Below are 55,969 nucleotides of genomic sequence, written 5' to 3'. Positions count from 1 at the left end.
CGCCGTTGGCGAGCGCGCGGCGTTCGATCTCGTCCAGGGCGGCCAGCTCCGCCGCGTCGCGGGCCACGACGACCTTGCCGCACTCCTCGTAGGGCAGGTTCCGGTCTTCGCAATATTCCTTGAGGAGGCGGACACCGCGCCTGCACAGCGTCGCCTTCAGGGAGCCGGGCGCGTAGTAGAGGCCGGCGTGGGCGACGCCGCTGTTGTGGCCCGTCTGGTGGGCCGCGACGCGGTCCTCCTTGTCGAGGACGGTGACCGTCACGTCCGGGCGCGTCTCCGCCAGGCGGCGCGCGACCGCCAGCCCGAGGATGCCCGCGCCCACCACCCCGACCCGCACGTCCGCCACGTGCCGAACCCTAGCGGGACGGCCCCGCCGGGCCTCTGTGGCGGGTCAGCTGCCGAGGCGCTTGCGCCCCTGCGCGCGGACCCGCCTGCGCTGCGACGGGTCGAGCATCATGTACCCGACGAGGGGTGCGCCGAGCACACCGAGAATGATCAGCGCGGTCAGCCACCAGGGGAAGATGAACAGGGTCAGCAGGCCGACGACGACGCCGCCGATCACGAACTTGGTCTGGGTCGACATCCGGTACCTCCACTGACGGGCCGCCCTTGTCACCTACAACGGCCACCGTGCGACCGCTGTTCCACGATATGTCGCGAGTCGGGCCGATGGCCACAGCGGGGTGACCAGCGAAGACCACCAGTAAAGATCAGAGGGCGAAGATCAGATGCGGAGGGTGAGCTGGCCGCCGCCGAGCGTGCGCAGGACCTCGGCGTGCAGCTTGCCGTTCGTGCAGACGACGCTGCCGCCGTCCGGCCCCGACGCCCCGGACAGGTCGGTGAACATCCCGCCCGCCTCCTCCACGATGACCTGCAGCGCGGCGAGGTCCCACAGCGAGACCTCCGGCTCGGCGGAGATGTCGACCGAGCCCTCCGCGACCATCATGTGGGACCAGAAGTCGCCGAACGCGCGCGTCCGCCACACTTCGCGGGTCAGGTCGAGGAAGCGGGGGAGGCGTCCCTCCTCCTCCCAGCCGCTCAGGCTGGAGAACGACAGCGAGGCGTCCGACAGGCTCGACACCGCGGAGACGTTCATCCGGGTGGCGCGGGTCAGGCTGCGGCCCGTCCAGGCGCCGCCGCCGCGCGCCGCCCACCAGCGCCGGTTCAGCGCGGGCGCGGACACGACCCCGACGACGATCTGGTCGTTCTCCATCAGCGCGATCAGCGTCGCCCACACCGGCACGCCGCGGACGAAGTTCTTCGTCGCGTCGATCGGGTCGATGATCCAGCAGCGGTTGCCGTAGCCGGTCTTGCCGAACTCCTCGCCGAGCACCGCGTCCCGTGGGCGGGCGCGCTTCAGCGTGCCGCGGATCTGCTCCTCGACGCTGCGGTCGGCGTCGCTGACCGGGGTCAGGTCCGGCTTCGTCTCGATGTCGAGATCGAGGGCGCGGAAACGCCTTGTCGTGATGTCGTCGGCTCCGTCCGCCAGCACATGCGCGAGACGAAGGTCATCGGAATAGCCCGCCACGGCGAGCACGCTACCCTGCTCACGTCCGGTCCAGACACACTTACCCGGCCGATCCGGCGTTTCGGTCGGACCTTCGGGGGCGCGCCGGGGCGTTGCGGACCGGTTCCCCGGACGTTGGTGGCAGCATGGGCGCATGCCGCACGACCTTCCCGCATGGGTGGCCGAGCTGACCGACCCGCGCCGGGCCGAGACGCTCGACGAGCTCGCCGACCGCCTCGTCCCCCTGGCCGAGCACGCCATCGACGTGTCCCGGCGGCTGCAGGCGCAGCTCAACGAGCTCAACGACCCGTTCAAGCGCGAGGCGCTCTACGGGCGCGTGGAGCGGCTCAAGGCCCGGGTCGGCGAGGCCCTCGACGAGATCACGGCGGAGATCGCCGCGTCCGGGGAGGAGCGCATCGCGCGGGTCGTGGCCGACTGGGCCGCCCTCGCCGCCCCGGGCGACCGGGGCGCCCGCGAGCGCGAGCTGCGGCGGCGGCTCGACCTCGCCGTCGTCCCCGACCTGTCGGAGCGGCAGCGCGACGTCGCCGAGCGGGTCGCCGAGCGCACCTCCACCGCGCTGGAGGAGGCGACGCGGCTGATGCTGAACCGGGTGGAGGAGCTCGCCCGCGCGGTCACCGACCTCGTCCACGACGTGCTGCCGCTGGCCCGCGAGGGGCTGGCGCTCGCGAGCCGGATCTCCACCCTGTCCGGTTCCGCGCGGAAGGCGGGCCGCGGGCCGGTCCCCGCCGAGCTGAGGGACGCGGGCGAGGCCACGTCCCGGGCGTTCGACGAGGCCGTCGCCCGGCTCGAACTGGAGTGGGCGGCGCTCGGGGCGCGGTCGGCGAGCGTCCGGGCGGCGCTGCGCGGCGCGGAGGAGAGCGCGTTCAGCAGCGTCACCGAGGAGATGACCCGCTGCGTGGAGGAGCTCGCGCCGGGGCACGTCAGGGCGCTCAACGAGGCCGAGGCCAGGGCGCGCCGCCTGTTCGAGGAGCCCTCCAAGGGCTAGGACGGCGGCTGCACGGCCTGGGGGAAGCGGAACAGCCCCGCCGGGTCGTGGGCGGCCTTCACCTTCCGGAGCCGGTCGACGTTCGGGCCGTAGTAGGCGCGGGCCCAGTCCTTGAGGTCGGGGTCGATGTAGTTCACGTAGGCGGCGCCGCCCAGGTAGGGCTCCATGGCGGCGTGCGTGGCGCGGAGCCAGGCGGCGTCCGGCGCGAGGTACTGGACGGCGAACAGGCCCTTGCGGTGCGGGAACGCGGTGTCGCCCGGCCCCACGCGGGAGATCGCGCCGCCCATGGCGTCCATCAACACCGACCGGTCCCCGACGTCGTTGCCCTGGACGAACCGGGCGAGCAGGGCGCGGACGGCGTCGTCGGGCAGCGACTTGTAGGCGATGTGCGACTTCCCTGCGTAGTCGGTGCGGGGGAAGGCACCGGCAGGGCTCTGCCCGGGAAGCGTGCCCTGCTGGTGGCACTGCTCGACGGACTGGCCGGAGCATCCGCCCAGGAACTTCATCGCGTCCATGTAGGGACGGCTCCGGGCGCTCGACGACACCGGTTCGGCCCCGATCGCCGCGGTGAGCCGGGCGACGTGGCCGTCCGCGCCGGCGAGGGCGACGCCCGCGACCTCGACGCTCGGCGTGCCCTGGCCCGGCTCGGTGTCGAGGTGGAGGGTCGTCCACACGTCGTCGGGCGCGGACGGGGCCCACCGCTGCCAGCCGCGGACCACCTCGGCGGCCCGCGTCCAGGGCCAGCGCAGGCTGAACGGCGTGACGTCGCCCACCTCGTGCGTGCGGAACGTGAAGGACACCGCGACGCCGAAGTTGCCGCCGCCCCCGCCCCGGCACGCCCAGAACAGGTCCGGGTTCCGCTTCGCGTCGCAGGTCAGGACGCGCCCGTCCGCGGTCACGACCTGGACCGACTCCAGCACGTCGCAGGACAGCCCGTACGCGCGGGACGTCACGCCGAGCCCGCCGCCGAGCGCCAGCCCCGCCACGCCGACCGTCGGGCAGGTGCCCGCCGGGACGCCCACGCCGTCGGCAGCGAGCGTCCCGTACAGGTCGATCAGCCGGGTGCCCGCGCCGACGACCGCGCGCCCGCCGTCGCGCCGGACCGCGTCCATCGGGGACACGTCGATGACGAGGCCCGTTCCCGTCGACCAGCCCGCGTAGCTGTGCCCGCCGCAGCGCACCGCGACCGGCATGCGCTGGAGCGTCGCGAACGCGATGCATTCGGACACGTCCTGCGGCGTCTCGCAGTAGGCGATCCCCGCCGGCCGTACGCGGTCGTAGCGGGGGATGTAGAGCCGCCGCGCCTGGGCGTACGCCGCGTCGGACGGGCGGACGAGCCTGCCGTCCAGGCCGCGTTGCAGCGCCGCCCAGTCGGCGGGCCCGGTCGGACGCGGCGGGGCGTAGGGGGAGCGGCCCGCCCTCCCGGACGCCGTCCCGCCGGAGCACCCGGCGGCCGCCGCCGTCATGGCGCCGAGGGCCGCCGCCTTCAGCACCGAACGCCGATCCATGCGCGCCTTCCAGGGGGTCGGGAGGTCAGGACGTGCCCTGCAACGTGTCGAGGAACGTCTGGAAGTACGGGACGCCCTGGTCCCAGTGGTCGCGGTCGGCGGCCATGAGGGCCTGGTACAGGGCGCCGTCGAACCTGAACACCCGCACCCGGCAGCGGGCCGGGATGCCGTTCTGGGTGAACGCGAACTGCACCTCGGCCGCGTTCTGCCCCTTGTAGGGCACGTTCCGGTCGAAGCTCTCCTGCTTGAAGTCGGGGTAGTCCCCGCTGGACTTCATCTTCCCGACCGCGTCGGACAGGCCGTCGCCCGGATCGCCGAAGGCCGCGACGCGCTGGATGGCGATCCCGCGCTTCACGCCCTGGGTCTGGTCGGTGAAGGTCGCGTCGTCCCCTTCGGTCTCGGCCTTCCACCCTTGGGGGACGGCCGCGGTGAACGCCGACCCGCGGAACAGCGTGTACCCGGCGGGGACGGCCGCGCCCGTTCCCGAGGACGACGCCGTCACGGGCGGCGAGGAGCGCGTCTCACCCGCCCGGTCATGGTCGTCGCCGTTCCTCGTGAACACCAGGACGGCGACGACGGCCGCGGCGAGCGCGACCGCGAAGATCCCCGCCGGGACGAGCAGCGCCCACGGCGGGCGCCGCGCCGGAGCGCGCGCGGGACCGGCCGGGGGTCCGGCCGGGGCCAGCGTCGGCGACGGCGGCAGCGTCACGTTGTGCGGCGGGACGGGCGGCGGGACGGGCGGCGGGACGGGCGGCGGGAACGCGGCGGCCATCGCGCCCGGTGCCGCCTGACGGGCCGCCTGGTGGAGCAGCCGTCCGGCCTCGTCGGGGTTCAGCCGCTCGCCGGGGTCCTTGCGCAGCAGCCCGTGCAGGACGGGCGTGAGCGGCCCCGCGAGCCGCACCGGGTCCGGATCGTCGGACAGGACGGCGGCCATCACGCCCCACACGTCCGGCCGCTGGTACGGCGGACGCCCCTCCACGGCGGCGTACAGCGTCGCGCCCAGCGACCACAGGTCCGACGCCGGGGTCGCCTTCTGGTGGCGCGCCTGCTCGGGCGCCAGGTAGGCGGGCGACCCGACGATGGCGCCCGCCTGGGTGAGGGTCTCGTCGCCCGCCACGGTCGCGATGCCGAAGTCGGTCAGGACGGCCCGTTCCGCCGTGAGGAGCACGTTGCCGGGCTTCACGTCGCGGTGGACGACCCCGGCCGCGTGCGCGGCGCGCAGCGCGTCGAGCAGGTCGAGGCCGATCGAGGCGACCCGTCCCGGCGGCAGCGGGCCCTCCCGCGCGATGACCTTGTCGAGCCCCTCGGCCCGGACGAGCTGCATCACGATCCAGGGACGGCCGTTCTCCTCGACGACGTCGTGCACCGTCACGATGCCCGGGTGGTCGAGCCGCGCGGCGGACCTCGCCTCCCGGAACGTCCGCGCGTAGGTGCGCGCGACCTGCGCCTCGTCCAGGCCGGGCGGCAGCGACACCTCCTTGATCGCCACCTCGCGGTCGAGCGTGCGGTCGCGGGCCCGCCACACGGCGCCCATCCCGCCGCGCCCGAGCACCTCCACCAGCTCGTAGCGCGCTGCGATCGTCTGCGGCATACACGTGACCATACCGACCCGAGCCGGGCGCGGTCCCGGACTCCCGGCCGGCTACTCGGCGTCGCCCTCGCGGCTCGCCAGGAGCCGTCGCAGCGAGTCGAGGCGCGCCCGGCTCGCGTGGCCCTCGGCGACCCACCCGTCCAAGCCGCAGCTCTCTTGCAGGTGGTCGCAGAGCGGCGGGCAGCGCTCGGCCGCGCCCTCCGCCAGGTCGTCGAAGGCGTTGATCACGTTCTCGGGCTCGACGTGCGCCAGCCCGAAGCTCCGCACGCCGGGCGTGTCGATGATCCAGCCGTCCCCGCCGGGCAGCTCCAGCGCGATCGCGGACGACGAGGTGTGCCGCCCCCGCCCGGTGACCGCGTTGACGTGGCTGACGGCGCGCTCCGCGTCCGGGACGAGGGCGTTCACCAGCGTCGACTTGCCGACGCCCGAGTGCCCGACGAGGACGCTCGTGCGCCCGGCGAGGTGGGCGCGCAGCGCGTCGAGGTCGCCGCCGCGGCGCGTCACCACGTACGGGACGCCGAGCGGCGCGTACTCGGCGATCAGCGCCTCCGGGCCCGCGAGGTCGGCCTTGGTGAGGCAGAGCAGCGGCTCCATGCCCGCGTCGTAGGCGGCGACGAGCTGCCGGTCGATCATCCGGGGCCGCGGCTCGGGGTCGGCCAGCGCGGTCACGATCGCGAGCTGGTCGGCGTTCGCGACGACGATCCGCTCGAACGGGTCGGTGTCGTCGGCGGTGCGGCGCAGCGACGACGTCCGCGGCTCGACCCGGACGATGCGGGCCAGCGTGTCCGGGTCGCCGGACACGTCCCCGACGAGCGCGACACGGTCGCCGACGACGACGCCCTTGCGGCCGAGCTCGCGGGCGCGCATCGCGGTGACGCCGCGCTCGTCGGCCGTGCCCGGGTCGGCGAGGCAGCGGTAGCGGCCCCGGTCGACGGCGGTCACGAAGCCGGACGTCGCGTCGTCGTGCGCCGGACGGCGGCGGGTGCGCGGCCGCGACCCGCGCCGCCCGGGTCGCACCCGGACGTCGTCCTCGTCGTAGTCCTGCGTTCGTCGTGCCAGCGGTCCGTCCCCTGCTCTCAGGCGGGCGCCGCCAGGGACGCCCACAGGTCGGTGAAGTTCGGAAGAGTCTTGCCCACGGTGCCCGGGTTCTCCACATCGACGCCGGGAACGGCCAGTCCGAGCACGGCCGCCGCCATCACCAGCCGGTGGTCGTCGTAGGTGTGGAACACGCCGCCGTGCAGCGGGCGCGGCCGGATCTCCAGGCCGTCGGGAAGCTCGACCGCGTCGCCGCCGAGCCCGTTGATCTCGGCGACGAGGGCCGCGAGCCGGTCGGTCTCGTGGCCGCGCAGGTGCGCGACGCCGGTCAGCCGGGACGGCGACCCGGCGAGCGCCGCGAGCGCGGCGAGCACCGGGGTCAGCTCGCCCACCTCGTGGAGGTCGGCGTCCAGGCCGCGGAACTCGCCGGTGCCGCGGACGGTCAGCCCGTCCGGGCCGAGGGACACGTCCGCGCCCATCCCGGCGAGCAGGCCGCGCAGCGCGTCGCCCGGCTGCGTCGTGCCGGACGGCCAGCCCGGCACCGTGACGCGCCCGCCCGTGACCAGCGCGGCGCCGAGGAACGGCGCCGCGTTCGACAGGTCGGGCTCGATGACCCGTTCGCCGCCGCGCAGCGGGCCCGGCGCGACGCGCCAGACGTTCTCCTCGGCCTCGACGGCGGCGCCCGCGTCCCGCAGCATCCGGACCGTCATCTCCAGGTGCGGCGCGGACGGCACCGGCGGCCCCTCGTGCCTGACCTCCACGCCCTTCTCGAAGCGCGGCGCGGCGAGCAGCAGCCCCGACACGAGCTGCGACGAGCCCGAGGCGTCGATCACGACCTCGCCGCCGTTCACCGAACCCGTGCCGCGCACGGTGAACGGGAGCGCGCCGCGCCCGCCGTCGTCGACCGCCGCGCCGAGCGCCCGCAGCGCCGTGATGATCGGGCCCATCGGACGCTCCCGCGCGCGGGGGTCGCCGTCCACGGCCACCTCGCCGGACGCCAGCGCGGCGACCGGCGGGACGAAGCGCATGACCGTCCCGGCGAGGCCCGCGTCCACCCGGGCCGGGCCGCGCAGCTCGCCCGGCGTCACCCGCCAGTCGGCCCCCTCGTCGGTAATGCCGGCGCCGAGGGCGCGGAGGGCGTCCGCCATCAGGACGGTGTCGCGGCTGCGCAGGGGCCGCGTGATCAGGGACGGCTCCACGGCGAGCGCGGCCAGGATCAGCGCCCGGTTCGTCATCGACTTCGACCCGGGGACGGCCACGGCGGCGTCCACCGGGCCGGGGGCGACCGGCGCTGACCAATGCGGAGAGGGCATGACCCAAGGTTATCGGGCCCGGCGCGGCGCGGGCCGTCATGATCGGGGCGGGATTCGGACCGCGATTTCAGAGCGGGATGGTGAGGAGCGTGCCACCGGTGTCGAGACGCACCTCGAAGTGGCTGATCTGCCGGCGGTCGAGTGCCGTCCCGCCCTGCATGACGAGCGGCTTCGGATGCTCGGGCACCCCGTACCCCTCGTTCGGGACGCGCCATCCGGCCACGACGCTGCGCGTCCCGTCCTTCGAGACCGCTTCGAGCTGGCACCGCAGCGGCCCTCGGATGCCGCCGAGCTGGAAGCTGACCTGCGTGCCCCAGCCCTTGTCGACCAGGCCGACCGTGCCGGTCGCGCCCGTCGCCGGGTTCTTCCCGGTGAACCTCTGGCCGGTGATCGCCTGGGTGGGCGCGGGGGTCGGCGAGGTGCCGCCGTTGTCGAGGGCCGTCCCGACGCCGATGCCCGCCGCCAGCGCCGCCGCCGCGGCGGCCGTGCCGACCGCGGTCGCGACGCGCCGGGACCGCCGGTCGGCCCGCCGCCTGCGCCGCATCATGTCGATCACCGGCGCCGGAGCCGGCGCGCCCGGCGCCGGCGCGGGGGACGGCTCCGCGTCCCGCTCGGCGGCCGCGCCGAAGGCGGTGAGGATCCCGGCGGTGCCCGACATCTCGTCCAGTTCGCCCCGGCACACCGCGCACCCGCGCAGGTGCTCCTCGAAGGCCAGCCGGTCGCCGTCGTCGAGGAGGCCCAGCGCGTACGCGCCGACGTCGGTGTGCTCGACCCGCGGACTCATGAGGTCACCCCCCTCTCCTCCAGCGCGACGCGCAGCGCGCGCAGCGCGTAGTAGACGCGGGACTTGACCGTCCCCACCGGGATGCCGAGGTGCTCGGCCGCCTGGTTCACCGTCCGGTCGCGGAGCACCGTCTCCGTCAGCGCCTGCCGGTGCGCCGGGGAGAGCGACTCCAGCGCCTCCGCCACCACGACCTTGCGCAGCAGCGCGTCCAACTCGTCCGCCATCGGCAGGTTCTCCAGAGGGCCGTCGCCGACCTCCGGCGGCCGGACCTCGCGCTGCCGCCGGTTGTCGATCACGATACGCCGGGAGACCGTGGCCAGCCACGGCATCAGCGAGGACGTGCGGTCGTCGAGCCGGTCCGCGTTGCGCCATGCCCGGATCATGGTCTCCTGCACCACGTCCTCGGCCCACGGGCGGTCACCGCCGGTCAGCCGGAGGACGAACGCGAGGAGCGGCCGATGGTACTCGCGGTACAGCTCGGCGGCGATCTCCTCGTCGCGCTCGTCGCCCCGGACGGCCGAAGGAGGACGCGCGGTGCCGGGGCGGCGGAGCAGGCTCCGCAACCCGCCGGTCTGGCGACCGGTCGATCCGGGAACTGCCATGGCCGGGGCGTCTCCGTCGTGGGTCGGTGCGGACGGTCACCTGGAAGTACGGAGCCGCGCCACCTGGTGGTTCAACCGATTTGAGACTCCTTTAAGGTTCTCTTCGGGTTCCCGCCCCGCGCGCCGCGCCGCCCGGCCGGGTCAGTGCTTCACGGCCTGCTTGATCTTCCCCGCCTGGACGGCCGTCCCCGCCTTCACGGTCCGGCCGGCCTTGACCGCCTTCGCGGTCTGCGCCGCCGCCCCGGCCTTGACCGTCCGCCCGGCGCGCGTCGCCCGGCTCGGCTTCGCCGCCCGCCCGATCCGGAACGCGCCGCCCGCGCCCTTCAGCGCGCCGCCCGCCGCGCCGCCCACCGCGAGGCCGCCCGCCTTCCCGGCCTTGAGCACGCCGCTCGCCTTGCCGCCGGACCTCGCGCCCTTGCGCCTGGCCTCGGCGCGGGCCGTGCGCACCTGCCGGGACGCCTCCCGGCGCGCCTCCCGCAGCGTGAGCGCGGCCTCCTTGCGCAGCGCCTTCGCCTCCGCGCCGCTCTTGATCCGCTGCTCGCGCAGCTGCCGCCGCAGCTCGGCCCGGCGCGGCACGTGGCCCCGCTCGGCCGCCGCCAGCAGCAGCGCCCCGAACAGCGCCGCGTTCTTCAGCAGGTGGGACCGCTCGCCCGCGCGGCGGTCGGGGTCGTCCTCGGTCCAGTAGTGGTGCTCGGTCGCGAGCGCGGGGACGAGTTGCGCGGCGAGCAGCAGTGTCGTCAGCCGGGGGAAGCGCCCGGTCACCAGGAGGGCGCCGGTGCCGAGGCTCACCGCGCCCTGGATGCGGACGAGGGTCTCGGGGTCCTTCGGAAGCCGGTCGAAGCGGTCCGCGACCGGCTTGACCATGGGGCCGACCCGCTCGGCGCGCTCACGCGGATCCCGGACGGCGTCCAGGCCGGACACGATGAAAGGGGCCGCCACCAGGGGGCGGGCCAGAGTGGTGAAGGGTCGCATGACCCGCTACATGCCCAGCGGACCGTCGCTCAAGCGCGGCAGGATGGGAGCCATGTGCGGACGATACGCCACCACCCGCGCGCGTCAGGAGCTGCTGGACGAGTTCCAGGTGCAGCTCGACGCCGCCGACGGGGACATCCGGCCCGACTACAACGTCGCCCCCACCAAGCAGGTCCCGGTCGTGCTCGACCGGCGCCCGAAGGACGCGCCCGAGGAGGAGGCCGCCGTCCGCCAGCTCCGGACGGTCCGCTGGGGCCTCGTCCCGTCCTGGGCGAAGGACCTGTCGATCGGCTCCCGCATGATCAACGCGCGGGTCGAGACGGTGCACGAGAAGCCGTCGTACCGGCGCGCGTTCGCGCGGCGGCGCTGCCTGCTCCCCGCCGACGGCTACTTCGAGTGGTACGTGCTGGAGGGCCAGGACGACACGCCCGACCCGGCGGGCGGCGAGAAGAAGGCCAAGAAGCGCAAGCCGCAGAAGCAGCCGTTCTTCATCCGCCCGAAGGACGGCGCCGTCATGGCGATGGCCGGGCTCTACGAGCTGTGGAAGTCGCCCGAGGACGAATGGGTCTGGACGTGCACGGTGATCACCACCGAGGCGCCCGACGACCTCGGCCGCATCCACGACCGGATGCCGATGGTCGTCGAGCCCGACCGCTGGGACGCCTGGCTCGACCCGGAGCTGACCGACACCGAGACGGTGCGCGGCCTCCTCGTCCCGGCGATGGCCGGGACAATGGACGCCTATCCGGTGTCCAAGGCGGTCAACAGCGTGAAAAACAACGGGCCCGAACTCATAGCGCCGGAGGAGTCCGGGGACGGCTCGGGCGGCCATTCCGACGGCCTGTTCTGACCGCCGCCGGAATCGCCGCCGGCGCGAGTCGGCACGGCGTCGCCGGAGTCGCGCCGCACCGCGCCGACACGATCGTGGCCCGCTCTCGACCGGGGACGGCGCGCAATGCGGTGGAGCAATGCGGTGGAGCAATGCGGTGGATCGGTCCAGCGCCATTTCGCATGTCCATCGCTTCGCGCCGGGAACCGCGTGTCAGCGGGGGCGGACGGCGCTCGCCAGCAGGTGGATGCCGAGCGACTCGTCCGGGTCGGGCGCGTTCAGCTCGGTCCGGACGAGCCGCGCCAGCGCGCGCGGCGACTCGGCGAGGACGTGCTCGACCGTCGACGGCGACAGCACCGTCCGGGGCCTGACCCACTCGACCTCAAGGCCGGCGTCCGCGAGCAGCTCGCGGAGCTGGTGGGCGGAGAACGAGCGGGTGATCGTCCCGTCCGGCCAGGGGACGAGGACGACCTCCGCGCTCGGCACGTCCGACAGGTGCGCCCAGTAGTTGCGCTCGGCGAGCAGCGCCATCCCGAGGGTGAGCGAGTCGACGCAGAGCAGGACGCGCCCGCCGGGCCGCAGCACCCGCGCGAACTCCGCGACGGTGGCCTCGGTCGCGAGGTGCCGGGACAGCACCCGGTTCTCGGCGATCACCGCGTCCACGGCGCCGTCGGCGAGGAAGGCGAGCGCGCCGCTGTCCCCGACGACCGGGACCACGGTCCCCTTCGGCGCCCGCCCCGCCGGACGGCCCGGATCCCCGGCCGCGCCCGGATCGCGCACTTCGAGGACGCTGTGCCCCGCCTCGGCGGCCGCGGCCGCGCAGCGGCCCCCGGAGACGTCCAGCACCCGGGACGGTCTTCGCGGCAGCCAGCGCGTCAGCTGGGCGGCCGCGACGGCCCAGTAGAACGTCCAGTAGCGCGCCAGGGAGTCCCCGGAGACGTCGCGCAGGCTGGCGATGGTGGGCTCGGAAGGTCGCGCCGGCACCGGTAGCAACGCTTTGCTCCTGTTCTCGCCATATATGTCAGTTCTTTCCCCGTGAAGGTGCGGGCATCACCCTCCGTGCAGGACGGGGAGAAACATCCGGTTCCGTCCGGCACGCGGGCGCGCGGACGGGGAATCCGCGGCGGCGTCACGGTGTTGCACCGTCTCACAACCCCTGTTCGACGGAGGTGCGCACCGATGACCACGGCCGTGGCCGACCAGGAGCGGTTCGCCGGGGCGGCGCCGCGCGGCGCCGCACGGGCACCCGCCCGCGTGGGAAGGCCCCGCGGACCGATACCCTCTGTGGGATACGACGCCGGCGGCCCGCCGAAGAATTCGGCGAAGGCCGGGGGCGCCACAGCCGAGGGGGTGGGTCAGGTACAGGGCACCACGGAGACCGTGGAGCAGCGCCAGGAGCGGTTCCAGCGCGACGTGCTCCCGTTCTTGGACCAGCTTTATTCGGCCGCGCTGAGGATGACGCGCAACCCGGCCGACGCCGAGGACCTCGTCCAGGAGACCTTCGCCAAGGCGTTCGCGTCCTTCCACCAGTTCAAGGAGGGCACGAACCTCAAGGCGTGGCTCTACCGGATCCTGACCAACACGTTCATCAACTCCTACCGCAAGAAGCAGCGCCAGCCGCAGCAGGCCGCCACCGACGACATCGAGGACTGGCAGATCGCCCGCGCCGAGTCGCACACGTCCAGCGGGCTGAAGTCCGCCGAGGCGGAGGCGCTGGAGCACCTGCCCGACTCCGACGTCAAGCGGGCGCTGCAGGAGCTGCCGGAGGAGTTCCGCATCGCCGTCTACCTCGCCGACGTCGAGGGGTTCGCCTACAAGGAGATCGCGGAGATCATGGGCACGCCCATCGGCACCGTGATGTCCCGGCTGCACCGCGGCCGGCGGCAGCTGCGAGGCATGTTGGAGGATTACGCCGAGGATCGCGGGCTTACCCGTGCGAAAGGGTGAGTGAAGCCATGAGCTGTGGCAATCACCACGAGACCCCCTGCGACGAGGTGCTGGCGCGGGTCTACACCTATCTCGACGGCGAGCTCGACCAGGGCGGCTGCGGCGAGGTGCGCCAGCACCTGGACGAGTGCGGCCCCTGCCTGCGCGAGTACGGCCTCGAAGAGGCGGTCAAGAAGCTCGTGAACAAGTCCTGCGCCTGCGAGCAGGCGCCGACCGACCTGCGCGCCAAGGTGCTCGGCCGCATCGAGGAGATCTGCGGCGAGATCAGGGCGACCGGCGGCGCCGAAAAGTCCGGAAGCGTCTGAGCGCCGGTATCGTTCTGCGGGTGCTCGCACTCGTCACCGGCGCGGCCGGGTTCATCGGCTCCCATCTCGTCGACCGGCTGCTCGCGGACGGCCACGAGGTCATCGGCGTGGACGACTTCTCGTCGGGCGCGAACGTCCAGCCCGGGGTGGAGCTGTGGGAGATGGACGTCGCCGACCCTTCGCTCGTCGAGAAGGCCGCGGTGCGGCGGCCCGAGGTGATCTGCCATCTGGCCGCGCAGGTCAGCGTCCGGGTGAGCGTGGCCGACCCGCTGCGCGACGCCCGGACGAACGTGGTCGGCACCGCGAACGTCCTGGAGGCGGCCCGCGCGGCGGGCTCCCGCAAGGTCGTGTTCACGTCGAGCTGCGCGGTGTACGGGGTGCCGGACGCGCTGCCCGTCCCGCCGCACGCGGAGCTGCGGCCCGCGTCCCCCTACGCGGCGTCGAAGGTCTCCGGCGAGGTGTACGCGGAGATGTACCGGGCCCTGCACCGCGTCGACTTCACGACGCTGACGCTGGCGAACGTGTACGGGCCGCGGCAGACGCCGGAGGGCGAGGCGGGCGTCATCTCGATCTTCACGGACGCGCTGCTGGCCGGGCGCCCGACCCGGGTGTACGGCGACGGCACCCAGACCCGCGACTACGTGTACGTCCTGGACGTGGTCGACGCGTTCGCGCGCGCGGCGGGGGAGCGGGGCGGCGGCCTGCGGCTGAACGTGGGCACCGGCGCCCAGACCACCGACCGCGAGCTGCACTCCCTCGTCGCCGCGGCGGCGGGCGCGCCGGACGACCCGGAGTTCGCGCCGCCCCGGCTCGGCGACCTGCCCGCGATGGCCGTCGACCCGGCGGCGACCCGCGACGCGCTCGGCTGGGAGCCGCGGGTGGCGCTGCCGGAGGGGCTCGCCGCGACCGTCGCCTGGGCGCGCGACCGCGCCGCCGACCCCGGCTGACGACCGTCGCCTGGGCGCGCGACCGCGCGGCCGACGCCCTCGCCGAATGGTGTGACGTCGGCGTTTTGCCTTCCATTTATCGAGGCTCCGCGCGCCCCATTCCGAGTGCACGTGCATTCAGGTGTGCATTCAGTCGTGCATTCTGTCGTGCAGCTCGTTTGCGCGGACACGTTAAGTGCATTCCGGAGGGACAATTGATCACCTAAGGTGACGATTGGTTCACGCTTTGCTCACGTTTTCCCGCATGCCTGTGTGACCTCGGCACCGCGCGTTAGGCTTGGGCCGAAATCAGCGACGGGAGCACGTGCGCCACCGCGAATTCGGGGTATGTGCTCGCCCGGGCGGGCCCGCTCCCCGGCGGCCGGCCCGTGGCCGGACGGATCGGAACGCGGGGGGAGGCAGGAGAGCCATGCTCAAGCGCGTGACACCGGCGGGAGACCGCCGGCACGCCTCGGCGGCGTCGCTGATGATGCCCGAGGGCGTGTCCTGGGTCTAGGTGCCGGCAGGCACGCGGAGCCCGGCGGCGGCCCGCCATTCGTCATCCCGAGGGGCGGCAATGCGTGGACTACCTCTCGCTGCCTGGGCGTACGTATGCGGTGTGGTCGCGCTCGCGGCCGGGCTCATCGCGACGTCGTCCTTCGCCGAGATCGACTGGTTCGTGCTGGCGGTGCTGGCGGTGCTCTTCCTCGTCTGCGACTCCGCGCCCGCGCGGCTGAACCTCGCGCGGGCGAGGGTGTCGATGAGCTTCGCCGCGAGCCTCGCCTCGGTCGTGCTGCTGGGCCCGGCGGGCGCGGCCCTGCTCGGCTTCTGCGCCGTGGTCACCGGGCAGCGGTTCTTCGCCCCGGTCAAGCGGCTCTTCAACGGCGCGCAGCTCGCGCTCAGCGGCTTCGTCGCCGGGACGGTCTTCGACCTGCTCGGCGGCGACGGCTTCGACGCCGAGCAGCCCCGCTGGGTGGAGGGCGTCATCGGCCCGTTCCTCGGCGCGCTCGTCACGTTCGTCGTGGTCAACCTGACGCTGATGGCCGGCGTCCTGCTGCTCAGCAGGCAGGCCGCGCCGCGCGAGCTGCTGCACGAGTCCGGGCAGCTCGCGTTCGGCTGCCTCGGCTACGGCATGGTCGGCCTGCTGATCGCCGGGCTGTGGCCGGGCGTCGGGCCGTTCGCGGCGGTGCTCGTCCTGCTGCCGCTGTTCATCGCGCGCTGGGCGATGGACCAGGCGTACGCGCAGCAGCAGGCGCACGCCGCCACGCTCGCCGCGCTGTGCCAGGCCGTCGAGACCAAGGACTACTACACCCGCGGCCACTCCGAGCGCGTCTCGCGCGGCTCGGTGATGATCGCGCAGGAGATCGGGATGCGCGCCGACCGGGTCGAGGCGATCCGCTACGCCGGGATGCTCCACGACGTCGGCAAGCTCGGCGTCCCGACCAAGGTGCTGCAGAAGAACGGGCCCATGACGGAGGAGGAGTTCGCCGCGATCCAGTTGCACCCGATGCGCGGGCTGGAGATCGTCCGCGAGATCGGGTTCCTGGACGAGGCGCTCGCCGGGATCATGCACCACCACGAGAAGATGGACGGCCGCGGCTACCCGATGGGCCTCGCGGGCGACGAGATCCCCGAGTTCGCCCGGGTTATCGCCGTCGCGGACGCGTTCGACTCGATGACGTCCACCCGGTCCTACCGGCCCGCCCGCAGCGTCTCCGACGCGGTGGCGGAGCTGCGCCGCTGCATGGGCGACCACTTCGACCCGGTGATGGTCGAGGCGTTCCTGCGGGCGCTGGAGCGCGACCCCTGGACGCCGCCCGACCCGGTCGTCCTGCCCGACGACGACGTCGTCGAGACCACCCAGCAGGACCACGACGACCCGAGCGCGCCGCTGCGCGTCGCGGGCGACCCCGCCAATGACAGGGCGAGCGACCCCGCCGGTGACCCGGCGGGCGACGGGGTGCGCCCCGGCGACGGGGCACGGCGGTGATCGCGCGCCATGGCGACTGACACGGCGGGGGAGCGGCGGGCCGCCGGGGAGCGGCCCGCCTGGCAGACGATCGACTCCGGTCAGCTCCTGCTGATCGCGACCGCCGGGCTGTTCGTGATCGTGGCGATCGCGCAGGTCGCGGCGGCCGGGCTGCGGCAGCCGAACGTCGCGATCATCTTCGGCGTGCTGGTCGCGCTCGGCGAGCTGTTCCGCATGGTGATGCCCGGCAACCGGGAGGTCGCGCCGATCGCGGCGGCGGGCGCGATGGGCTACGCGCTGCTCGTCGGCGTCGGCCCGGAGGGCGCCGCGCCGGACGCGCCGCTCGGCGTCGTCCCGGCCGACCACTCGGCGCTGCAGGTCGTCGCGGTGACGGCGGTCGGCATGCTGGTCGGCTCGCTGCCGCACGTCGCGGTCGGCCGGATGCCGCGCCCGGACGCGATGGCCCGCCGCCTGTTCAACGTCGCGGTCGTCGCGCTGTGCTTCCGCCCCGTGCTGTCGCTCGACCTGCCCTGGCAGGCGGTGCTCGCGGTGATGGGCCTCGTCGTGGTCGGGTCCTGCTTCACCGACGTGCTGATCGCGGCGATGATCCGGGCGGAGGCCGTCCGGGCCAGGTTCGGCATCGCGCTGCGCGACGAGATCGACGCCAAGCTCGCGCTGTGCGCGGCGACCAGCGCGACCGCGATGCTGATCGCGGTCGCGACGACCGCGATGGGCGAGGCCGCGCTGCTGGTCTTCACGGTGCCGATCCTGGTGACGCAGTTCGCGTTCCGCCGCTACGCGGGCATCCGCGCGACCTACCTCCAGACGGTGCGGGCGCTGTCGCGGGTCACCGAGGTCGGCGGCTACGTCGAGACCGGGCACTCGCGGCGGGTGTCGCAGCTCGCCGTCGCGATGGGCCGCGAGCTCGGCATGTCCGAGGAGGAGCTGCTCGAACTGGAGTACGCGGCGCTCATGCACGACATCGGGCAGCTGTCGCTCGGCGACCCGATCCCGGGCGGGGCGACGGTGCTGGCGTCCCCGGCCGAGCAGCGCCGGATCGCTGAGCTGGGCGCCGAGGTCATCAAGCAGACCGGTGTCCTTGACCGGGTGGCGCACATCGTCCAGCTGTCGTCCCACCCGTACCGGACGGGGCCGGAGCCCGCCGCCGGCGACGGAGACGCGGCGCGGCCGATCCCGCCGCCGCTCGCCGGGCGCATCATCAAGGTCGCGAACGCCTACGACGACCTGGTCGGCGACTCGTCCGACCGCGACCGGGGCGCGGCCGTGCTGGAGCGGCTGCGGCTCGACTCCGCCGCCGAGTACGACCCGACCGTGGTGGAGGCGCTCAGCCGCGTCGTCGACCGGCGGCCCCGCCAGTAGCGGCGTCGCCAGTACCGGCGCTGCGCCTCCGCGACGGCGAGGGTGACGGCGGCGGACAGCGTCCAGAGGAGGAGCGCGCCGAGGCGCTGGTCGTGCAGGGGCGGCGGGCCCCAGCGGCGGCCGAGGTCCTCGTACCAGCCGCCGAGCACGGTGCCGTCCCGCAGGAGCGCGATCCCGGCGACGGCGTGCAGCGGCAGGACGGCGAACGGCATCAGCGTCCCGGCCGTCCCGTGGAAGTACGCGAGCCCGACCGCGAGGAACAGCGCCAGCGCGAGCGAGTGCAGCGCGTGGTTGGCGAGCGACGCGCCGAAGAACGGCGACACGTACCACCCGTAGAGGGTCAGCGGGAGCAGCGCGGACGCGGTGATCGGGTGGGCGAGCGCCCGCACCGCCCGGCTGCCCGCCGCCTTGGCGAGGAGCCGCGCGTTGTCGCCGCGCAGGGCCCGCGACGCCAGCCGCAGCGGCGCGCCGTACAGGAGCAGCGGCGGGGCGGCCACCCCGACGAGCACGTGCTGGACGGCGTGCGCGCTGAACAGCACCATGCTGTACCGGGACAGCCCGCCGCAGGTCGCGAGCAGGACGACCAGCAGGCCCGCCGTCCAGGACGCGGTGCGCCGCCACGGCCAGTCGCGGACGCGGGCGAGGCCCGTCCCGTAGAGCACGGCCCCGGCCGCCACCAGCACGGCGAACAGCGGATCGGGCCACCAGTCGAGCAGGTACGGGCGGACCCCGGGCGGGCCGGGCAGCGGGAAGCCGAGCCGCAGGGCGACGGCGTCGAGCGTGCCGGGCGCGTTCTCCGGCGGCGGCGTCCTGGACAGACCGGTCGCGAGCGCCATCGTCGCCGCCATCACGAGGATCTCGGCGGCGGCGAGCCGGACGAACCCGCGCGTGCCTCCGCTGTTCGGAAGCGCGCCGTCCCGCAGCGCGGGGAGGGTGGCGCGCCGGTGCCACCAGCCGAACGCGCCGAGCACGGCGAGCGCCACGGCCTTCGCGACGACGAGCGTCCCGTACCGCGACCCGAGGTGGACGCCGCCGAGCCGCACCCACGCGTTCACCGCGCCGCTCACCCCGACGACGAGGAACGACCCGAGCGCGAGCGAGCTGTACCGGCCCGCGACCTCCGCGAGCCGGACGTCCGGCGCGACGGTGACGAGCGCGACGAGCCCGCCGATCCACAGCGCGACGCCGCCGACGTGGGCGATCAGGCTGTAGACGGCGAGCGCGTGGTTCGAGGCGTTCGCCGCGTGGCCGGTGAGCAGCGGCGGGAGCAGCCCGGCGAGCGCGCCGGCCAGCAGGTACCCGGCGGCGCGCGGCGCGCCGGGCAGGCTCGCCGCGACGGCCAGCGCGACGGCGGCGGCGAGGACGAGCAGCAGCGCCCGCCCCTGCGGCAGCTCGACGAGGAACGTCCGCATCATGCCGCCGGTGAGGCCGGACGGGCCCGTCCCGAACAGGTCGAGGACGGTGAACACGATCAGCGCGAGCGTGCACAGCGCCCAGAGCAGCGCGGTCACCGACGCGCCCCGCAGGCACCGCCGGACGACCGGCGACGGCTCCCGGACGAACACCACCGCCACCAGCAGCCACCCGACCGTCAGCACCGCCGCCGCGTTCCCGCCGAGCTCGGCCACCGACAACCCGGCCTTGGTCAGCGCCCCGGACTGCGAAAGACCCGGCGTCGCGGACGCGCTGAACGCGCCGCCGACCCGCACCACCACCGCGAGGACGACCAGCGCGAGCGCCGCGGCACCGATGGCGAGCATCGTCCGATCGGTCACCGGGGCGGTGGCCGGGGGCGAGGTCGGCGAGGTCGGGGGCGGGGTCGGGGGCGAGGCCGGGGGCGCGGGGCGCTCGTGCGTCGTCACGGCCGGACATACGCATAAGGCCGTCCGAAAGGTTCAGGCCGCATTAAGGTACCGCCAACCGATCAAGCGGTGAGGAGCGGGATGAACGCCCCTGATCAAGGCAGCAACACGTATCTGGAGAAGGTCGTCGCGCAGCAGGCGGAGCTGGAGGGCGACCTCAGGGCGAGGCGCTCGTCGTCGGCTCCGGCGCCGTTCGCGCCGGGCGCGGTCCCGCCGCCCCCCGGTCCGCTCGCCAAGCGCGACCGCGCCCTCGGCGGCGGCGCGTCGGCGGGGGAACGTTCCGCGCCCGGCCCGGTGGACGTCCGGATCAGCGGGTTCTGGCGGTGGAAGAACGTGCTCGTCCCGCCGAACGCGTTCGTCGTCCACACGCGGCGCGGCCGGAGCGAGCCGCTGCACATCGGGCTCGGCGTGTCGTTCCGGTTCAACCCGTCCACGGACTCGTTCCTCGTGGTGCCGGGCGCGACGCAGACCATCCTGATCAACGCCTACTGCATCTGCCGGGAGCTGCAGGGCGTGCTCGTCCAGGGCTACGTCCAGTGGATCATCCAGGACTTCGGGACCGCCTACCGCAAGCTCGACTTCGGCGACGCCGACGACCCGATGCGCCTGGTCAACCTCCAGCTGCGCGAGCAGGCGGAGGCCGCGATCAAGGACAAGGTCGCGACGATGGGTGTCCGGGACGTCCTCAGCGACAAGCAGCCGATCATCGAGGAGCTGACCGCCCGGCTGCGCGGCGTCGCCGAGGGGCAGGAGGGCGACGAGGGGCTCGGGCTCCGGATCGTCACCGTGCAGATCAAGGAGGCGGTGGTCAGCTCGTCCCGGCTCTGGGAGAACCTGCAGAAGCCGTACCGGGCCGAGCAGGGCCAGATCGCGCGGCTCGCGGAGCTGGAGGCGGAGGAGGCGGTCGCGCAGCGCGAGATGGCCGCCGCGCGGATCAAGGAGACGCAGCGGCTCGAACACGAGCGGGAGCTCGCCGAGCTGCGCGCCCGCAACGAGTCGCGGCTGTTCGACACCGAGGCCGCGGAGAAGCTGCGCCGGACGAAGCGCGAGCACGACGACACCCGCGAGGTCGCCGAGCTGCAGACCGAGACGACGCGGCACGCGCTGCTGATGGAGCGGGAGCGGCACGCCGAGGAGGCCGAGACGGGACGGCTGCGCATCGAGCGCGACCACGAGCTGGCCCGGCTCCGCGCCGAGGGCGAGGCCGCCGTCGCCGAGCTGCGCGCCCGGTCCCGGCACGAGCAGGAGCTGCTCGACCTGGAGCGGGAGGGCGCCCGCGCCGCGCTGGAGAACGAGCGGACGCCCGCCGCCCTCCAGGCCCGGCTGATCACCGAGCTGCCGCACATCATGGCGCGGCTGCCGAAGCCGGACGAGCTGCGCACGATCACCGTCAACGGCGTCGACCAGACCAGCGTCGCCGGGCTGGTCACGCAGCTCGCCGCCGTCGTCGGCGCGCTCCGCGCCGCCGCCGGGGACGCTACCGGCGACCCGGGTCGGCCGCGGGCGGGAACCTGACGGGCAGCGCGGTCAGAGCCCGGTGGAACGGGCCAGGACGCCACTCCAGCTCCTCGGCCGGGACGGCCAGCTCCATCTCCGGCACCCGGTCGAGGAGCCGCTCGATGGCGACCGCCGCGATCAGCCGCGAGTGGCCCTTGGCCGGGCAGGAGTGCGGGCCGCCGCCGAAGGCGAGGTGCGCCCGGTTGCCCGTCCGGTCGCCGGACGCCCGCGACGGGTCGGTGTTCGCCGCGGTGTAGCCGATGATGACGGGCTGGTGGGCGGGCAGCCGGTGGCCGCGGAACTCGGTGTCCCGGCGGGGGAAGGTCGGGCCGCAGTTGGAGATCGGCGGGTCGGTCCAGAGGACCTCGTCCAGCGCGTCCTGGACGGGCAGCGTGCCGCCGGACAGCCCGCCGAAGAACCGGTCGTCCGACAGCAGCAGCCGCAGCCCGTTCGCGACGAGCGAGTTCAGCGGCTCGCTGCCGGACGCGAACAGCATCCCGATCTGGTTCGCGGTCTCGTCGTCGTCGAGCGCGGCCGGGTGCCGGATCATCCAGGACGTCACGTCCCGGCCCGGGTCCGCCTTCCGCAGCGCCACCAGCTCCTGGATCGCCTCCGAGAGCACCGCGAGGGACCCCTCCGGGTCGGCGCCCTCGATGATCCCGGCCATGCCCCGCTCGTACCGGTCCGCCAGGTCCCGCGGGCAGCCGAGCATGTCGGACAGGACGAGCAGCGGCAGCGGCCGCGTGTACTGGTCGATCAGGTCGGCCTCGCCGTCGCCCGCGAACCCGTCGATGAGGGCGTCCGCGCTGGTCTCGACGTACCGGCGCAGCTCGGCCGGGTGGACGCGGCTGAGGCTGTCGACGATCGCCGACCGGAACCGCGCGTGCACGGGCCCGTTGGTGGCGAGCGCGTTCGGCCGGGCCATCAGGATCGGCAGCACCGGGCACTCCGGCCCGACCTCCTCCTCCCACTCGGCGCTGCCGCGCGGGAAGCGGCCCGGGTCGCGCATGATCTCCAGCGCGGCGTCGTACCCGACGACCAGCGTCGCGGGCACGCCGGGCGCCAGCTCGACGGGCGCGAGCTCGCCGTGCGCCCGCGCCAGGTCGTAGACGCGGCCGGGGTCCCGCGTGAACTCCGGCCCGTACATCGGGATGCGCCCGGCGTCGTAGGCGGTGGGTTCAGGGCGGTCGGCGGTGTGCTCGGGGCTTTCCGCGGTCACTGCTTCTTCTCCCGGGTGGTGGTCACGAGGTGGTCGACGAGCGAGATCAGGGCCTCGGTGGACGACCTGCGGTCGCGGGCGTCGCAGTTGACGAGCGGCGTGCCGGGCGCGAGGTCGAGGGCCTCGCGGACCTCCTCGTCCGGGAAGCCGGGCGAGCCGTCGAAGTGGTTCACGGCCACCGCGTACGGGAGGCCCTGCTTCTCGACGATGTCCATGACGGCGAACGACTGCTCCAGCCGCGCGGTGTCGACGAGGACCAGCGCGCCGAGGGCGCCGCGCGCCAGGTCGTCCCAGAGGCGGTTGAAGCGCTGCTGGCCCGGCGCGCCGAACAGGTACAGGACGATCTCGTCGCTGAGGGTCAGGCGCCCGAAGTCGAGCGCGACCGTGGTGGTCGTCTTGTCCTTGATCCCGGCGAGGTCGTCGACGGTCGCGCCGGCCTGCGTCATCCGCTCCTCGGTGCGCAGCGGGCGGATCTCCGACAGCGTTCCGACGAACGTGGTCTTGCCGACCGCGAAGTGCCCGACGATGAGGATCTTGACGGACGTCCGTACGGTGTCGCGCAGGTAGGGCGTCTCAGAGACGAGCCCGGAGTCCATCGAGCACCTCCTGGAGGAGCGAGACCTGGGACGGCTGGACCGCGGCGGCGGGGGCGCCGGCGCGGGTGCTGACATGGCCGCTGTCCACCAGGTCGGACAGCAGGACCTTGGTGAGCCCGACGGGCAGGCTCAGATGACCGGAGATCTCCACGACCGACAGCGCGCCGCCGCGGCACAGCTCCACGATGCGGACCTTCTCCGGGCTGAGGCCGGTGAGCGGCGGGCCGGTCCCCGGTTTCGCCGCGGGCCCGGCCCGGCCCGGCGGATCGCCGGTGGCGATGACGAGGGTGACGAGGTCGAACACGTTGCGGGACGGGTGCGCCCGCCCGCCGGTGACGACGTGCGGACGGACGAGCGCCCGCTCGTTCCGGCGCGGCGTCATCCGGGTCGGCCCGCCCCCGGCCGCGGCGGGCTCGTCATCTCCTTGCCGAGCCGCTGGACGAGTTCCTGCAGCCGGAACGACACGGTCTCCATGTCCACGTGCTGCGTCGCGGACACGGCGAGGTACGCGCCCGGCCCGGCGGCGACGAGGAACACGTAGCCGTCGTCGAACTCGTTGACGGTCTGCCGCCACGTCGTGCCGGGGTCGCCGCAGAACTCGGCGGTGCTGCGGGCGAGCGACTGCAGGCCCGCCATGCCCGCGGCCTGCCGCTCCGCCTCGTCCCTGCCGATCCGCTCGGAGTGCGCCATGAGCAGGCCGTCCGCGGAGAGCAGGATCGCGTAGCGGGTCTCCGGCATGCGGAGCGCGTCGTCCAGCATCCAGCCGAGCCGGTTCGTACCGTCGTCCATCGCGCCGTTCCCCTCGTTCATCGCCGCTGCTCTCCGCCCGCCGGGCCGGGCGCCTCGTCGCCGGGGGCGTCGCCGCCGGGCGGCGTGGTGGCGCGGCCGGACCGCGTCCCCCGCTGCCAGGCGCCGAGGCCCTTCGCCGTCTCCCGCGCGGGCCGGGCGGGCGGCGCCGCCTCGTCCGCCCCGTCGGCGGGTGTGTCGGCGGGGGGCTCGGCGGCGGGAGGACGTTCGGCGACCGCGACGCGGCTGCGCTTCGGCAGGCCGCCCGCCGTGGACGCGGTGCCGCCCGTCGTGGACGCCGCGGCCGTCGCGACCGTCTTCGGCGCCGGGCGCGGCGCGGCGGCGGGCACGGGCTCCCGGTCGTCCGGGACGTTCGTGAGCAGCGCCGACGGCACGAACACGACGGCGCGCACGCCGCCGTAGGGGGAGCGGGAGTCGACCGACACGCGGAAGCCGTAGCGGGCGGCGAGCACCCCGGCCACGGCGAAGCCGATCTGCGGCGGGTCGCCGAGCCGGTGGATGTCCACCGACGCCTCGCCGGACAGCAGCTCGGACGCGCGCTGCAGCTCCTCGGCGTCCATCGCGACGCCCGCGTCGTCGATCATGATGGCGACGCCGTTGTGCGTGGAGCGGAAGTTGACCTCGACGGTGGTGTCCGGACGGGAGTGCCGCGCGGCGTTGTCGAGCAGCTCGGCGAGCGTCAGCACGACCGGCTCGACGGCCCGGCTGGTCACCGCCGAGTTGAGCGCGCCCTCCAGGTTGACGCGCAGGTAGTCGCGGATGCGGGAGGTGGCGCCGCGCACCACGTCGGTCAGCGAGGACGCCGAGCGCTGCTGCCCCGGCCACGACCCGCACAGCACGGCGGTGGCCTGGGCGCGCCGTCCGAGCTGGGCGTTCATGTGGTCGATGCTGAGCAGGCCCGCCAGCACGTCCGGGTCGTCGTGCCGGTCCTGCATGGTGGAGATGGCGAGCTGCTGCTCGTTCGCGAGGCTCTGCACGGCGCGCATCATCGCCCGCAGCGTCGACTTCGCGGACTGGTCGGCCTGCTCCTTGACCTGCTCCGCCGACCCGGCGAACAGGTCCATCACGGTGCGCAGGGAGTGCGCGAAGGCGGGCGCCTCGCGGTCCACGTCGTGCAGCGGGCCGACGAAGCGCGCGCCCGGGTCGCCGAGCGACCGCACGAGCTCCGGCAGCCGGACGTCCGCGAGGTGCCGCAGCTCCCGGTCGCGCAGCTCGACGCCGCGGGCGAGGACGGCGTTCTGCGCGCGCAGGAGGTCGGCGGCGCGGCGCTGCTGGACGAGCAGGACCGCGGTCGCGATCCCGGCGCCGGCCACGAGGACGAACGCCGTCGCGAAGAGGAAGGGCTCCATCAGATCCTCGGGTGCACACGAATGGGCGAGGCGGGCCGTCGCGGTCCGCCTCTCGGCCGGGGGGTGGGTTCCGGGCGCATGCGAAACGCCGCGGTTTCGGCACCGTAGGACGGCCGCGCCGCCGGGCGCTTGCCCCCGGGCGCAAGGATTTTGCGGCATCGCGCATCGGGTGATCACGCACCGTCTGAATCGCCTCACTTTCCGCTGGAAACGCCTGCTCGGACGGCCCGGATCGGATACGCTCACCTGCGCTGATCACCGTCCGCGCGGCCGGGGTCGGCCAGCGGCGCGACGGCGGGCATTCCGGACGCGCACCACGGAACGGGACGCATCGGCGAAGGGCCTGCGGTGGACGACATCCTCGGCGGGCCCGCCCGTGCCGACCGCGCCGCCTACCGCCTCGCCCTGTACCGCACGGACCGGGCGGGCAAGATCCACGTGGGCGACGTCTATGCGAGTGAGACCCGCGCAGGCGACGCGTACACCGGCGAGGTCCGCGAACGCGATCCCGAGCCCGACGGGCGCGACCGTGACCGTGACCGTGACGAGGACGTCTACCGGTTCCTGCTGCCGCTGCACGGCGAGCTGGTGGTCGTGCTGGACGACGGCGGCGAGGCCCCGCTCCGACCGGGCACGGGGGGCCTCGTGCCGTCCGCCGCGGCGCTGCGCGCCGGACGGCCTCCGCCCGCCCGCGTCCTCGTGCTGACGATCCCCGCGCGCGAGGTGGACGGCAGGCTCCCGCCGGAGTCCCCGTTCGCCGCGGGCCTGTCGGCCGGGCTCGACCTGTCCGCCGGGCTCGGCCGGGTCGTCGCCGACATGGTCCGGGCGGTCGGGGAGGAGCGCGACTCGCTCACCGAGCGGCAGTTCGAGGCCGCCTGCGACCGGATCACCGAGCTGCTGTGCATCGTCGTCGCGGGCCGGCGGGCCGGTGGCGACCGGCCGCCCGCGCCGGGTCACCTCGCCGAGGTGGAGGCGGTGGTGCGGCGGTACGTCCGCGAGCACGTCACCGACCCGGCGCTGACCGGGGCGCGGGTGGCGCAGGCCCTCGGCTGGTCGCTGCGGCAGGTCCAGCTCGCGCTGCAGCGGGCCGGGACGACGCCGCGCGAGCTGATCCGCGAGGAGCGGCTCCGGCTCGTCCGGGACCGGCTGCGCAGCCCGCTCGACCGGCACGTCACGATCACCGACCTGGCGCACGCGACGGGGTTCTCCTCGGCCAGCGCGCTCAGCCACGCCTTCCGCAGGCGGTTCGGCGTCAGCCCCCGTGAGCTGCGGCAACAGGGACGCGCGCAGACCGTTCGGTGACGTCCGGCCGGGTCTGGCAGGCGTTGTCTGGCACGCATTTCCAGGCTGCGCGGACCAATCTGGGGTTAATATTCGACTGAAATCAGCAAACGGGGCGAAAGACGGTCAGGAGCGCGCTCGTGGACCTCGGCCCCCACCATCTCCGGATGATCGAGGCTATCGCCGCGACCGGCAGCATCAGCAAGGCCGCGGCCAGGCTCGGCCTGACCCAGCCCGCGGTGAGCACCATGCTCCGCCGGGTGGAGAGCCACCTCGGCGTTCAGTTGTTCGTCCGGTCCCCGGAGGGCGTGACGCCGACGCCGGTCGGGGCGGAGGTCGCCACCCGCGCGCGGGCCGCGCTCGCGAGCATCGACGACCTCAACGCCGCCCTCGCGCACCGGATCAGCGACCCGTCGGCGATGCCGCTGCTGCGGGTCGGCGTGCAGGTGTGCCCGGTGCTGACCGGGCTGGGCGAGCACCTCGGCGGGCTGTCCCCGGCGTCCCGGCTGCACCTGCGGGTCGACCAGGGCGGCGGGCGCATCCCCGCGCTGCTCGCCTCCGGCGCACTCGACATCGGGTTGTTCCAAGAGCCGTTCGAGCACGTCCCGCGGCCGCTGGGCGCACTCGAACGGCTCGTCCTGGTGGAGCGGGAGCCGATCCTCGCCGGGATGTCGTCCGACAGCCCGCTCGCCGCCCGCGAGACCGTCGAGCTGGCGGAGCTCGCCGAGCTGGACTGGGTCGACGACCCGCTCGACGACGGCCCGTGGCCCGCGTACATCCGCGGGGTGTGCGCCAACGCCGGGTTCCAGCCGCGGGTGCGGTACTGGGCGAGCGACTGGGGGATCTCGGCCTCCATCATCCGGTCCGGACGCGCCGTCGGGCTGTACCAGCCGACCGCGAGCCCCCGCGAGGGGATCGCGCTGCGCCGGATCGAGGGCGACCCGATCTCGCAGCGGATCGTGCTGGTCTGGCGCCCCGAGGCCGAGCAGGCCGCGGCCCGGCTGCGCGGCATCTTCAACGACGTGTACATGGACCTCGTCCGGGCTCAGCGGATCTACGGCGAATGGTGGGACGAGCATCCCGAGGCGCATCCGGCGTTACCCGTGCCCGCGTCCCCGGGGGCGGACCCCGCCCGGGAGGCGGGTTCCGGGAAGGGGGGCGGTTCCCGGAACCCGCTCGGAGGCGGCTAGTAGCTGCCCGGGGTACGGCGTCGTCGCGCCATGACGACGCCCGCCGCGGTCACCAGCCCGCCCGCGCCGAGCGCGAGCAGGACGGGCGCCGGGCCCCTGTCCGGCGTCCGATCGCTGACGCCGGTGGTGGGCGAGAAGCCGCCGAGCTTCCCGGAGCGCTGGTACGCGGAGCCAGGGAGCTTGTCCGCGTAGCGGCCGTGCACGAGCTTCTGGTACGACCCGACCGTGACGCCCTGCTTGACGGACGTCTTCGCCGTGTCGTTCAGAGCCGTGACGCGGCCGTCCTTGAGCCGGTACCAGGCGTGGATCTGCGGCTCGGTGAAGACCTGGCCGCCGTCCGCCTTGGCCGGGTAGACGGCCTCCTCGGTCCCGGAGATCACGTTCATGATCGTCCACTCGGCGCCGGACTTGGTGAGCCACACCGTCGCGTGCTGCCCGGTCGCCGACTTCGCGCCGACCGCCATGTAGGCGAACTGCGCGACGGGAGCGTTCGGCGTCCCCTTCACGAACTCGGGGTTGAGCGAGTACACGGGGTGGACGGCGCCTTCGAGCTTCGGCGCCTTGGCGGCGATCGCCGCCTGCGGGACGGCCTGGTTGGTGACCTGCCCGCGGTTGTGCTGGTCGAGGTGGACGAAGAACTGGCCGATCCGCTGCTGGGCGGCGGCCGAGGAGGCGACCTTCGCCGCCGCGGCCTCGTCCGAGGACGGTCCGGCCGCGAACGCCGCGTTGCCGCCCATCAGGACGGTGCCGCCGATCAGGGTCGCCGCTGTGAACTTGGCCGCGTTGTTGAACTTGGCGTTCCGCATGTCACGCACCCACCTTCGACAGGGCCTCGCCCCAGCGGAACTGCCCGTTGCTGACGTAGCTGCTGTGGCTCATCTCGCCGTACCGGGGGCTGGCCGGCCAGGGGTCGCCGTAGGAGAGCGTCTGCCCGGTGTAGCCGTAGATCACCTGGGCGTGGCCGCCGCCGGCGGTCCAGTAGATGCCGGTCTCGATCGGGCGCTTGCCGTCGATCTCGGTGACCACGGCCTGGTAGGACAGCGGTCCGGTCACCTGGCCCGGGGAGAGCCCGAGCTTCTGGAACGCCGTCTGGTCCCACTGCAGCTGGCCGGGCTGGTTCGGGCACTGGCCGCCCGCGGGGCGGTTCCGTGCGAGGTTGCAGAACTCGTTCTGGCTGACGTTCCCCTTGCCGTGGAACTTGGCGATGGTCAGCCCGCTTGCGGCCCAGCACCACTGGTTCTGCTGCTGGACCTCCTGCTGGATCTGGAGGACGCCTGCCGAGGCGACTCCGGACGACACCGCGAAGGTGGTCGCCGCTACGCCCGCGACACCGGCCGCGATCCGTAGGCGTGCCCGGGCGGGTCGGGTACGCGTTCTCATTCGCTTCCGCCTTTTCTCCCGGCTATCGCCGTGCGGTCTCTCGTCCGGGCACGGTGCGCGCGAAGGGCCTCCGTTTCGCCGGACGGGAGCATTGGCCGGCGGGAGGACGGATCGCACACCTCGCGGTATCCCTACCGGTGCCGGGGGAGTCTTCCGGGCGGGAACCCCGGGCGAGAGGCCGTAGGAACACCATGACAGTCTCATTGGCGACAAACCGCCGGTAATGTCAGCAGGTCATAACGGCGGTATATATGACCCTGTTTCCGCAGGTTGGGCGGGTGGCGGCGACGCCGGGACCGGCCCGCGCGCCGGGCCGCGCCGCGTCCGGCCCGCATGGAAATGGCGGATCCGGTCACACTCCCCGGCATGGCTGAACGCGACGGCGAACCCGTCACGGCCGTGGTCACCTGGGACGTCAAGCCCGGCCGCGAGCACGACTTCGAGGAATGGGCCGAGGGCATGCACCAGATCGCCATGCGCCACCCCGGGCACCGCGGCGCGACCTGGCTGCGCGCCGAGGGGGCGCGGAACCGCTACTACACCGTGGTGAACTTCGACGGCCAGGAGCACCTCGACGAGTGGCTGGGCTCGCGCGAACGCGCCGACTGGCTCCGCCGCCTGCACGGGATCGCGGCCGAGCGGCAGCCCCAGACGACCGGCCTGGAGACCTGGTTCAGCCTGCCGGGGGAGTCGGTGCCGCCGCCGTCCAAGGCCAAGATGATCGTCGTCACGTTCCTCGCGGTCTATCCGATCAGCCTGCTGCTGAACGCGTTCGTCACCCCGCTGACCACGTCGTGGCCGGTGCCGCTGAAGGCGCTGACGTTCCCGGTGATCCTCGTCCCGCTGCTGACCCTGCTCGTCATGCCGCTGCTGAGCCGGGCGTTCCGGCGGTGGCTGTACCCGGTCGGGCGGTCGCACCGGCCCGCGAAACCCGGCCGCTGATCAGACCAGCAGGTCGTGCAGCTCCCGGACGGCGTCGCGGAGCCGGTCGGCGAACGCGAACATCGCGTCCGCGACCGGGCGCGGGGTGCTCAGGTAGACGTTGAACCGGTCGGGCAGCAGGACGTAGGCCACGCCGATGCACTGCTCGCTGGTCGAGCCGAACCCGAAGTACCGGATGTGCTCCGACGGCGCGGAGCTGGTGCTCAGGTAGTCGTCCCGCATGACGAGCCAGCCCGGCGAGGCGAACAGCGGCGGCGGCTCGGTGACGCCGACCTCCGCGCCGCGCCGCCGCTGGATCAGCTGCAGCTCCCACAGGTGCTGCTCGGGCGCCTGCCCCGCCTGGCACTCGCGGGCGCGCCGGACGTGCGCGTCGGCGGCGGCGCGGAACGCGTCCCGGCGGATCTCGCGGCCGGCGGCGGGGTCGTCCATGACGTCGGCGAACCGCACCACCTCGGGCGTGACGACGCGCATCGCCTCGGTGCGGCCGTGCCGGAGGTGGCGGGTCGCGATCGACTCGTAGGTCGCGCCGGTCAGGCCCTTCGCGCGCCGGTGGGCGAGCTGGTAGGCGAGCTGGACGAACGCGTCCGGGGACGTCCCGAGCCGCTTGATCTCGGCGGACCCGAACGTCGCGAACGACACGGTCGTCGTCGCGGTCGCGGCGCCGTAGGCGGCGAACGCGGCGGCGGCGTCGCGGATGTCGCGGCGGAGCGCGTCGTCGAGGGCGAACTCGATCGGCTCGATCACCGGGAGCCCCTGCGACCGCGCCCCCGACCGCCGGGACAGCAGCAGCGGGGACGTGCCGAGCAGCGCGTCCACGAAGCTGAGGACGGTGGTGCCGTCCAGGCCGCAGTGCTCGACGTTGATCCCGGCCGTCCCGTCCGCGAAGACGACGAACGACACGGCCTTGTCGAACCAGCGGTTGCCGCTGTCGCCGTGCAGGAGGTGGTCGCAGGCGTTGAGAGCGTCGCGGGGGACGAAGTCCTCCAGGCAGACGCAGAACAGGGCCGTCTCGACCTCGTCCAGCGCCCGCGCGTTGCGCGGGTCGGCGGCGAGCAGCGCGGTGCGGCTCGCCGCCCAGTCGGCGCGGGCCTTGGTGGTGAGGTGCCCGGCGGACGGCTCCACCGCGGGCTCCGCCTTCATGATCGTCTCCAGGCCGGCGGTCAGCTCGTCCAGGGAGTGCGGGCGGCCGTCCGGGCCGAGCACGTCCATCCGGATGAGGTTGCCGCGGAAGAACACCACGATGTGCCGGGCCTGGGACGGGCCGGGCCACGCGTCGGAGTACGGGCGGCGGACCGTGTCCTGCTCCGCGCCGGGGATGCGGGTCGTGGAGAACAGGTACTTGTTCTGCACCATCGACAGCGGGCGCCCGCGGTGCACGACCGGGGGGACGGCCTCGTCGTCCAGCCGCACCTTGTAGTCGAGCGCCCCGGCGATCAGCCCGGCCGCGCGCTGCGCCTGGTCCTCCTCGGACTCCTTGAACAGGAAGAAGAAGTTCGCGTTCAGGGCGATGCGGTCGCGGCGGCCGAGGTAGCGGTACGGCCAGAACGTGTCGAGCCAGCTGTGCACGCCCTCGGACGCGTCGTAGCGTTCGAGGGCCGCGTGCAGCTTGCGGCCGGGGCCGTCCGGGCGGGCGAAGTCGGCGACCGCGGCCTCCGTCCGGGCCCGCTCGGCCGCGGTCAGCAGCGGCGCGCACCATTCGAGGAACCGCTCGCAGGTCGCGTCGAGCGTCGGCAGCGGCACGCGCGGCAGTGCCGCCTCGTTGCCGAAGGTGCGGGACGAGAGCTCATCGCTGGGGTTGCTGGCGTTCACTTCGATCCTCGTGTTTCCGGGCGGTTCCCGGCCCGTGCGGGCCGGGGCGGGTGGGGCTGGGAGGTGTAGAGCTGGGCGTAGAACCACCCGTCGGTCTCCACGCCGGTCGGGTCGACGCCCGCGGCGGAGAGCCGGTCCAGGACCCCGGCCCGCTCCTGCGGCGTCGCGAACCGCCGCTGCCGGAACAGCCCCTCGTGGCGGACGGTCCGGTACCCCGCCGCGCCGAGGGTCTCCGCGATCGGCTCGAAGGGGAACATGCGCAGCACGAAGTGCGCCATCCACGGCCGGTTCCCGCCGGGCCCGCCGAGGATCCTGGAAATGGTCCGCTCGGTGACGTATCCGAGGCACCCGGTGGAGATGACCAGGTCGGCGCCGTCGAGCCGCGCGCGCTGCTCGTCGGTCGGTTCGCCGCTCTCCAGATCGGCGTGGACGGCGCCGTCCAGGAATCCGGCTTCGAGGGCATAGGAAAGGGCTTCCTCCGAGGCGTCCAGGCCGAGGAAACGCACGGGGTCCGTGCGGCCGCGGGAACGGACGAGCTCCCTGTCCCGAGTGAGCAGCGACTCGCGTGTTCGCTGACGCGCGTCCCGGTCGGCGTAGCGATGGTACAGCTCTTCCATCGTCGCCCCGTATTTCACCAGGGCGGCGTTGACGCCGTAGGAGCAGCCGATGTCCAGAACGGTCGGCGCCGGCGCCCCGCACGCCTCCCGGTATTCGCTGATCAGGCGCCGGAAGTGTGGTTTCGCCAGCTCCGGTATGGAGTAGTCGAGTTCGCGGAGAGTGCCGAAGTAGGCCCGCGGATCGGGCCGCGTGTAGATGTGGTCGAACGACATCTTGACGGTTTCGCCGGTGCGCATCCGTGCCCCTAGTCGAGCAACCGGTCGACTCGGACGGCGCGCCCCTCCGCCGCCAGGTGCTCGGGCAGGACGCGGCCGAAGAGCTGCCGCGTCCGCGCGACGCTGCCGACGACCCCCGGACGCTCGCTGTAGGCGAAGATCGCCGTGTGCCGCGCCGTCCTCCCGGACACCTTGCCCACCCGGTGCAGCGAGTACCGTCCCTTGAATAATTGCAGGTCACCGGGCCGGAGCGCCAGCCGCTGGACGAGATCGCCGCCCCGCCCGGCGAGCACCCGGCCGACGTCGCCGAAGTTCTCCGCGTCCGCCGACCGGATGTTCGGGCAGTACTCGAAGTCGCCGCCCGCCTCGGCCGCCTGGACGAGCATGCTCACGGTGAACTCGTTGGTGTCGAAATGCCAGGGATGCTCCATGCCGGGCCGCACGACGTTCAGGCACAGGCCCGACAGCGGATCGGCCAGCTCGTACACGACCGGCATTCCGAAACAGGCGGCCGTGAACCGCCGGAACAGCGGATTTGAATAAAGGCGGTGGACCACGAAACCGGCCGGGATGCGGTCGCGCGGGACGAACGCGTTGCCCCGCTTCATGGTGAGCCGTCCTGGATGCCCCTCCGGCAATGGCGTGGCCACGTCGATGTTGTAGGCGTTCACCGTTTCGACGTCGGTGTGGGCGTGGGGCGCGATGCGCGCGCATTCCGTTCGCAATGCGTGCAGCAATGCGGGACGAATGAAGTCGGGCAGCACGCAGCAGCCCGTTTCCGCCAGCTCCGCCCCGGCCCGCGAAATGACGGGGAGCCATCCGTCCGGCAGATAGCGGTCGGCGACCACCCGCCCGAAGTCCTCCGCTGCGTCCATGAACGTCCTTTCGGCTCGGCGCGCCGCATATGCGCGTTCTAGCACAATCCGGACGCGAGATCATGAACTGCGGAGGGACGCTCCCCGGCGTCTGCCCGGCGTCTGCCGGGGCGTCTCCCCGGCCGGACGGCTCCGGCGGCGGGGTGGCGATCGCGACGACTTTCCGCGAACCTTTCCTCACGCGGCGGCGTCACCGTCCAGTGGAAACATGATCGAGGAGTGCGGGGAGCGCGGGATGGACTGGCGGCTGACGGACTTCACCGAGGACCGCGAACTCGGACGCGGCGCGCAGGGCAGGGTCGTCCTCGCCCGGCACGCCGGGTCCGGGACGCCGGTCGCGATCAAGTACCTCGTCCGGGGCGATCCGGGCGCGCTCGCGGCGCTGCGCTCGGAGGCGCAGATGCTCGGCCGCCTGACCAGCCCCTACGTCGCGCGCCTCTACCAGTTCGTGGAGCGCGAGCAGGGCGCGGCGATCGTCATGGAGGCGATCAACGGCGCGTCGCTGAAGGAGGTCCTGCGCGAGCACGGCGCGCTCGCGCCGGAGGCGGCGCTGCTCGTGCTGAAGGGGTCGCTGCTCGGGCTCGCGGCGGCGCACGCCGTCGGCGTCGTGCACCGCGACTACAAGCCCGCGAACGTCGTCGTCCAGGCCGACGGGCTCAGCAAGCTCGTCGACTTCGGCGTCGCCGTCCTCGCCGGGGAGGGCTCGCTCGCCGGGACGCCCGTCTACATGGCCCCCGAGCAGTGGCGCGGCGAGCCCGCCTCCCCCGCGACCGACGTGTACGCCGCCACCTGCGTGTTCGTCGAGTGCGTGACCGGGCACCGGCCGTTCGCGGCGGGCGAGCGGGCCGCGCTCATGAACCAGCACCTCACCGCCCGGGTCGACGTCACGGACGTCCCGGAGCCGCTGCGCCCGCTCGTCCTGCGCGGCATGGCGAAGGAGCCGGCGGAACGCCCGGCGGGCGCCGCGTCGTTCGTCGCGATGCTGGAGTCGGCCGCCGTCGCCGCGTACGGGAGCGACTGGGAGCAGCGGGGCGTCCGCGCGCTCGCCGCCGCCGCGGTCGCGCTGGCCGCGCTGTTCCCGCTCGGCGCGCTCACCGTCGCCCCCGCCTCCGGCGCCGCGGGCGCGGCGGGCGCCGCCGGGGCCGCCGGGTCGGGCGCGGCCGGGTCGGGCGGCGGCGCGGGCGCGGCCGGGGCCGCCGCCGGGAAGGGCATCCTCGCCACGGCGGCGGGCAAGGGCGCGGTCGCCGCCGCGGGCGCGGCCGTGGTCGCCGCGACGGCGGGCGGCGCCGTCTACGCCACCCAGGACCACAAGGACCCGCCGCCCGCCCCCGTCGCGGTCGTCGCCCTCGCCGCCCAGAACGAGACGCTCCGCGACCCGGAGATCGTGGTGCAGAACGTCCAGTACCCCAAGGTCAGCGGTCTGCGGAACCCGGCGCTCGAACGGCGGATCAACGCCGAGCTGCGCGGCCCGCTGGACCGCCTCATCGCGATGTCGCGGGCCCTCGACCGCGACTTCGGCTGCCATGGCAAGCCTGTGAAGATCGCCACGAAGACGCGGCTCGGGCTGCGCGGGCCCCGGCTCGTGTCCGTCCGGTACTTCCAGATCACCGACAACTGCCAGCAGGCGGACGGGTCGCCCGGCGGCGAGGTCGTCACCGTCGACCTGCGCACCGGCCGCAGGCTCACCGCCGCCGACGTGTTCCGTCCCGAGGCGCTGACGGACGCGGGCGCCGCCCGGCTCCGGTCGATCGTCGCCCAGCACCCCGTCGGGAACGAGCGCCGCTGGTCCGACTGCTCGCGGGACGGCAGGTTCCGGCGGTCCGACTTCTTCCCGGGCAGGCCCATCGGGCCCGGCCAGACGACCTCGCCGCCGTACCTGAGCCCGTTCTTCACGCCCGCCGAGTTCCAGCTCTCCTACCTCGCGGGCGGCAGCGACGGCTGCGGCGACCTGAACTTCGGCGCGTCGTACGCGAGCGTCCGCGGGATGCTGAAACCCGAGATCGTGGCGATGCTGCCCACCTAGACCGTCCAGGGCTCCCGCCACATGGGACTCGGCCGGGCGGGGTACACCGTCCCGGAACGGAAACGGCACATCACGTCGAGGAGACGGCCCGGGACGGCGACCGATGCTGAGAGAACTGGTGGCGGCGAGCCACCTGATGTCGATGGAGCAGTTGCCGGACGCGGTGGCCTTCCACGCCGCGGACGCGGGCCTGCACGACACGCTGATCTACATCGTCGACCTCCAGCAGACCGTGCTGCGCCTGCTCACCGGCGTGGGCCCGGACGCCGGGCGCGAGCCGGGCCAGGAGATCCCGGAGCTCAAGGTCGAGGGGACGATCGCGGGCCGCGCGTTCCAGACCCTCCGGCCGGTGACCGGCCAGGCGTTGGACGACGGGACGTGCCAGTACTGGCTGCCGATCCTCGACGGGGCCGAGCGGATCGGCGTGCTCAGGGTCACCATCCCCGCCGACGACGACCGAGCGAAGGACGACGCCGAGTACCTCGCGGGCCTGGTCGCGCTGATGATCGTCAGCAAGGGCCCGTACAGCGACTCGCTCTCCCGGCTCGTGCGCACCCGGGAGATGACGGTGTCCGCCGAGATGCAGTGGCGGCTGCTGCCGCCGCTCACCTTCGCCAACGACCAGGTGGTCATCGGCGCCGCCCTGGAGCCCGCGTACAAGCTCGGCGGCGACACCTTCGACTACGCGCTCGCCGGGAACACGGCCCATCTCGCGATCTTCGACGCGATGGGGCACGACACCACGGCGGGGCTGACGTCCAACCTCGCCATCGCGGCCTGCCGCAACAGCCGCCTCCAGGGCGCGGGCCTCGTCGAGACCGGGCAGGCGATCGAGGCGGTCCTCGCCGAGCAGGACGGGAGCGGCCGCTTCGTCACCGCCGTGCTCGCCGAACTGGACCTGCGGTCGGGCTTCTTCTCCTGGATCTCGCACGGCCATCCGCCGCCCGTGGTCATCCGGGACGGCCGCTGGGTGGCGACGCTGGAGTGCCGTCCGGGCGCGCCGCTCGGGACCGGGCTCGGCGACACCCCCGAGCTGTGCAGCGAGCAGCTCGAACCCGGCGACCGCGTGATCCTCTACAGCGACGGGATCGTGGAGGCCCGCGACCCGCACAAGAAGGAGTTCGGGCTCGAACGGTTCGTCGACTTCATCATCAGGCGGGAGGCGGACGGGCTGCCCGTCCCGGAGACGCTGCGCCGCCTCATCCACAGCATCCTCCAGCACCACTCCGGACGCCTCGACGACGACGCGACCGTCCTGCTCGTCGAGTGGGAGGGCCCGTTCGGGGACGGCGCGCGGGACCGGATGGTGCAGACCTGACCGTCACGCCTGCGGCTGCGGGCCCCGCACGTACCGGACGGCCCACCGCCCCAGCCCGCGCGCGATCCCGAACAGGATCAGCGCGACACCGGCCAGCGGCAGGACCAGCAGGACGATCTGCAGCCCCGACGTGATCAGTTCGAGCGCCCCCGCGCCCGCCGACGCCTCCGCCGCGAGCCGCCGGATCATCCACCAGTCCTTCTCGGCGAGCGCCGGGATCTGGCTGATGATGAGGCCGAGCTGGAGCAGCAGCACCGGGATGATCGTCAGCACCCACACCGTCACGAAGACCTGCGGCCAGCGCTTGAGGTCGTCCAGCCGGGCGTCGGCGGGGCGGCGCAGCAGCGTCCGGCGCAGGATCGGCCCGATGTACTTGAACAGGTCGGGGATGCCGATCAGGTCGGACATGATGTAGTACCCGTCGAACCGCAGCGTCGGCAGCAGCTGCTGGATCATCTCCAGGTTGACGTATAGCACGGCGACGAGCAGCGGCTCGAACCCCGTCTGCAGGTAGGCGAGCGTCAGCCCGAGGACGAAGATCGCGTTGAAGTAGACGCCCGCGAGGTCGGTGCGCAGGCGCCCGCCGCGGCCGAGCCGGTACGACTCGGTGATGTCGGTGTAGAACGCGGGCCAGACCAGGTAGATGCCGCAGCCCATGACGCCGGGCCGCACGCCCCCGTACCGGCAGGCCGTCGCGTGCCCGACCTCGTGGAACGCGCAGGACGCCACGCCGAGCCCCATGACCAGCAGGATGCTGACCGGGTTCATGATCGCCGTGGTGATCGCGTCCACCATGGAGCGGGTGGTGAGCAGCCAGCCCTCGGCGGCGCCGAACGCGGCGAGCATCGCGATCAGCACGACCGGCCGGAACAGCCAGCCGAACAGCCCGCCGACGAACCAGGTGAACGACTCGGGGAGGACCGCGACCCGGAACTTCAGCCCGAGGAACGGGTCGGCCTTCACGGTCTGGGCCGGGGTGCCGTCGCTGTAGGTGGTGACGCCGAGCGGGGCGAGCTTGCGGTCGGCCAGGTAGACGACCTGCTCGCCGGTGAGCCGCGCGCCGGCCTGCTCGCTGACCGCCGCGGCGACCCGGTCGAGGGCCGCGGCGGCGTCGCCGCCCGCGAGGTCGCGGTGCTCGTGCAGCGCCTTCGCGACGAGGAACAGCAGCGGCGGCAGCCGGACGAGCTGCCCGTTCGGCAGCCGGACGAGCTCGGGCGGCTCCCGGTAGCCGGAGTTCTTGAACTCCCCGACCAGCTCGGCGCCGTCGACGAGGGCGGGCAGCGTGAGGGCGGCGGGCGGCTCGGCGCCGTCCACGGCCGGGGTCGCCGGGGTGCCCATCAGCCGTGCTGCTGGACGACGGTGCCCGGGACGCAGGTCAGCGAGGAGTACGGGGCCTGGGCGAACAGGCCCGTCCCGAGGAGGCCGTTGGTGCCGGGGGAGTTGGTCGCCTGACAGGCGTAGACGATCGTGGTGTCGCCGCCCCCGCCGCCGGTCCCGCCGCCGCCGAGCGGCGCCAGGGCGGACAGCAGGAGCCGTCCGGGCAGGACCTCGGCGCGGAGGCCGTCGAGGTCGGCGAAGGTGAGCGTGCGAGGGTGCGTGTGGCTCATCGGATCGCTTTCGCGTCGTGGAACAAGGGCCGTGAAAGGGGGGAAGGGCCGACGGGAGAACGCCGGCCCTTCCCATACGGGCCAGGGGCCCGCTTTCATGCGTCGCCGGATCAGTGACCCGAGACCACCGAGCTGCTCGCGCAGGTGAACGAGGAGGTCGGGTTGTTGGAGCTGAGCCCCAGCGCGCCGATGAGCCCGCCCTGCGGGTTGTTGTTGATGGCCTGGCAGTTCGGCACGACCGCGGTGGTGCCGCCGCCGTGGCCGCCGCCCCCGTGGTTGAAGTTGAGGTTGCTGTTGTCGTTGTCGCTGCCGCCACCGACGAGAAGGGTGGACAGCACGGCGCGCTCCGGCAGGACCTCGCCGGCCAGCTTGTCCAGCTCGGTGTAGCTGAAGGACTTCATGTGGTTCCTTTTCTCCTTGTCACGCCCGGATCTCAAGGTGGATACCGGATGTCCCTTCTCCCGCCTCGGGTCGAGACGAGATAGCTCTACGTATAGCAGATGTGACTCACAGTGGCCAACACGGGGGGTGACGGCGATTCCGCGATCTCGGCGTTCGCGCATGCCGCGCCCTTGCTGGGTAGGACCGGGGCGTCCGAACGGAGATCGATGGTCTGACCAGGGGGAGCGGAAATGGCCGACAGGAGTTTCAGCATCGACGTGGCGGCGATCCGGGACCGGGCCCGGCAGAAGATGGCCGACGGCCCCGTGACGGAGGGCTACCGGCGCAGCGCCGAGGAGGTCATCGGCGTGCTGAACGACGTGCTCGCCACCGAGATCGTCTGCTGGATGCGCTACTCCCGGCACGCGATCAGCGCCAGCGGGATAGACCGCGCGCAGGTCGCGGCGGAGTTCAACGAGCACGCCGACGAGGAGCGCGACCACGCGATGCGCGCGGCGGAGCGGATCAACCAGCTGGGCGGCGAGCCGGACTTCGATCCCGCCACCATCACGACGCGGTCGCACACGACCTACGACACGTTCGACGACTCCGACCTCAAGGGAATGCTGCAGGACAACCTCGTCGCGGAGCGCATCGTCATCGAGTCCTACCAGGAGATAATCCGCTGGCTCGGGGACGGCGACGTGACCACTCGGCGGCTGATGGAGCACATCCTCGAAGAGGAGGAAGAGCACGCCGACGACCTCATCGACCTCCTCGGATATTGACGAATCCCGGGCATTGAGAAGGCGCGCGGGCGGCAGGAGATTTACCGAGACTTGACGAGTCGGCCGGGCGCCGGCGATTCGGCGGGGCGCCGACGATTCGCTTCGTCCGGACGGGTATCGAGCCCGCATGGAATTCGGATACACGCTGCTCTGCGAGCAGACGCCGCCCAAGCAGCTGGTCACCGACCTGGTCGAGGCGGAGGAGGCCGGTTTCGACTACTCGGTCATCTCCGACCACTACTTCCCGTGGCTGGAGGACCAGGGCCACTCGGCCTACGCCTGGTCGGTGCTCGGCGCGCTCGCCCAGGCCACCCACCGCATCCCGCTGATGACGTTCGTGACCTGCCCGATCATGCGCTACCACCCGGCGGTGGTCGCGCAGAAGGCCGCCACGATGGGCGTCCTGTCGGACGGCAGGTTCACGCTCGGGCTCGGCGCGGGCGAGAACCTCAACGAGCACATCGTGGGGCGCGGCTGGCCGTCGGTGGACGTCCGGCACGAGATGTTCGAGGAGGCCGTCGAGATCATCAGGGCGCTCCTCGGCGGCGGCTACGTCAACTACCGCGGCCGGCACTTCACCGTCGACTCGGCGAAGGTCTACGACCTGCCGGACCAGCCCGTCAGGATCGGGATGGCCGCGTTCGGCCCGCGTGCCGGACGGCTCGCCGCCCGGCACGCCGACCTGCTGATCTCCGACCAGCCGGTCGAGGACGTCGTCGACCTGTTCCACAAGGAGGGCGGCGCGGGGAAGCCCGTCTACGGCCAGATCCCGGTCGCGTTCGGGAGCGACGTCGAGGAGTGCAAGCGGCGGGCGCACCGCATCTGGCGCTTCTCGGCGCCCGGCTGGAAGGTCATGGCCGAACTGCCCGGGCCGGGGAACTTCGCGGCGGCGTCCGAGACCGTCCGTCCGGAGGACGTCGCCGAGTCCGTCCCGTGCGGGGACGACGTGGACGACTACGTCCAGGCCGTCCAGCAGTGGGCGGACGCGGGCTTCACCCACATCGCCTTCTGCCAGTCCGGCCCCGACCACCAGAAGGACTTCCGCACCTGGGCGGAGGCGGACCTCCTGCCCGTCCTGCGCGAACGCTTCGGATGAGCCGCCGGAGGAGCGGGGCGCGGTCCAGCACGGACGACCTGCGCCCCGCTCCGGCTCCGGCCGCGGATCAGCCGGTGCAGTACTGGCCCTCCTTGCCGATGGCCCGGTAGGGGCAGTCGGCGTAGTCGGTCAGCCGCAGCAGCGCCTCGCGGCTGCGCTGCACCTGCCCGTCGATCGCGGACGGCGGCGGGTAGAAGTCGCCCCCGCCCAGCTCGAACGTGAACGACACGATGTGCTGGTCGCCCCACGTCCAGTCGTCGGACGTGCCGTCGGTGATGTAGAGGTCGCTGTCCTGCTCCGGGGTGAATCCGTTCGTCGCGGCGAGTTCGCGGCCGATGGTGCGGTGCACCGCCTCCTCGTCCGCGGACATGCTCCCGGGGACGGTGTCGCTCATCGTATAACCGAATGGCCAGAGCACCAGTTCGGCGACCGAGTGGATGTCCAGGAAGACCTTGATCTGCTGCTTGCCGCCGACGACCCGGCTCCGCACGAAGTTCTCGATGACCTTCACCTCGGGCGCGGACTCGGCGCTCGTGCCCCGGTACGTCTCGCTCGCGCCGTTGCTGGACGACCCGCCGCAGCATCCCCATTTGTAGCTGAAGTTGCGGTTCAGGTCGGTGCCGACCGAGGTGGGGTTCGGCTGCCGGTTCTTGCGCCACATCCGTCCCGGCTGGGTGTCGCTGGTCATGTCGTAGACCTGGCCGTCCGGGTTGACCATCGGCATGAGGTAGATCTCGTTCTCGTTCACCAGGTTCGTGATCCGGCTGTTCGTCCCGTACCCCTTGGTGAGCTGCCCGAGGTAGTCGAGCGCCTGCTCGGCGGTGAGCCGTTCCCGCGCGTGGATGTTGGCGATGACGAGCATTTCCGGCTCGTTCTCATCCGTGGCCACATTGTCGCTGATCTTCACGCCGACGATGTCGCGTCCCTCATAGGACTTGCCCGCGACGAACTTGCTGGCGATCTGCGGATGCGCGGCCACCACCGAATCCACTTCCTGGCGCATTTCCGCGTACGTGTGATACGACGTCGCCGACTTCAGCGGCCCGACCGCCCGAGGCGGCGCGGCCGTCACCGCGAAGCCGAGCCTCCGAATGGCCCGAGCCTCCGAAGGAAGCGCGCTGACCCGCAGTTCCTCGCCCTGCACGCGGTCGATCGCCGCTCCGGTCCCGGCGACCTGATTGCGCTGCTGGACGGTCCGCACCCCGCGCACCACGTACTCGCCCGATGTCTCGGGGCCCGACGCGGACGAGGGAACGGCGACCCCGGCCAGCACCAGGGCCAGCGCCGCGACGACGGCGAGAAGGAAATGCGGTCTGCGGGACATGACGGTCTACCTGCCATTGGCTCTGTGCGCCGCCGACCACACTGCGGAGGTTTCCCCAAGGCCGGCCGGACGCTCGCGATAGCCGCCACGATGACCTGCCGACCCTCACCTGACAATGGCCCATCGTTAACTTGAAACACCCTCCGACCACCCGTCCCACCCGAAAAGCGCCAGCTCAGAGTTCCCCACCCACCGCCCTTTTCAAGCCGCCCACCCCGCACTGTGAATTTTCAACTCCCCGTGAACTCCGGCGTGCGGGCAGGACGTCGCCCGGAGGTTAACTGTGTGTTGCTGATCGACTACTCGGTGGGGCGGGTGGGAAGGGTCTGTCGCGTTCGGTTCGAGCGGGCGGAGGCGATGGGGATGGGCGACGGGTCGACGGTGCCGACGACGAGGGTCACGCCGGGGGACAAGCGGTATCCGGCGCTCAGCCGGGGGTTCAACCAGCGGTGGATCGGGCGGCCCGACTACGTCCGGCTGGTGCGGACGCCCGAGGAGGTGCGGGAGGCGCTCGCCGCGGCGCTGCGCGAGGTACCCGACGACCCGGAGCGGACGCGGATCACCGTCAAGGCGGGCGGCCACTGCTACGAGGACTTCGTCTGCGGCCCGGACGTACGGGTGATCCTCGACGTCAGCCCGATGTGCGACATGTTCTACGACGACGCCATGCAGGCGTACTGCGTGCAGGCCGGGGCGACGAACTGGCACGTGTACAGCCACCTGTACCCGTTGAGCGGGCGGGCGCTGCCGGGCGGGTCGTGCTACTCGGTGGGGCTCGGCGGGCACATCCCGGCGGGCGGGTTCGGGCTGCTGTCGCGGCAGCACGGGCTCACCGTCGACTACCTCTACGCGGTGGAGGTGGCGGTGGTGGACGAGTACAAGAACGTCGAGCTCGTCGTCGCCACCCGCGACGACCGGGGCCCGCTGTACGACCTGCTGTGGGCGCACACCGGGGGAGGGGGCGGCAACTTCGGGATCGTCACCCGGTTCTGGTTCCGGGAGCTGCCGGAGCCGCCGAAGGAGGTGATGCTGACGGGTCTCGCGTGGGACTGGAAGGACTTCACGGTCGGCGAGTTCGCGAATCTGGTGACGGCGTACGGCGAGTACTTCCGCGACCACCAGGACCCGACCACGGCGGAGGGGAAGCTGTTCGCGCTGCTCAAGCTCAACCACGTGAGCAACGGCCAGATCGGGCTGCTCGCCCAGGTGGAGGCCGACGATGCCGAGGGCCAGCAGGCGATGGCCGAGTTCGTGAACGCCGTCGACGGGCGGATCCGGCCCGCCGCGACGGTCATCAAGTCGGTGATGGGCGACCATTTCGTCCACATGGACATTCCGCGCGTGATGCCGTGGCTCACCGCGACGCAGGCGCTGAACTCCAGCGGGGAGAACCGCTGCGGCAAATACAAGTCGGCGTATCTGCGGAAGCCGTTCACCGACCAGATGATCGAGGCGATGTGGGCCTATCTCGGCAACGAGAGGTACACCGACTACCACAACCCGCAGGCGCTCATCCAGGTCGACTCCTACGGCAGCGCGGTCAACCGGCCGGAGCACAGGACGGCGGCGCGGCAGCGCGACTCGATCCTCAAGCTCCAGTACCAGGTCTACTGGACGAAGAACGACCCCACCGAGGACCTGCACCTCTCCTGGATCCGCGACACCTACAAGGCGACGTTCGCGACGACCGGCGGCGTGCCCGTCGCGGACGGCGACGTCACCGACGGCTGCTACATCGGCTACCCCGACGTCGACCTCAACGGCGAACCGTGGAACGAGTCCGAACAGTCGTGGGAGACGCTCTACTACAAGGACGGATACCGGAAACTCCAGGAGGTCAAGCGCCACTGGGATCCGCGGGACGTCTTCCGGCACAGCCAGTCCGTCCGCCCGAACGGGGCGCCCTGACGCCGAGCGCCGGGACGGGGCCGGGAACGGCGCGGCGGCGGCGCGAGTCTCGCCTTTATTGCATTCATTGCCAATACTTGCGGGCGTGACGGCGGGGACAGTAGTTTCGGGCGATGCGGGGCGCCGCGCCGGACGCGCTCCGGGCCGGCCGGGAGCCCATGAAGACCGGCTGGGGAGCCCATGAAGAAGCGCACCGACAGGAAGATCGCCCTCGCGGGCACCGCCGCCGCGGCCGTCCTCCTGCCCGCCGTCATGGTCGGTCTGGCGCAGGCCGGGATCGGCGTGCCGAAGGGGCGCTCCGAGGCGTCCGGGGCCTCCGATCCGGTGCCCTCCTTCGGCCCCGCCACCGAGCCGGGCAGGCCGAAGTCCCGCAGCGCGTCGCCGAAACCGGCGAAGCTGCCGCACGTCCCGCCGAACACCAACCCGTTCAAGACGGGCGGCGGCTCGCCCGCCCCGGACGACCCCGACTCCAACCCCCGCAGCCACGGCAAGAAGCCGAAGACCCCGGGCGGGACGAGCGGCCGCGGGTACGCGAAGGCGCCCGACGGCGCGACCATCACCGGCGTCAAGAAGGTGAACTCGCGACAGTTCGACGTCACGATCGCGTCCCCGGCGCTCGGCGCGCGGGTGAAGACGCGCGTCATGGTGCCGAAGGGCTGGACGCGCAAGACGACCAGGACGTGGCCCGTCGTGTACGCCTACCACGGCGGCAACAACAACTACACGTCCTGGACGAAGGACTCCAACATCGAGCAGGTCGTCGGCCCGTACAACGCGATGGTCGTCATGCCCGAGGGCGGCTGGAACGGGTCGTACACCAACTGGTGGAACGGCGGCAGGGGCGGCATCCCCGAGTGGGAGACGTTCCACATCCGCGAGGTCATCCCGCTGATGGAACGCAACTTCCGCGCGGGGTCCATGCGCGCCGCGATCGGGCTGTCGTCCGGCGGTCAGGGCGCCATCACCTACGCCGAGCGCCACCGGGGCACGTTCAGGTACGCCGCGTCCTACAGCGGCGCCCTCAACATCACCGCACCGGGGATGCCGATCATCCTGACGACGATGAACCGGGAGGCGGGCACCTCGATCTGGGGCGACCCGTTCACCGCGCGGGCGAACTGGGAGGCGCACGACGCGGCCGTCATGGTGGCGAGGCTGAAGGGCGTCGGCGTCTACGTCTCGTCCGGCAACGGGCAGCCCGGGCCCCACGACAACCCCGACGCCGCGCCGTGGGACGCCGGGCGCATCGGCGAGCAGCTCTCCGGCGTGATGAACGACAACTTCGTCGCGGCGGCGCGGCGGGCGGGCGTCCCGGTCACCGCGCACCTCTACGGGCCGGGCATGCACAACTGGAAGTACTGGCGCGTCGAGCTGGTGCGGAGCTGGCCCGCCATCGCCGCCGCCATCGGCGCCCGCAAGTCCTGACCGAGGCACGGGTGGACGGGGCGCCGTGATCGGGTTCGCGCGGCGGGAGTTCCAGCTCGTCCTGCTCCGCCGGATGGCCGACTACCAGCCCGGCCTGGTCGAGGACGCGATGCGCTCCCTCGCCGCCACCCGCACCGAGATGCGGGAGGTCAACGCCCGCTGGCAGCGGATCGTCCGGTCGCGGACGTTCCCGCGCGGGCGGCGCCGGTACGAGGCCGTCCTCGGCCCGCCCGGCGCCGTCGAGCCGCGCCGGATCGGCGACGCCGACTGCGCGGTCGCCTGGTGGCCGCCGTTCCCGCTGTGGCCCGGCCTGCGCTTCGAGATCCTCCTGGCCCCGGACGGGACGGTGCTGCACGAATGGCTCGTCCGGCAGGGCGGCGTCCCCGTGCCGAGGCTGGAGAGCGTCGACGACCTCGTCCCATGGTCGTGCGTGGTGGACGACGTCAGCCGGAACTTCGGGACGGTCGCCCACCAGGACGGCGACGCGCCGAGCCGCTGGCACGCCACCATCCCGGCGCCCGGCGGCGGCACGGTCACGGCGCACTTCGTGTGGGGCCTGCTCCAGGCGGTCGAACACACCTGACACTTTGGGGCGATCTTGGCGCTTCCCGGCATCGGACATTGCGCGCCCCTCCCTACGGTGGAGGAATGCCCGAGGTGACCGGACACGCCCCCGGGACCGCTTCCTGGGCGGAGCTGACGACCCCGAGCGTGGAGGCGTCCAAGGCGTTCTACCGCGAGGTCTTCGGGTGGTACTCCTACACGCTGACCGTCTCCCCGCTCGGCGACTACGAGATCTTCACCCTCGGCGGCGTCCAGGGCCCCGAGGTCACCGGCGCGTACGCGCTCGCCGACGAGTCCGAGCCCGCCTCGTGGACGTGCTACTTCCGCACCGACGACGTCCCCGGCACGCTCGACGCGGTCCGGGAGGCCGGCGGCCGGGTCGCCGTCGAGCCCACCGACGTCGGCGACCTCGGCCGGATGGCGCTGTGCACCGACTCGCAGGGCGCCGACTTCGCGCTCTGGCTGCCCTTCAACCTGAAGGGCGCGGGCGTCGTCGACGAGCCGAACACGATGTGCTGGGTGGAGCTGGCCTGCCCCGACGTCCAGGACGCCCGCCGCTTCTACGGCGACGTCTTCGGCTGGACGCCCGTCGACCGCACCTACTACGCCCCCGACTACACCAACTGGAAGATCGGCGACCGGTCCGTGGCGGGCCTGGTGCCGATCGCGGAGTGGTGGCCGCGCAGCTTCCCGCCGCACTGGATCCCCTACTTCTGGGTGTCGGACTGCGACGCCACCACGTCCCACGCCGCCGAGCTGGGCGCGCGGGTGCACGTCCCGCCGGTCGACATCGGGCCGGGCCGCTTCTCGGTCATGACCGACCCGACCGGCGCGCGGCTCGCCGTCATCACGCCGTCGTCCCGCGCCACCGCCCCGCACCAACTCGCCTGAGCCTCGACCGGCGCCGCTTCCCGACGCCCCCGGCCCCGCGTCAAGGTGTGGGGCCGGGGGCGTTGAGGGCGCCGAGGAGCATGTGGACGAGTTCGTCGATCATCTCGTCCAGGGAGGCGTCGAGCCAGCCCGCGCTCCAGTCGTGGAGGAGGCCGTTGACGCCGCCGAGGAACGCCGTCGCGGCGATCCGGTGGTCGCGGGCCGGGATCTCGCCGCGGGCGGCGGCGCCCGCCGCCTCGGCGCGGATGAACTCGACCCAGCGGGCGCGGCGGTCGCGGCGCTGCCGGTCGAGCCGCGGACCGGCGCCGACGATCTCCACGAAGGCGACCCGGACGCGCGCCGGGTCGGCGGCGACGCTCGCCGCGTACACGCGGAACAGGCGGGCGGTGCGCTCGGCGAGGCGGAGGCCCGCGACGCCCGGCAGCGCGTCCACGACGGCCCGCTCGGCGGCGTCGTTGATCTCGCGGTGCAGTTCGGCGAGCAGGTCCTCCAGGGTGCGGAACTCCTCGTAGAACTGCCGGGTGGACAGCCCGGCGGCCTCGCTCAGCGCCGCCACCGTGGTGCCCCGGTAGCCGGGGCCGCGGCCGAACATCTCCAGCCCGGCGCCGAGGAACCTGCGGCGGCGCTCCGCCCGCCGCTCGGCGGCCGTCCTGCCCCCGTACCGGCCGGTCGGGGTCGCGCGCCTGCCCGTCACGGCGACATCCTCCCGCATTCCCGTGATCTGTCGAGCGTCCCGCCGCGGCGCGGGGCCCACTAGTCTCGGGCCTGGCGGGGCGCCCGGCCCCGGCCGTTCGCGAGGGGGAGTCAACACGTGTTCGAGTCCGTGCTCGTGGCGAACCGCGGCGAGATCGCGGGCCGGATCGTCCACACGGCCCGCGCGCTGGGCGTCAAGGCCATCGCGGTGCACTCCGCCGCCGACGCCGCGCTGCCGTTCGTCGCGGAGGCCGACGAGGCCGTCCTCATCGGCCCGGACGACCCGGCGCGCAGCTACCTCAACGTCCCGGCGATCCTGGAGGCCGCGGACCGGACGAACGCGCAGGCCGTCCATCCCGGCTACGGGTTCCTCGCCGAGAACGCCGACTTCGCCCGCGCCGTCGCGGGCCGCGGCCACGTCTGGGTCGGCCCGCCGCCGCTCGCCGCCGCCCGGATGGCCGACAAGATCAACGCGCGGAACCTGATGAAGGAGGCGGGCGTCCCGGTCGCGCCCGGCGTCTGGGAGCCGGTGCCGGACGCCGCGACCGCCGCCGAGGAGGCCGAGCGCATCGGCTACCCGGTCATGGTCAAGCCCGCCGCGGGCGGCGGCGGCATCGGTCTGGCCGCCGCCCGCGACGAGACGGCGCTGCGCGAGGCGTACGAGACCTCCCGCGCCCGCGCCGAACAGATCTTCGGGCGGGCCGACGTCCTGCTCGAACGGTACGTGGAGGGAGCGCGGCACGTCGAGGTGCAGATCCTCGGGCTCGCCGACGGGACGGTCGTCCCGCTGGGCGAGCGCGACTGCTCCGTCCAGCGCCGGCACGAGCAGGTCGCGGCGGAGACGCCGTCCCCCGGAGTGGGCCCCGACCTGCGCGAGCGGCTGCTCGCCGCCGCGGTCCGCGCGGGCGAGACGGTCGGCTACCGCGGCGCCGGGACGGTCGAGTTCCTCGTCGACCCCGCGACCGGCGAGTTCTTCTTCCTGGAGATGAACACCCAGCTGGCGGTCGCGCATGGGATCACCGAGCTGGTCACTGGCGTCGACCTGGTCGAGCAGCAGTTCCGCGTCGCGTGCGGGGAGGCCGTCTCGTTCGCGGACGCGGCCCCGCGCGGCCACGCCTTCGAGTTCCGCGTCCACGCCGAGGACCCGCTGCGGTTCGTCCCCGGCACCGGCGAGATCAAGGTGTGGGAGGAGCCGGTCGGCGACGGCATCCGCATCGACGCCGGATACGCCGAGGGCAGCGCCGTCACGGCCCACTACGGCCCGCTGCTCGCCAAGCTGTGCGTCCACGGCGACGACCGGGAGCACGCGCTGCGCCGCGCGCGGGCCGCCGTCGACGCCTTCCGCATCGAGGGCCCGCGGACGAACCTGCCGTTCCTGCGGGAGCTGCTCGACCGTCCCGAGTTCGCGGCCGGGACCTACGACACCCGGCTCGTCGGCCACATGCGGGCCCCCGCGTGACCCCGCGCGCCGCGACCGTGCCGCGACGACCGGAATGCCGACCGGAATAGGGTGGCGCCGTGCAGACGAACGACGTGTCGACGAACGACGTGCAGGCGTACTGCGACCGCTGCGGCGAGCCCACCGCCTCAGCGGACGGCCACGCCGCGTGCCGCGCGGCCCGCGCGATGGAGCCGCCCCGCTACTGCGGGCACTGCCGGCGGCGGATGGTCGTCCAGGTCACCCCGGTCGGCTGGACGGCCCGCTGCGCCGAGCACGGGGAATCGCACGGCTAGAACTTGAGCGAGTAGGTCAGCAAATCGATCCCGGGGGCGGGGGCCCAGTCGCGGCAGGGCGTGCGGACGAACCCCATCCGCTCGTACAGCCGGTGCGCGTCCCCCATGTTCTGCTGCGTCGACAGCCGGAGCCCGGTCAGCCCGGCGGCGCGGGCCCGGTCGGCGCAGGCGCGGACCAGCGCGCGTCCGATCCCCTTCCCGCGCGCCCGCTCCAGGACGGCGAGCATCCGGAACTCGGCCTCGTCCGGCCCGGCCAGCGTCGCGTACGGGCTCCCCGGCGGGCAGTACGTCACGGCCCCGCCGACCTCGCCGCCGGACTCGGCGACGAGCAGCTCGCAGTCGGCGGCGCGGGCCGCGGTGTCGCGCAGCTTCTCCACGTACGGCGACGCGGACGACACCAGCCCGCCCGCGACGTAGACCTCGACGGTCAGGTCGCCGATGAGGTCGTACTCCTCCGGTCCCGCCGTCCGGACGACGACCGGCTCTTTGCCGTTCAGCGTGCGCATCGAGAGGGTGCTCCAAGTCCGTCCCGCCGCCCGCGGCCAGATCGACCGCGGGCCCCGGCGTAACAGGCTATAGGCCCACAACGCAGACTGAATCAGGCGATGTCACGACAAGACGCCTCGGCGGGCAGCAGCGGGCGCAGCCGGACCGAGTACGTCCTCCCCTCGCTCCGCCACGCGACGTCCGGCCCGGTGGCGGGGACCTTCCGGGCCGGGGCGAGGGTGCAGACGGCGCCCGCCTCCCTGACCCCGCCGCCGAGCGGGGCGAGCGGCCACGCCTTGACCGTGCCCGCCCCGGACGTCTCGCCCGCCAGGACGGCCGTCTTCGCGGGCTCGTACGGCTTCGGCTTCGCCGCCTGGTCGGACGCGGGCCAGCCCGCCGGGTCGAGGCGCTTGAGGAACCGAGCCTCGGGCCCGGACTGGGACTCGGCCTGGATGATCCGGGTCGTGGCCCCGTCCATCGTGACCACGGTGATCATCGCGTCCGCGATCCGGTCGGACCCGACGGTGTGGGACCGGCCGAGCCCGGCCGCGCGGGCGCCGTCCAGGAGCCGGCGCACCGCCTCCGGCTTGAGCCGGTACTCGGTGAGCTTGCCCGGCGGCTGCCCGCCGGACGCGGCGCCGGACGCGACGACCGCGCGTCCGGTGGAGTAGAGGGAGAACTCGGGGACGCTGCCCGGGCCGCCGACCCCGGCGAAGCCGCCCGTCCTGCGCCAGCGCAGGACGAGCTTCTCGGCGGAGGGGGAGCGGTCGACGGGGGACGCGGCGGGTGACGGGGAGCTGGCGGGTGCGGGGGACGACGGCGGCGGCGAGGACGGCGCGGACGCCGTCTCCGAACCGCCGCAGGAGGTCAGCGCCGCGCAGGCCGCGAAGGCCGCGCAGGCGAACGCCGGCACCCGGTGGGAACGTGTGTACGGACCGGCCATGACGGTTCGACGCCCTCGCGCCCCGTCCGGTTCCCGCCGATTCCTCCCGATACAAAGTCGGCGGCCGAAGACTGTGGGATCCGGCCGCCGACCGGTCCAGGGCCCCGCGCTAGTGTGCCGCCTTGTGAGTGTGCTCGTGGTGACCGGGACGTGTACCGGCGTCGGGAAGACCGTCGTCTGCGCGGCGCTGGCGGCGGTCGCCGCGGCGCGCGGCGTCTCCGTCGCCGTGGTCAAGCCGGGCCAGACCGGAGTGACCGGCGGGGAGCCCGGCGACCTGGACGAGGTCCGGCGCCTCGCCGGGATCGACGACCTGCACGAGCTCGCCCGCTTCCCGGACCCGCTGTCGCCCGCCGCCGCGGCCCGCCGCGCCGGGGCGCCGCCGGTGCGGCTGGCGGACGCGGCCGACCGCGTCCGGGCCCTGTCCGCGCCGGAGAACGCGGGGACCGGGCCGCGGCTGGTGCTGGTCGAGGGGGCGGGCGGCCTGCTCGTCCGGTACGACGACGAGGGCGCCACGATCGCCGACCTGGCCCGCGGCCTTGACGCCGCTGTGGTCGTCGTGACGCGCCCCGGCCTCGGCACGCTCAACCACACGGCGCTGACCCTGGAGGCGATGGCGCACCGCGGCGTCCAGCTCGCGGGCGTGGTGATCGGCGCGTGGCCGGACGACCCCGACCTCGCCATGCGCAGCAACATCCGCGATCTGGAGACGATCGCGGCACGACCCCTGTCGGGCGCCCTGCCCGCGGGCGCGGGCGCGCTGGACCCGGCGGAGTTCCTCGTCGCCGCCCACCGCGGCCTCGCCCCCTCGTTCGGCGGCGCGTTCGACGCCGCGGCGTTCCGCGACGGCTACGGCCTGGACAAGGAGTAATCCGTGACCGACATCCTCGAAACCGCGCGCCGCCAGGTCCTCGACGAGGGCCGCGGCCTGTCCGCCGGGCAGGTGCTGGAGTGCCTGACCCTGCCGGACGACCGCGTCGGCGACCTGCTCGCGCTGGCCCACGACGTGCGGATGCGGCACTGCGGGCCGGAGGTCGAGGTCGAGGGCATCATCTCGCTCAAGACCGGCGGCTGCCCGGAGGACTGCCACTTCTGCTCGCAGTCCGGCAAGTTCGAGTCGCCCGTCCGCTCGGTCTGGCTGAACATCCCCGAACTGGTCGAGGCGGCGAAGGAGACCGCGAAGACCGGCGCGACGGAGTTCTGCATCGTCGCCGCCGTCCGCGGCCCGGACGAGCGCCTCATGTCGCAGGTCCGCGACGGCATCAAGGCGATCAACGAGGCGGTGGAGATCAACATCGCGTGCTCGCTCGGCATGCTCACCCAGGACCAGGTGGACGAGCTGGCCGCGATGGGCGTCCACCGCTACAACCACAACCTGGAGACCGCCCGCTCCCACTTCCGCACGGTGGTCACCACCCACACCTGGGACGAGCGCTGGGACACCCTCCGCATGGTGAAGGCCGCCGGGATGGAGGTGTGCTGCGGCGGCATCGTCGGCATGGGCGAGACGATCGAGCAGCGCGCCGAGTTCGCCGGCCAGCTCGCCGAGCTGGAGCCCGACGAGGTCCCGCTGAACTTCCTCGCGCCGCGTCCCGGCACCCCGTTCGCCGACTTCCCGCTGGTCGAGGGCACGGAGGCGCTGAAGACCATCGCCGCGTTCCGGCTGGCCCTGCCCCGCACCATCCTCCGCTACGCGGGCGGCCGCGAACTCACCCTCGGCGACCTCGGCACCCGCGACGGCATGCTCGGCGGCATCAACGCCATCATCGTCGGCAACTACCTGACCACCCTGGGCCGCCCGCCCCAGCAGGACCTGGACCTCCTCACCGACCTCCAGATGCCCATCAAGGCCCTCTCCCAGACCCTCTAGCCGGGGAACAGGCCGCGGGTCACGTCCTCCACGGCCTCCATCCGGCGGTGCTGATCTCGATGTCGAACGGCTCCGGGAGGTGGACGGTCGCGCCGAACTCCAAGGACTCCTGGTGCAGGTACGCGCGGGAGCCGTGGTCGGGGATCGAGTAGAGCGTGGTGCTCGCGATCTTCGGGTCCCGATCGATGAGGAGGTAGTACGGGATGCCGACCAGCGCGTAGCCCCACCACTTGGTCCGCCTTCGCGGAGTCGCGTCCTTGACCGGGGGCCTGTCGTAGACGGCCTGGTTCCGCGACGTGACCTCCACCACCAGTTCGATCTCGTCCGGCCTGAGCTCGACCTCGTCGGCGTCTCCGGCGGTTTCGAAGACGCCGTCCTCCGCCACGATCAGGTCGGGGACGTACCCCTGCTCGAAGCCCGCGAGGTTCAGCGTCATCACCTGCCGCGCGGTCCACGGGAACGCCGGGTCGGCGAATCTCGCCCGGTCGATCGCGCTGGAGACGCGGTGGATCATGTTGCCGTGGGCCACGGTGGGGGTGGGGGACACGACGATCTCTCCTCCGATGATCTCGGCCCGAGAACCCTCGGGGAGGTGGAGGAAGTCGTCGAGTTCACCGCTGGCCCACAGCGCGTAGGGCGTATCTGGAAGTGCCGCCCGATAGGACGGCAACGTCTGGATGGTCACGTTCGGCGATCCTTCCCTCACGATCTGCTCCGGTCATCGTAGGGGAACATGTGTTCGGATCGTGCGCGATCCGTCACACTCGGTGTCTGGAGGCCGTCGCCGTGACCGTCGCGCACTCGCCTACCAGGCTAGCGGCGGAGGCGGGTGATGAACTTGTAGCGGTCGCCGCGGTAGAGGGACTGGGCCCATTCGACCGGCTGGCCGGTGGTGTCGAAGGCGTGCCGGGAGAGGAGGAGCATGGGGAGGCCGACGTCGACGCCGAGGAGCTGCGCGTCGTGCGGGGTGGCGAGGACGGTCTCGATCGTCTCCTCCGCCTCGGTCAGGTGGACGTCGTAGGCCGTGGCGAGCGTCTCGTACAGGGAGCGGTGCCGGGGCAGCTCGCGGCGCAGGCCGGGGAAGCGGCGCGCGGGCAGGTGGGAGGTGTCGATCGACATCGGCTCGCCGTCGGCGAGGCGGAGCCGGTGGACGCGCAGGACGCGCCCGCCCGGCCGGATGCAGAGCAGCGTGGCGAGGCGCTCGTCGGCGCTGACGTACCCGGCCTCCAGGATGCGGGTCTCGGGACGCAGCCCGTGGTGCCGCATGTCCTCGGTGTAGCTGACGAGCTGGAGCTCCTGCGACACCTTCGGCTTGGCGACGAACGTGCCCTTGCCCTGGATGCGCTGGAGGCGCCCCTCGACGACGAGCTCGGCGAGCGCCTGCCGGACGGTCGTGCGGGACGTCTCGTACTTCTCGGCGAGGGTCCGCTCGGGCGGCAGGGGGCTGCCCGGGGGGAGCGACTGGATCAGCTCGACGAGGAGCTCTTTGAGCTTGTAGTACTTCGGGATGCGGGGCGCCTGGTTCGGGTGGCGCTTACCGATGTCGGCCAGTGACGCCCGGTCGTATCCGTGTTCGAGTCCGCCCCCGTGCCGGGGCCCGCCCCTGACCTCCGTCACGGCATCTCCTCACGTTCATCACCGGTTCTCCCCGATGTTATGTGTGAAGACTACGGCCGGTAGAAGAGGCCACCTCCGCCAGGGCCGCGCCGAGCAGTGTGAGGTCGGCCTCGTCCAGTGTGGCGCGCGCGGTGAGGCGCAGGCACGCCCGCCCCTTCGGCACCGACGGGGGCCGGAAGCAGCCGACGCGGAGCCCGTGTTCAGCGCAGATCTCCGCGGCCCGGACCGCGGCCAGCGGCTCGCCCAGGAAGACCGGCACGACGGCTGCCGCCGGGACGGCCGTCTCCAGGCCGGAACCGGCCGCGAGGTTTGAGATGCGATGTGCGGTTTCGCGGGCCCGGACGGGCGGCTCCGGGTCGGCTTCCAGGACGTCCAGCGCGGCCAGCGCGGCGCCCGCGGCGGGCGGGTTCAGCCCGGTGTCGAAGATGAACGACCGGCCGGTGTCGACGAGGGTCTCGATCACCTCGGCCGGGCCGCAGACCGCGCCGCCCTGCGCGGCGAGGGACTTCGACAGCGTGAGGGTGAGGACGACGTCCGGCTCGCCCGCGATCCCGGCGGCGTGCGCGGCGCCCCGGCCGTGGTCCCCGACGACGCCGAGCGCGTGCGCCTCGTCGATCACCAGCAGCGCGCCATGCGCGCGGACGGCCGCGTGCAGCTCCCGCAGCGGCGCGAGGTCGCCGTCCACGGAGAACACCGCGTCGGTGACGACGACCGCGTGGTCCTCGTCGCGGTCCGCGAGCGCCCGCGCCACGGCGGCGGCGTCCCGGTGCGGGACGATCGCCGTGCGCGCCCGCGACAGCCGGCAGGCGTCCACCAGCGAGGCGTGGTTGACCTGGTCGGACACGACGAGCGTGCCCGGCCCGGCGAGCGCGGTGACCGCGCCGAGGTTGGCGAGGAAGCCGGAGGAGAACACGAGCCCGGCGGCGCTGCCGGTGAACGCGGCGAGCCGCCGGTCCAGCTCGGCGTGCAGCTCGGTCGTCCCGGTGACCAGGCGCGACCCGGTCGAGCCGGTGCCCCAGGCGCGGGCGGCGGCGACGGCGCCCTCGACCAGCCGGGGGTCGCCCGCGAGCCCGAGGTAGTCGTTGGACGCGAGGTCCACGAGCCCGCCGGGTCCAGGGGCCGGGCGCGGCCGCAGCGTCCGGTTCAGCCCGTCCGCGGCGCGCCGCGCGGCCGCGTCCCGCAGCCGCGCCAGGGGATCACCCGTCACCGTCATGGGCGGCATCCTGCCAGGTCGCGCGGCGGCCCGGGCAGCGGCCCCGGCACCAAGCCCGATCGGCGATGATGGTGGCGTGCCTACCTTGACCGATCTCGTCCGCGACCAGAGCGACCTCTCCCGGGAGGACCTGGAGTGGCTGCAGGCGCTGGTGTCGGACTGGCAGCTCCTCGCCGACCTGTCGTTCGCCGACCTGCTGCTCTGGGTGCCGCTGCGGTCGGCGGACGCGCTGCCCGCCGACCGCGGCGCCCGTGCCCCGGCGGTGGACGAGGCCGTCCCCGGCTGGATGGCGATCGCGCAGATGCGGCCGACGACCGGGCCGACCGCCTACCCCGAGGACCTCGTCGGCAAGGTCGTCCGGACGGGCCGCCGCGGCCTGATCGACGTGGCCTGGCGGGAGGGGCGGATCGTCCGGGAGGGCGACCCGGAGTGGGGGAGCGGCATCCCCGTCCGGGAGGAGTCGATCCCGGTGCGCCGCGGCGACAAGATCCTCGGGGTGATCCAGCGCAGCACGAACCTCAGCTCGGCGCGCACCCCGTCCCGGCTGGAGCTGACCTACCTGCAGAGCGCCAGCGACCTCGCGACGATGATCTGCGAGGGAACGTTCCCCGCGCCGGGCGAGGAGCCGAACATGGTCCGCTCGCCGCGGGTCGGCGACGGGCTCATGCGGCTGGACCGCTCGGGCCGCGTCACCTACGCCAGCCCGAACGCGCAGTCGGCGTACCGGCGGCTCGGCTACCCGGCCGACCTCGTCGGCGAGTCGCTCGGCCGGATCAC

Annotated in this window: 55 protein-coding genes and 1 pseudogene (2 of these 56 only partly in view); 24 read left to right on the top strand and 32 right to left on the bottom strand. The window is 73.4% G+C overall.

What is annotated here, in order from left to right; all coding sequences use genetic code 11:
* The 3 genes from lhgO to hisN form a co-directional block, all read right to left on the bottom strand.
* Positions 1-346, bottom strand: partial view of an L-2-hydroxyglutarate oxidase gene (gene lhgO, locus FXF68_RS14595; RefSeq protein ID WP_187437926.1) — the start only. Its footprint begins 842 nt before the window's first position; the window shows 346 of its 1,188 coding nt (coding positions 1-346); it begins with the start codon at positions 344-346; the stop codon falls past the left edge of the window.
* Positions 347-391: 45 nt separating this feature from the next.
* Positions 392-583, bottom strand: coding sequence for a hypothetical protein (locus FXF68_RS14590; protein WP_148759541.1), 192 nt, complete (start codon positions 581-583; stop codon positions 392-394).
* 141 nt (positions 584-724) lie between these two features.
* A complete protein-coding gene (gene hisN / locus FXF68_RS14585) occupies positions 725-1,528 on the bottom strand; it encodes a histidinol-phosphatase (RefSeq protein WP_148759540.1) in 804 nt (267 codons plus the stop codon).
* 133 nt (positions 1,529-1,661) lie between these two features.
* On the opposite strand from hisN, the gene FXF68_RS14580 reads away from it, so the two are divergent.
* Positions 1,662-2,513: a hypothetical protein gene (locus FXF68_RS14580; protein ID WP_148759539.1), complete on the top strand. Its 852-nt coding sequence runs from the start codon at positions 1,662-1,664 to the stop codon at positions 2,511-2,513.
* Here FXF68_RS14580 and FXF68_RS14575 read toward each other — a convergent pair.
* The 7 genes from FXF68_RS14575 to FXF68_RS14545 form a co-directional block, all read right to left on the bottom strand.
* On the bottom strand, positions 2,510-4,021 hold the full coding sequence (locus FXF68_RS14575) for an FAD-binding oxidoreductase (protein ID WP_148759538.1): 1,512 nt from the start codon (positions 4,019-4,021) through the stop codon (positions 2,510-2,512). The genes FXF68_RS14580 and FXF68_RS14575 overlap by 4 nt on opposite strands.
* Before the next feature lie 25 nt (positions 4,022-4,046).
* Positions 4,047-5,612, bottom strand: coding sequence for a serine/threonine-protein kinase (locus tag FXF68_RS43040; RefSeq protein WP_246178693.1), 1,566 nt, complete (start codon positions 5,610-5,612; stop codon positions 4,047-4,049).
* A gap of 51 nt (positions 5,613-5,663) precedes the next feature.
* Positions 5,664-6,629 carry a ribosome small subunit-dependent GTPase A gene (gene rsgA / locus FXF68_RS14565; protein WP_246178692.1) on the bottom strand — a complete coding sequence of 322 codons (966 nt, stop codon included), beginning with the start codon at positions 6,627-6,629 and terminating at the stop codon, positions 5,664-5,666.
* 59 nt (positions 6,630-6,688) lie between these two features.
* Entirely contained in the window at positions 6,689-7,960 is a 1,272-nt protein-coding gene (gene aroA, locus FXF68_RS14560; protein ID WP_148759537.1) for a 3-phosphoshikimate 1-carboxyvinyltransferase, read from the bottom strand.
* A gap of 67 nt (positions 7,961-8,027) precedes the next feature.
* On the bottom strand, positions 8,028-8,744 hold the full coding sequence (locus FXF68_RS14555) for an anti-sigma factor family protein (protein WP_148759536.1): 717 nt from the start codon (positions 8,742-8,744) through the stop codon (positions 8,028-8,030).
* The gene (locus FXF68_RS14550) at positions 8,741-9,346 is read right to left on the bottom strand and encodes a sigma-70 family RNA polymerase sigma factor (RefSeq protein WP_148759535.1); all 606 of its coding nucleotides are present in this window, start codon (positions 9,344-9,346) and stop codon (positions 8,741-8,743) included. The genes FXF68_RS14555 and FXF68_RS14550 overlap by 4 nt, the downstream gene beginning before the upstream one ends.
* A gap of 141 nt (positions 9,347-9,487) precedes the next feature.
* Positions 9,488-10,318, bottom strand: a complete 831-nt coding sequence (locus FXF68_RS14545) for a DoxX family membrane protein (protein ID WP_148759534.1) — start codon at positions 10,316-10,318, stop codon at positions 9,488-9,490.
* Positions 10,319-10,370: 52 nt separating this feature from the next.
* Between FXF68_RS14545 and FXF68_RS14540 the strand changes: the two genes are divergently transcribed.
* Complete coding sequence (locus tag FXF68_RS14540) at positions 10,371-11,168, top strand: SOS response-associated peptidase (protein WP_187437925.1); 798 nt, start codon at positions 10,371-10,373, stop codon at positions 11,166-11,168.
* A gap of 192 nt (positions 11,169-11,360) precedes the next feature.
* Here FXF68_RS14540 and FXF68_RS14535 read toward each other — a convergent pair whose 3' ends face one another.
* Positions 11,361-12,131 (bottom strand): class I SAM-dependent methyltransferase, encoded by a 771-nt coding sequence (locus FXF68_RS14535; protein ID WP_148759533.1) that lies wholly within the window; start codon positions 12,129-12,131, stop codon positions 11,361-11,363.
* Positions 12,132-12,497: 366 nt separating this feature from the next.
* Between FXF68_RS14535 and FXF68_RS14530 the strand changes: the two genes are divergently transcribed.
* The 5 genes from FXF68_RS14530 to FXF68_RS43855 all read left to right on the top strand — a co-directional run bounded on the left by FXF68_RS14530 (position 12,498) and on the right by FXF68_RS43855 (position 17,674).
* Positions 12,498-13,094 carry a sigma-70 family RNA polymerase sigma factor gene (locus FXF68_RS14530; RefSeq protein WP_187412417.1) on the top strand — a complete coding sequence of 199 codons (597 nt, stop codon included), beginning with the start codon at positions 12,498-12,500 and terminating at the stop codon, positions 13,092-13,094.
* An 8-nt stretch (positions 13,095-13,102) separates the two neighbouring features.
* The gene (gene rsrA, locus FXF68_RS14525; protein WP_148759532.1) at positions 13,103-13,399 is read left to right on the top strand and encodes a mycothiol system anti-sigma-R factor; all 297 of its coding nucleotides are present in this window, start codon (positions 13,103-13,105) and stop codon (positions 13,397-13,399) included.
* A 20-nt stretch (positions 13,400-13,419) separates the two neighbouring features.
* Positions 13,420-14,346 (top strand): NAD-dependent epimerase/dehydratase family protein, encoded by a 927-nt coding sequence (locus FXF68_RS14520; RefSeq protein ID WP_148759531.1) that lies wholly within the window; start codon positions 13,420-13,422, stop codon positions 14,344-14,346.
* 556 nt (positions 14,347-14,902) lie between these two features.
* Positions 14,903-16,315, top strand: a complete 1,413-nt coding sequence (locus FXF68_RS14515) for an HD-GYP domain-containing protein (RefSeq protein ID WP_148759530.1) — start codon at positions 14,903-14,905, stop codon at positions 16,313-16,315.
* A 9-nt stretch (positions 16,316-16,324) separates the two neighbouring features.
* Positions 16,325-17,674 (top strand): HD-GYP domain-containing protein, encoded by a 1,350-nt coding sequence (locus FXF68_RS43855; protein ID WP_148759529.1) that lies wholly within the window; start codon positions 16,325-16,327, stop codon positions 17,672-17,674.
* Positions 17,675-17,688: 14 nt separating this feature from the next.
* On the opposite strand, the pseudogene FXF68_RS14505 reads toward FXF68_RS43855, so the two are convergent.
* Positions 17,689-19,086: pseudogene (locus FXF68_RS14505) on the bottom strand (bifunctional copper resistance protein CopD/cytochrome c oxidase assembly protein); the annotation flags it as partial.
* Between the two features lie 531 nt (positions 19,087-19,617).
* On the opposite strand from FXF68_RS14505, the gene FXF68_RS14500 reads away from it, so the two are divergent.
* Positions 19,618-21,051, top strand: a complete 1,434-nt coding sequence (locus FXF68_RS14500; RefSeq protein WP_148759527.1) for an SPFH domain-containing protein — start codon at positions 19,618-19,620, stop codon at positions 21,049-21,051.
* On the opposite strand, the gene FXF68_RS14495 is transcribed toward FXF68_RS14500, so the two are convergent.
* The 5 genes from FXF68_RS14495 to FXF68_RS14475 are packed head-to-tail and all read right to left on the bottom strand — an operon-like array spanning position 21,014 to position 25,004.
* On the bottom strand, positions 21,014-22,252 hold the full coding sequence (locus FXF68_RS14495) for a cytochrome P450 family protein (protein WP_148759526.1): 1,239 nt from the start codon (positions 22,250-22,252) through the stop codon (positions 21,014-21,016). The genes FXF68_RS14500 and FXF68_RS14495 overlap by 38 nt on opposite strands.
* Positions 22,249-22,848: a GTP-binding protein gene (locus tag FXF68_RS14490; RefSeq protein ID WP_148759525.1), complete on the bottom strand. Its 600-nt coding sequence runs from the start codon at positions 22,846-22,848 to the stop codon at positions 22,249-22,251. The genes FXF68_RS14495 and FXF68_RS14490 overlap by 4 nt, the downstream gene beginning before the upstream one ends.
* Entirely contained in the window at positions 22,826-23,230 is a 405-nt protein-coding gene (locus tag FXF68_RS14485; protein WP_148759524.1) for a DUF742 domain-containing protein, read from the bottom strand. The genes FXF68_RS14490 and FXF68_RS14485 overlap by 23 nt, the downstream gene beginning before the upstream one ends.
* A complete protein-coding gene (locus FXF68_RS14480) occupies positions 23,227-23,658 on the bottom strand; it encodes a roadblock/LC7 domain-containing protein (RefSeq protein WP_246178690.1) in 432 nt (143 codons plus the stop codon). Before FXF68_RS14480 ends, FXF68_RS14485 begins: the two co-directional genes overlap by 4 nt.
* Entirely contained in the window at positions 23,655-25,004 is a 1,350-nt protein-coding gene (locus tag FXF68_RS14475; RefSeq protein WP_187437924.1) for an ATP-binding protein, read from the bottom strand. Before FXF68_RS14475 ends, FXF68_RS14480 begins: the two co-directional genes overlap by 4 nt.
* 348 nt (positions 25,005-25,352) lie before the next feature.
* Here FXF68_RS14475 and FXF68_RS14470 point away from each other — a divergent pair, with 348 nt between their 5' ends.
* On the top strand, positions 25,353-26,306 hold the full coding sequence (locus tag FXF68_RS14470) for an AraC family transcriptional regulator (protein ID WP_246178689.1): 954 nt from the start codon (positions 25,353-25,355) through the stop codon (positions 26,304-26,306).
* A 146-nt stretch (positions 26,307-26,452) separates the two neighbouring features.
* Complete coding sequence (locus tag FXF68_RS14465) at positions 26,453-27,475, top strand: LysR family transcriptional regulator (RefSeq protein WP_148759522.1); 1,023 nt, start codon at positions 26,453-26,455, stop codon at positions 27,473-27,475.
* Here FXF68_RS14465 and FXF68_RS14460 read toward each other — a convergent pair.
* Together FXF68_RS14460 and FXF68_RS14455 are read right to left on the bottom strand one after the other, a co-directional pair.
* A complete protein-coding gene (locus tag FXF68_RS14460) occupies positions 27,472-28,281 on the bottom strand; it encodes a hypothetical protein (protein ID WP_148759521.1) in 810 nt (269 codons plus the stop codon). The genes FXF68_RS14465 and FXF68_RS14460 overlap by 4 nt on opposite strands.
* Position 28,282: 1 nt before the next feature.
* Positions 28,283-28,855, bottom strand: coding sequence for a papain-like cysteine protease family protein (locus FXF68_RS14455; protein ID WP_148759520.1), 573 nt, complete (start codon positions 28,853-28,855; stop codon positions 28,283-28,285).
* Positions 28,856-29,221: 366 nt separating this feature from the next.
* Here FXF68_RS14455 and FXF68_RS14450 point away from each other — a divergent pair, with 366 nt between their 5' ends.
* The gene (locus FXF68_RS14450; RefSeq protein ID WP_148759519.1) at positions 29,222-29,797 is read left to right on the top strand and encodes an antibiotic biosynthesis monooxygenase; all 576 of its coding nucleotides are present in this window, start codon (positions 29,222-29,224) and stop codon (positions 29,795-29,797) included.
* Here the strand turns inward: FXF68_RS14450 and FXF68_RS14445 are convergent, their stop codons facing one another.
* The 3 genes from FXF68_RS14445 to FXF68_RS14435 are packed head-to-tail and all read right to left on the bottom strand — an operon-like array spanning position 29,798 to position 33,314.
* Positions 29,798-31,606 (bottom strand): choline/carnitine O-acyltransferase, encoded by a 1,809-nt coding sequence (locus FXF68_RS14445; RefSeq protein WP_148759518.1) that lies wholly within the window; start codon positions 31,604-31,606, stop codon positions 29,798-29,800.
* On the bottom strand, positions 31,603-32,460 hold the full coding sequence (locus tag FXF68_RS14440; protein ID WP_148759517.1) for a class I SAM-dependent methyltransferase: 858 nt from the start codon (positions 32,458-32,460) through the stop codon (positions 31,603-31,605). The genes FXF68_RS14445 and FXF68_RS14440 overlap by 4 nt, the downstream gene beginning before the upstream one ends.
* 8 nt (positions 32,461-32,468) lie before the next feature.
* Complete coding sequence (locus tag FXF68_RS14435) at positions 32,469-33,314, bottom strand: HalD/BesD family halogenase (protein WP_148759516.1); 846 nt, start codon at positions 33,312-33,314, stop codon at positions 32,469-32,471.
* Between the two features lie 208 nt (positions 33,315-33,522).
* On the opposite strand from FXF68_RS14435, the gene FXF68_RS43035 reads away from it, so the two are divergent.
* Positions 33,523-35,337, top strand: a complete 1,815-nt coding sequence (locus tag FXF68_RS43035) for a serine/threonine-protein kinase (protein WP_222869946.1) — start codon at positions 33,523-33,525, stop codon at positions 35,335-35,337.
* 103 nt (positions 35,338-35,440) lie between these two features.
* Complete coding sequence (locus FXF68_RS14425; protein ID WP_148759515.1) at positions 35,441-36,655, top strand: PP2C family protein-serine/threonine phosphatase; 1,215 nt, start codon at positions 35,441-35,443, stop codon at positions 36,653-36,655.
* 3 nt (positions 36,656-36,658) lie between these two features.
* On the opposite strand, the gene FXF68_RS14420 is transcribed toward FXF68_RS14425, so the two are convergent.
* The 3 genes from FXF68_RS14420 to FXF68_RS14410 form a co-directional block, all read right to left on the bottom strand.
* Positions 36,659-37,993 carry a hypothetical protein gene (locus FXF68_RS14420; RefSeq protein ID WP_246178688.1) on the bottom strand — a complete coding sequence of 445 codons (1,335 nt, stop codon included), beginning with the start codon at positions 37,991-37,993 and terminating at the stop codon, positions 36,659-36,661.
* Positions 37,993-38,262 (bottom strand): hypothetical protein, encoded by a 270-nt coding sequence (locus tag FXF68_RS14415; RefSeq protein ID WP_148759514.1) that lies wholly within the window; start codon positions 38,260-38,262, stop codon positions 37,993-37,995. The genes FXF68_RS14420 and FXF68_RS14415 overlap by 1 nt, the downstream gene beginning before the upstream one ends.
* A gap of 110 nt (positions 38,263-38,372) precedes the next feature.
* Positions 38,373-38,663 (bottom strand): hypothetical protein, encoded by a 291-nt coding sequence (locus FXF68_RS14410; RefSeq protein ID WP_067901808.1) that lies wholly within the window; start codon positions 38,661-38,663, stop codon positions 38,373-38,375.
* Between the two features lie 231 nt (positions 38,664-38,894).
* On the opposite strand from FXF68_RS14410, the gene FXF68_RS14405 reads away from it, so the two are divergent.
* Both FXF68_RS14405 and FXF68_RS14400 read left to right on the top strand, forming a co-directional pair.
* Positions 38,895-39,431, top strand: coding sequence for a ferritin-like domain-containing protein (locus FXF68_RS14405; RefSeq protein ID WP_148759513.1), 537 nt, complete (start codon positions 38,895-38,897; stop codon positions 39,429-39,431).
* A 127-nt stretch (positions 39,432-39,558) separates the two neighbouring features.
* Positions 39,559-40,527, top strand: coding sequence for a TIGR03557 family F420-dependent LLM class oxidoreductase (locus FXF68_RS14400; RefSeq protein WP_148759512.1), 969 nt, complete (start codon positions 39,559-39,561; stop codon positions 40,525-40,527).
* Positions 40,528-40,594: 67 nt separating this feature from the next.
* On the opposite strand, the gene FXF68_RS14395 is transcribed toward FXF68_RS14400, so the two are convergent.
* Positions 40,595-41,851 carry a M14 family metallopeptidase gene (locus FXF68_RS14395; protein WP_148759511.1) on the bottom strand — a complete coding sequence of 419 codons (1,257 nt, stop codon included), beginning with the start codon at positions 41,849-41,851 and terminating at the stop codon, positions 40,595-40,597.
* A gap of 285 nt (positions 41,852-42,136) precedes the next feature.
* On the opposite strand from FXF68_RS14395, the gene FXF68_RS14390 reads away from it, so the two are divergent.
* From FXF68_RS14390 to FXF68_RS14375, 4 genes are all read left to right on the top strand, one after another.
* Positions 42,137-43,759, top strand: a complete 1,623-nt coding sequence (locus FXF68_RS14390) for an FAD-binding oxidoreductase (RefSeq protein WP_246178687.1) — start codon at positions 42,137-42,139, stop codon at positions 43,757-43,759.
* A gap of 180 nt (positions 43,760-43,939) precedes the next feature.
* Positions 43,940-45,184: an alpha/beta hydrolase gene (locus FXF68_RS14385; protein WP_148759510.1), complete on the top strand. Its 1,245-nt coding sequence runs from the start codon at positions 43,940-43,942 to the stop codon at positions 45,182-45,184.
* A gap of 25 nt (positions 45,185-45,209) precedes the next feature.
* Positions 45,210-45,767 (top strand): hypothetical protein, encoded by a 558-nt coding sequence (locus FXF68_RS14380; RefSeq protein WP_246178686.1) that lies wholly within the window; start codon positions 45,210-45,212, stop codon positions 45,765-45,767.
* A gap of 65 nt (positions 45,768-45,832) precedes the next feature.
* Positions 45,833-46,639, top strand: a complete 807-nt coding sequence (locus FXF68_RS14375) for a VOC family protein (protein WP_148759509.1) — start codon at positions 45,833-45,835, stop codon at positions 46,637-46,639.
* Positions 46,640-46,679: 40 nt separating this feature from the next.
* Here the strand turns inward: FXF68_RS14375 and FXF68_RS14370 are convergent, their stop codons facing one another.
* Complete coding sequence (locus FXF68_RS14370; protein ID WP_246178685.1) at positions 46,680-47,333, bottom strand: TetR/AcrR family transcriptional regulator; 654 nt, start codon at positions 47,331-47,333, stop codon at positions 46,680-46,682.
* Positions 47,334-47,450: 117 nt separating this feature from the next.
* Here FXF68_RS14370 and FXF68_RS14365 point away from each other — a divergent pair, with 117 nt between their 5' ends.
* The gene (locus tag FXF68_RS14365) at positions 47,451-48,791 is read left to right on the top strand and encodes an acetyl-CoA carboxylase biotin carboxylase subunit (protein ID WP_148759507.1); all 1,341 of its coding nucleotides are present in this window, start codon (positions 47,451-47,453) and stop codon (positions 48,789-48,791) included.
* Between the two features lie 59 nt (positions 48,792-48,850).
* A complete protein-coding gene (gene bsaP / locus FXF68_RS14360) occupies positions 48,851-49,066 on the top strand; it encodes a biotin synthase auxiliary protein BsaP (protein WP_246178684.1) in 216 nt (71 codons plus the stop codon).
* Here bsaP and FXF68_RS14355 read toward each other — a convergent pair.
* Positions 49,063-49,572, bottom strand: coding sequence for a GNAT family N-acetyltransferase (locus FXF68_RS14355; protein ID WP_148759506.1), 510 nt, complete (start codon positions 49,570-49,572; stop codon positions 49,063-49,065). The two genes, bsaP and FXF68_RS14355, sit on opposite strands and share 4 nt — an antisense overlap.
* A 92-nt stretch (positions 49,573-49,664) precedes the next feature.
* Entirely contained in the window at positions 49,665-50,465 is an 801-nt protein-coding gene (locus tag FXF68_RS14350) for a hypothetical protein (RefSeq protein WP_148759505.1), read from the bottom strand.
* 154 nt (positions 50,466-50,619) lie between these two features.
* On the opposite strand from FXF68_RS14350, the gene bioD reads away from it, so the two are divergent.
* Together bioD and bioB are read left to right on the top strand one after the other, a co-directional pair.
* Positions 50,620-51,363, top strand: coding sequence for a dethiobiotin synthase (gene bioD, locus FXF68_RS14345; RefSeq protein ID WP_187437923.1), 744 nt, complete (start codon positions 50,620-50,622; stop codon positions 51,361-51,363).
* A gap of 3 nt (positions 51,364-51,366) precedes the next feature.
* Entirely contained in the window at positions 51,367-52,362 is a 996-nt protein-coding gene (bioB, locus tag FXF68_RS14340) for a biotin synthase BioB (RefSeq protein WP_148759503.1), read from the top strand.
* A 19-nt stretch (positions 52,363-52,381) separates the two neighbouring features.
* On the opposite strand, the gene FXF68_RS14335 is transcribed toward bioB, so the two are convergent.
* The 3 genes from FXF68_RS14335 to FXF68_RS14325 form a co-directional block, all read right to left on the bottom strand.
* Positions 52,382-53,047, bottom strand: a complete 666-nt coding sequence (locus FXF68_RS14335) for a Uma2 family endonuclease (protein WP_187437922.1) — start codon at positions 53,045-53,047, stop codon at positions 52,382-52,384.
* A gap of 128 nt (positions 53,048-53,175) precedes the next feature.
* On the bottom strand, positions 53,176-53,904 hold the full coding sequence (locus tag FXF68_RS14330) for a GntR family transcriptional regulator (protein WP_067905497.1): 729 nt from the start codon (positions 53,902-53,904) through the stop codon (positions 53,176-53,178).
* 112 nt (positions 53,905-54,016) lie between these two features.
* On the bottom strand, positions 54,017-55,192 hold the full coding sequence (locus FXF68_RS14325) for an 8-amino-7-oxononanoate synthase (protein WP_148759501.1): 1,176 nt from the start codon (positions 55,190-55,192) through the stop codon (positions 54,017-54,019).
* Between the two features lie 76 nt (positions 55,193-55,268).
* Between FXF68_RS14325 and FXF68_RS14320 the strand changes: the two genes are divergently transcribed.
* Positions 55,269-55,969 carry the beginning of a sensor histidine kinase gene (locus FXF68_RS14320; protein ID WP_148759500.1) on the top strand. The gene runs 859 nt beyond the window's last position, so only the first 701 of its 1,560 coding nucleotides appear in the window; the start codon lies at positions 55,269-55,271; its stop codon lies off the right edge, out of view.

Source organism: Actinomadura decatromicini (assembly GCF_008121305.1).
In the GTDB taxonomy this organism is placed as follows: Bacteria; Actinomycetota; Actinomycetes; order Streptosporangiales; family Streptosporangiaceae; genus Spirillospora; species Spirillospora syzygii.
This window is presented reverse-complemented; position numbering and strand designations above follow the sequence as displayed.

Coding starts and splice junctions, on each gene's coding strand:
- FXF68_RS14590 (WP_148759541.1), bottom strand. CDS start 583: ATGTCGACCCAGACCAAGTTCGTGATCGGCGGCGTCGTCGTCGGCCTG.
- FXF68_RS14580 (WP_148759539.1), top strand. CDS start 1,662: ATGCCGCACGACCTTCCCGCATGGGTGGCCGAGCTGACCGACCCGCGC.
- FXF68_RS14575 (WP_148759538.1), bottom strand. CDS start 4,021: ATGGATCGGCGTTCGGTGCTGAAGGCGGCGGCCCTCGGCGCCATGACG.
- FXF68_RS43040 (WP_246178693.1), bottom strand. CDS start 5,612: ATGCCGCAGACGATCGCAGCGCGCTACGAGCTGGTGGAGGTGCTCGGG.
- aroA (WP_148759537.1), bottom strand. CDS start 7,960: ATGCCCTCTCCGCATTGGTCAGCGCCGGTCGCCCCCGGCCCGGTGGAC.
- FXF68_RS14555 (WP_148759536.1), bottom strand. CDS start 8,744: ATGAGTCCGCGGGTCGAGCACACCGACGTCGGCGCGTACGCGCTGGGC.
- FXF68_RS14550 (WP_148759535.1), bottom strand. CDS start 9,346: ATGGCAGTTCCCGGATCGACCGGTCGCCAGACCGGCGGGTTGCGGAGC.
- FXF68_RS14545 (WP_148759534.1), bottom strand. CDS start 10,318: ATGCGACCCTTCACCACTCTGGCCCGCCCCCTGGTGGCGGCCCCTTTC.
- FXF68_RS14540 (WP_187437925.1), top strand. CDS start 10,371: ATGTGCGGACGATACGCCACCACCCGCGCGCGTCAGGAGCTGCTGGAC.
- rsrA (WP_148759532.1), top strand. CDS start 13,103: ATGAGCTGTGGCAATCACCACGAGACCCCCTGCGACGAGGTGCTGGCG.
- FXF68_RS14515 (WP_148759530.1), top strand. CDS start 14,903: ATGCGTGGACTACCTCTCGCTGCCTGGGCGTACGTATGCGGTGTGGTC.
- FXF68_RS43855 (WP_148759529.1), top strand. CDS start 16,325: ATGGCGACTGACACGGCGGGGGAGCGGCGGGCCGCCGGGGAGCGGCCC.
- FXF68_RS14500 (WP_148759527.1), top strand. CDS start 19,618: ATGAACGCCCCTGATCAAGGCAGCAACACGTATCTGGAGAAGGTCGTC.
- FXF68_RS14490 (WP_148759525.1), bottom strand. CDS start 22,848: ATGGACTCCGGGCTCGTCTCTGAGACGCCCTACCTGCGCGACACCGTA.
- FXF68_RS14485 (WP_148759524.1), bottom strand. CDS start 23,230: ATGACGCCGCGCCGGAACGAGCGGGCGCTCGTCCGTCCGCACGTCGTC.
- FXF68_RS14480 (WP_246178690.1), bottom strand. CDS start 23,658: ATGAACGAGGGGAACGGCGCGATGGACGACGGTACGAACCGGCTCGGC.
- FXF68_RS14475 (WP_187437924.1), bottom strand. CDS start 25,004: ATGGAGCCCTTCCTCTTCGCGACGGCGTTCGTCCTCGTGGCCGGCGCC.
- FXF68_RS14465 (WP_148759522.1), top strand. CDS start 26,453: ATGATCGAGGCTATCGCCGCGACCGGCAGCATCAGCAAGGCCGCGGCC.
- FXF68_RS14460 (WP_148759521.1), bottom strand. CDS start 28,281: ATGCGGAACGCCAAGTTCAACAACGCGGCCAAGTTCACAGCGGCGACC.
- FXF68_RS14455 (WP_148759520.1), bottom strand. CDS start 28,855: ATGAGAACGCGTACCCGACCCGCCCGGGCACGCCTACGGATCGCGGCC.
- FXF68_RS14450 (WP_148759519.1), top strand. CDS start 29,222: ATGGCTGAACGCGACGGCGAACCCGTCACGGCCGTGGTCACCTGGGAC.
- FXF68_RS14440 (WP_148759517.1), bottom strand. CDS start 32,460: ATGCGCACCGGCGAAACCGTCAAGATGTCGTTCGACCACATCTACACG.
- FXF68_RS14435 (WP_148759516.1), bottom strand. CDS start 33,314: ATGGACGCAGCGGAGGACTTCGGGCGGGTGGTCGCCGACCGCTATCTG.
- FXF68_RS43035 (WP_222869946.1), top strand. CDS start 33,523: ATGATCGAGGAGTGCGGGGAGCGCGGGATGGACTGGCGGCTGACGGAC.
- FXF68_RS14425 (WP_148759515.1), top strand. CDS start 35,441: ATGCTGAGAGAACTGGTGGCGGCGAGCCACCTGATGTCGATGGAGCAG.
- FXF68_RS14420 (WP_246178688.1), bottom strand. CDS start 37,993: ATGGGCACCCCGGCGACCCCGGCCGTGGACGGCGCCGAGCCGCCCGCC.
- FXF68_RS14415 (WP_148759514.1), bottom strand. CDS start 38,262: ATGAGCCACACGCACCCTCGCACGCTCACCTTCGCCGACCTCGACGGC.
- FXF68_RS14410 (WP_067901808.1), bottom strand. CDS start 38,663: ATGAAGTCCTTCAGCTACACCGAGCTGGACAAGCTGGCCGGCGAGGTC.
- FXF68_RS14405 (WP_148759513.1), top strand. CDS start 38,895: ATGGCCGACAGGAGTTTCAGCATCGACGTGGCGGCGATCCGGGACCGG.
- FXF68_RS14400 (WP_148759512.1), top strand. CDS start 39,559: ATGGAATTCGGATACACGCTGCTCTGCGAGCAGACGCCGCCCAAGCAG.
- FXF68_RS14395 (WP_148759511.1), bottom strand. CDS start 41,851: ATGTCCCGCAGACCGCATTTCCTTCTCGCCGTCGTCGCGGCGCTGGCC.
- FXF68_RS14385 (WP_148759510.1), top strand. CDS start 43,940: ATGAAGAAGCGCACCGACAGGAAGATCGCCCTCGCGGGCACCGCCGCC.
- FXF68_RS14375 (WP_148759509.1), top strand. CDS start 45,833: ATGCCCGAGGTGACCGGACACGCCCCCGGGACCGCTTCCTGGGCGGAG.
- FXF68_RS14355 (WP_148759506.1), bottom strand. CDS start 49,572: ATGCGCACGCTGAACGGCAAAGAGCCGGTCGTCGTCCGGACGGCGGGA.
- FXF68_RS14325 (WP_148759501.1), bottom strand. CDS start 55,192: ATGACGGTGACGGGTGATCCCCTGGCGCGGCTGCGGGACGCGGCCGCG.